The following is a 57671-nucleotide window of genomic DNA, read 5'->3' on the forward strand; positions in this document are numbered from 1 at the left end:
AACCTGACGCCCAGAGAATTTGCTGAGAAAAGAACGATGGACAAACTGGCCGCGTAGGGCCATCAAACCAACCCCAAGGACTCTCCGCTAGGTGGAGGAAACTTGGGGCTCAGGTCAGCTGCGATTGCGCGGGCTGTTGTTTGTTGTTCTGGAATTTACCGGTCGCAAGTGTCCGCCGCGGGCTGTGATCGGCGTGTTTGGTGCAGCGCCACGCCGTTGATCGGTGGCAGGATCGGCGCTTGAGCTGCCATCCTCTTGCGGCACGTCCCTCATCCACATCCCGGCGCCCAGCATGAAAATGATGAAGTTGAACGTCGCAGACCATAGATGCACAGTGACAAGCGCAACAGCCAAACCGATCAGTGCAAAGACCAGGGCCTCTCGATAGGCGCGCACTGTTTCGCTTTGAGGTCGCGCCCAGATCAATGTGCAGACAACCGTAACATACGCACCCAATATAAAGATCAACCCAGGCAGGCCATGACGGATTGCAAAGACAAGCCACAGATTGTCTATCGAGGGACTGTACAGCCAGATCGGCCGATCCCAATCCGCCAGGCCCCGACCAAAGAGAGGCGCCTGCCAAACGTTTTCCCAGCCGTAGATCCAGATCAGATAACGATGATAGGCCGTGTGCGAATCAAAGGCTAGTTTTCCTGAAAAGAACTGAAATACTGGCTGGTTTGATCCAAAGAGCACCACGAAATATAGCGTGATGACGCCCCCCAGTGCCAGCCACCAGCGCCAAGGCACATTTCGCAAAATGATCTTATAAAGCGAAAGCAAAGCTTGAAGAATTGCCCCCATCCATGCCCCGGCCGAGAGAGACAAGAAAGTCGCCAACAGGATTGGACTGGTGCGAAGAAGACTTGCAGCCCAGCCATTGCTTTGGCGAAACAACGTAAAGACGGGCAAGGTAAAAAAGGCAACCATTACGCCATAGAGAATGGGATGTTCGAACACCGTTTGTGCGCGGTAAAGCCCCAGTCGCGGTTCGTAGTTTGCCCAGGGAAAGGTCGAAAAAATTGGATCAACGATCATGTTATAGATGCGTATTTTGGTAAACGATTCAATCGCTGCGGCAGGCAATAGGATCACTGCAATCCAGAACAAGATGCGTAGCAAGGCCTCGTATTGCGCTTGGCTGCGGATATAGGTGCGGGCCAAGAGATAGGGGGCGATCACCTCGATAACCGTCAACATCGAGTATCGAAAGGTGCTGTGGCCACCATCAAGGTTGAAGGTGACAAACATCCAAAAGGCAAGAAGCAGAAGCCAGATATCAGCCAAGCGAATGCGCCCGCATTTACCCGAGATCCAGGCGATGAGCACCGGCACCACCGCGATCAGCAAAACGATCCGTACCGGGGCCAGCTTCAGACTGCCCACAGAAAAGAGGATCGGGATAAGCAGGCTGGCCAGGAAGATCCAAACCATCGGGCTAAGCCGGTCATTCGCCACGACAGGGTGCCGGGCTGATGGTGCGCTCGCCGCATCGCGACCTTGCGGCGCTGCCCGGCTGGGTCCGTTTTCCGTCAGGTCCCCTGCGCGGCTGCGCGATGCGGGCAGGGGCTCTTTGGACGACTGCGCCTTTGGCGGAAACCGGGTGTAGCGGGACATTCTGTGTGGCGCTCCTTCAATGTATCGAGCTTTGGGTAATATTGGATGACGCACTTCTGGCAAAGTGGTCAGACTGCCTGAAGCGCCATTTTTACACCACTGCGCTGAGTGCCTAACAAGCCATGGTTTTGCAGGCTCCTTCAATATAATAAGCCTGAAGCACCCTCTCTGGGTAGTTTTGCAGGAATTTTGCACATGTCATGCAAGAAAAAAAGGGCAGGTTATGCGGAAGTTCTATAAAGGCGTCTTTCTCGTTTTGCACGGGCTGATGCTCTGTGCCGCCTTGCCACTGAACGCGGCTAATTATCATGTTGATCCTGCCTCGGCCACAGGGGCGGAACCGGGTACGGGCGCGGCCTCTGCACCCTGGGGCAGCCTGAAGGCCGCCTTTGCCTCGGGACTGCTTCGGGGCGGGGATACCCTTTACCTTGCCGCCGGATCATATGGAGAACAGAACTTGTCCGGTTTGCATTTTGATCCGCCTCTTACCCTGCAAGGCCCTGGCCATGACGGGGCTCAGGCCCATTTTTCATGGCTGAAACTGCAGCGTGTTTCAGGATTTGTGGTGAATGGGCTGGCCTTCTGGCCGCAAACCTCTGGGGCGCACAAGACCCTGCTTCTGGCAGATCCCGAAAGCAAAAACCTGCGGTTTCGCAATCTGGAATTTCGTGGTGTGAAAGCGGCCTCTGGCTACGCAAGGTGGAGCGCCGCTGACTGGACTGCGCGAAAGATCAACGGCGCGCTTTTGCGCGGGACCGATATGGTCATGCAAGAAAGCCGCTTCACCGGGCTGTACATGGCGCTTGCAGCGACTGGTGCCCGGGCGCAGTTGATTGACAACCAGATCACCGGTTTTTCCGGGGATGGGATCAGGGTCCTTGGCGATCATTCTGTGGTGGCAGACAATCTGATCCGCGACTGTGTGCAGGTCGACAACAATCACGCCGATGGCATTCAATCCTGGTCTTTGGGAAAAGACCGCCGTCCAGGCAAGGGCGTGGTGACTGGCTTACAGATTCAACGCAACGTGATTATTGAATGGCTAGAGCAAGGCCCCAACCAGCAACGCCCTGCGTTTGGCTGTTCGCTACAGGGTATCGGCTTTTTTGATGGGATGTTTCAGGATACACGAGTTGAAAACAACGTGGTCCGGGTCAGCGCCTATCATGGTATCACCATCGCCGGTGGCCTCAATACCTGGATCCGCCATAACACCGTTTTGCATAGCCGTGAGCCAGGCAACCGGAAACGCCCCTGGATCGGCCTAAGCCCCCACAAGGATGGCAGGCCCAGCGTGGGAGGCGTGGTGGTGAACAACTACGCGGTGCGCATGCTCCACCATGACAGCACAGACCAAAGCAAGATCTACACCGCAGGCAATTATTGGGGGAGCTACCCTGCCCGTGACCTGGTGGCCCCATATGAGGACCGCTTTGCCCCCAAATCGGGGGCGGCGATTATCGATGCGGGTGATACACTCTATGCATTGCCGACGGACCTGTTTGGGCGGCCCCGCCTCAAACCTGATATCGGCGCTATCGAAGCTGACCAATAGGCGGTACCGTGAACAGGCACTATTGTGGGCCGCTTCAGCAAATGAAACTGGGTGAAGCTGTTTTTAACACCTTTGGATGCATTGCGATAATTCCCGGGCTGGCCTGCCCCAGGTCATTGAAGGGATTGATTTCAAGGGCGACATCAAGCAAGTTCAAATCGCTGCCATGTGCGAACGGTTACCAAGCTTTGGGTGTAATTCCAGCGACCTCTATTAAGGTCGGCGTGCCCGACAGGTTGAAGAGAAAAAGGCATCCTGCAACGAACCCAAGCCCCACCTATAAATTGGATGCACACTGGTCAATTTCTCGGGCCAGTTCTCGGAAGCAAACTCATTAGAAAGAAAGTTCCATGCCACTTATCCGGCTTAATCACAAAGTGATATATTTTGCCCATGTGCCCAAGACTGCAGGGTCCAGTTTGCTAGAGTTTTTTGACGCCATCGGTGGCACGGTCGTCTTATCTGCCGTCGACCTGAAGGTGGCTTATCCTGCGGCGCGCCAAGCGCGTCGGCGCCAATGGGAGGTAACATCGCCTCAGCATTTGCCGGCCGCTGCCACCAACGGTCTGATCAACCCCGAGTTTTATGATGCCGCCTTCATGTTTACCCGCCACCCCGAAGATCGCCTGCTAAGCGAATATCGCTGGCGCAAGAAATACGGCAAGTCATGGGTGCGGCGCCTGGGATTTTCATCCTGGTTTCAGTTCTTTCAGGGGGTCTATTCTCAGCGGAGTTCTGTTTTAGACGGGCATTTGCTGCCCCAGTCGGCCTATGTCCAACCCCAGATGCAGGTTTTTGCCCTTGAGGATGGCTTTCAAGCCTTTGCGCAGTGGCTGTCAGAGGTGGCAGAAATGGACCCAATTGATCCGCAATTGGTGCCCAGGGTGAATACAGCCGACCCCACAACAATCCCGCTGCCCCCAGAAGACCAACAGCAAATCAACGCGTTCTACGCCCAAGATTTTGAACGCTTTGGCTACCAGCCAAGGGGTGCGGTTGCCAACCCGAAACAACCAGGAACATCAAATGGGTTGTGGCATATCACGGGCCGGGTTTACGGACGGCTCAAGCGCAATGCGCTCAACATATACTAATGGCCACCCCTGAAATGACCACTGACTCACGCTCTAGGATATTTGCTGCCATCGCCAAACTAGGCAGCGCCAATTTTGTCGAGATCGTACTAAGGATCGGGCGCGTAAAGCTGCTGGCCATGCTTTTTGGCCCAGTGGGTATCGGCATCTTGGGCCTATATACCAGTATCATTCAAACCTTTGCCAGCGCGGCCGCCTTGGGGCTGGGCGAGAGCAGTGTTCGATTGCTTGCCGGCCATCACCAAAATCCGGTTGCGGTTTGGCGCGTACAGGCAGTTTTGCTTATTGCGGGCGGGCTGCAGGCCCTTTTGGTTGCCCTGATGCTGCTACTATTCAGCGATCAGCTGGCGGCCGTGTTTTTTGATGTGGCAGGAATTTCACAACCCATTGGCGTGATCGTGCCCCTGCTGGGCGCCGGACTTGTCTTGACGGTTCTGGGCCAGTTCATGCGGTATATCCTGCAAAGTCAGCGCCGCATTTCAAGTCTGGCCTGGGCGATGGGATTCAGCGCTGCCTTGGGAACCACGGCCATGATCACCTGTATCTTGGTCCTGGGCACCTCTGGCATCATCTATGGCGTTGTGGCGCTATTGCTCTGTGACAACCTGGTCAAAGCCTACATCATCTTCCGGGCGTCGCGCCTGTCGGTTCGGCGTTTATTGCGCTTTGTGCTTTCTGCCGAGTTCTGGCGCAAATGGTGGGATCTCTTCCAGATGGGATATGCGATCGTGCTGTCGGTTTCTTTTGCCTTGGGGGCCATGCTTTTCTTGCGGGCCATGATCCTGGATAAGCTTGGGTTGGAATATGTGGGCTATTTCCAGGCCGGGTTTCTCATCGCAACCGTTTATCTGATGTATCTGATTTCCGCGATGGAGGCCGAATTCACCCCAAGACTCAGCCAAACGGTCAAGGCGCAGGCCCCGGTGGACGGAATTATCAACGAGCAGATGCAAATTCTCTTGGCGATTGGGGGGCCGGTTCTGATTGCCTTGATTGGTGCCACCGATCTGGTGCTGACGCTGCTGTATGATGCAAGCTTCCGACCTGCGGTTGAGATGCTGCAATGGATGCTCTTGGGCAGTTTGGTGTTGTTGCCGACCTGGCCGCTACGGTTTTTGTTCATCACCACAAAGCAGGCCGCCGTGATCAACACCGTCACGATCGTACGCAATGTTACCTTTGTTGCCGTCAGCTGGACCCTCTTTGCGCCTTTTGGCCTTGTCGGAGTGGGTATCGCTTTTGGCAGTTTTACCCTGCTGGTGGCGGCGATTTTGATCGGATTTTCATATCGGCTGCACCACTTCCGGTTCGAATCGGCCTCCCTGTGGTTTTACGCCGCCTTCCTGGGGATCAGTGTGATGGTCATGGGGCTTGCGCGTTGGGATAGCATTTATGGCCTGTGTGCAGCTGCGGTCCTGGCCCCGGCAATGGGGCTGATATGTCTGCGTCAGATTACCCATGGCAAACATGGATAAAGCGATGTTTGGGGTGATTGCAGGACAATAGAAGATCCGGCCAAACATCGAAAAAACCTGCGGTAGATTCGAAACCAATCTTGCGATAGACCGCTGTTATATGTGAAATTTTCCCCTCGAACGAGGGAATAAGCCAATTGCAAAGAGGGCGTGATGGCCAGAATACCAGCAAAGCTTGCTATTGCGACCTTCGTGACGGATTTTGCCGAATACCAGGAGATGAAAGACAGCTTCCACGCTGCTGGCTTTTCGGAACCCGAGGTACTTTTTCACGCTGTCGACAACAGTGTCACCAACCAGGGTGATCCCTATTCGGGCATTGCCGAATTCTGGGAAAGACTGGACTGTGATTACCTGATCGTGGCCCATCAAGATGTGCGTGCGGTCGACAGTTTTGACGATCTGCAGGGCCGTTTGGCGGAATTATCCGCCAAGGATCCGGGCTGGGCTATTGCCGGGAACGCAGGTTTTTCGCGCATTGGCGGTTTTGCCGCCTGCATCAGTGATCCCCACAGTGGCCCAGGCCATCTTACCCCGAACCTGCCCACAGCCGTGCAAAGCCTGGACGAAAACCTGCTGATCTTGAACGGAGCACACCGGGTTACCCCGCACCCAGATCTGTCAGGATTCCACTTTTATGGTACCGATCTTTGCATCCGGGCATGGCAACGCGACTTGCAGGCCTATGTGATCAATTGGCATGTCCAGCACCTTAGTAGGGGGCATCGCTCGCAGAGCTTTTATGACTGTCGCGCAGCACTGGAAGCGGCCTATCTCGGTACGCGACCACGGATTATTCAGACCACCTGTGACGTTCTGTTTTTAGGCGCGGCGCGTCATATGCGGATTCTGCGCCGTCTTCTGTTTCGTGTGGGTCTAAAGCTGTCCAGATAGGATAGATCCTTGCCCGCTCTGGTAATAGCGGCCCCGAGACCAGAACATATTCAGCTTCCGACGTTCCTGATGCCCGGCGCTATCAGAAACAACATCAAGAACGGGCATTTATGCAGTCAGGCAGGGTGAGCGTCATTTTGCGATCAAAGGCTATTGGCCCCTACCGAATACGGTCCTATTATTTAACATAAGACAGATTATCACAGAACCCAGGGGTTCTGGTGGTACCTGACCGAACACCGCAAGTCCATCACCTTCGACCGAGGCTACGATTTCGTCAGCTCGCCGCATCTACAAGCGGAGATTGGCACCCAGACTTGGTTCTGTGATCCCTCTTCGCCCTGGCAGAAAGGAACCATTGAGAATACCAAGAATCGCCTAGCCGACGCCTGCGGCGCAAAACGCTATCCTCACGGAGAACACCCGAGGCCCGATCTGCGATAGGATAGGCGGTTGTGTTTCGCCGATCCCAAATGAAAATCACCGTGTCAGTTCGGTCCATATCCGGGTGTAGAGGTCTTGCGCCTCGGGGGGGCAGAGCGTCTGTTCGATCGCCGCGCCTTCCAGGTTCTCGGACACATTGAGTTCGGGTGCTTTGACCAGCTCGGGGTCCATGAATTCCTCAGACCCCACGATGCCGTTGCTGTACATCGTATAGTTGGAGATCATCGCGGCATTCTCGGGTGCCATAATGAAGTTCATGAACAGCTTCGCGTTCTCGACATTGGCGGCGTCGGAAAGGATGGCGACGCTGTCCATCCATTTCATATAGCCGGTTTCCGGCCAGCCATAGGCGAAGCCATCGTTAAGGCCGCGCACACGGGCGGCGCCGCCGCTCCAGAAGACCGAGGCGTTGAGATCTTCGTTGATGAACTTCTCGAAGGACGGATAGTCCACGGAGGCCCAATTCTCCTTGGCCTTGAGCAGCAGATCGCGCGCCTTACTGAGACTTTCGCGGTCGGTGGTGCAGGTTTCTGCGCCTATGTATCCCAAGGTCATATCGATTGTGTCGTTCATCGATGGCACCAGGTTGATGCTGCCCTTGAGTTCATCCGGCGGGTCGAGGAAGATTGCGGCGGTGTTAATATTGCCGTCATAGACCTTCGTATTGACCATGACGCCAGTGGTGCCCCAGACCCAGGGCACGGTGTACTTGCGCTCGGGGTCGGTGGGGATGGATTTCCACTGCTCCGCGACGTTCTTGAAGTTCTCCATTTCGGGCGGGTTACTTTCCATCAGCAGGCCCTGTTCGACATAGGCGGGAATGAAGTAGCCGCTGATGATAGCCATATCCATGCCATGACCGCCGGCCTGAATGCGCGCGATGGCCTCTTCGTTGGCACCGAAATCCGTCAACGTGACCTCGACGTCGAATTCTTCCGAGAATTTTTCCAGCAGGTCGGGCGGGGTGTAGAGCCCGAAATTGTAGAGGTTCAGGTTGCCTTCGGCCGTGGCGGACTGCGCGAGCATGGCCAGGCCTGCGGCAAGTGCCGCACGGGTGGGGATAAGTTTCATGGAAAAGCCTCCGATGTTGGATGGGGGTGGCGGTTTCTTCTTGGTTATTCCTTGGTGCGGGTGACGACCCACGACGCAGCGACGATGGAGATGCTGGCGAAGAGCAGCAGCGCCGAGATTGCATAGATTTCCGAGGTCAGATTGCGACGCAGTTCGCTCATCAGGTAGGTGGGCAGGGTTTCCTGACCCGGCGATTTGACGAAACTGCTGACCACGACGTTGTCGAGCGAAATCACGAAGGCCAGCATGAAACCGGCGAGGATACCCGGCAGCAGCAGGGGCAGAGTGACGCGCCGGAAGGTGTAGAACCGGCTGGCGTAGAGGTCCATCGACGCGGTTTCCAGCGTCAGGTCCATGCCCGCCAATCGCGCGCGGATCGGCAGGAACGCGAAGGGGATGCAAAAGGTGGTATGCGCCGCGATGACATAGCCGAGGCCCTGATAGCCGGTCACCTGCTTGAGCCGCGCCAGCACGATCATGAGGGCGATGGCAAAGACGATCTCAGGCACCAGCAAGGGCTGGTTCAGGATGATGAAGATGCCGCCTTGACCCTTGACGGGCCGCCCACGAGACACGGCAAGCGCAGCCATGGTGGCGAGGCCGGTCGCGACGGTGGCCGCGCTGACTGCCACGATTAGTGAATTGAGCGCGGCATTGCGGAAGGCCGTGTTGTCCAACGCCGCCGCGAACCAGCGCAGCGATGCGCCCTCCCACTGGCCTGCCATGTCGCCGCCGTTGAAGGCATTCACCACCAGGATCAGTACAGGAACGTAGAGGGCCAGAAAGGTGACACCCGCAATGAGCGCGGCACCGGGGACATGGGTGACGTCGAAGCGTTTCTCAGCCATTGGCGTGATCCTTTTTCGCGGTGCGGCGGGCGTACCAGATGAGCGCGCCCAACACGACGAGAGTCAAAGTGATCGACAGTGCGGCGCCCAGAGGCCAGTTGCGGCCCTGTCCGAATTGCAGATCAATAAGATTGCCCCACATCATCGCACGTCCCCCGCCCATCAGGCGTGGCGTGACATAGGCGCCAAGGGCGGGAATAAAGACCAAGATCGACCCCGCGACGATGCCCGGCCACATCAGCGGCAGCACCACCCGGCGCAGGCAGTAGAGCCGCGAGGCGTAGAGATCATAAGCGGCTTCGGATAGTCGAAAGTCGAACTTCTCGATCGCGGCATAGACGGGTAGTACCATCAGCGGCAGGTAGACATAGGCCATCCCAACCAGCACGGCCCCGTTAGTGAACATCATCTGTAGCGGCTCGTCGATGATGCCTGTGGCCAACAAAACTCGGTTGAGCGTGCCGTCGGCGCGGATCACCTCCTGAATCGCGATGGTGCGGACAAGCAGGTTCGTCCAGAACGGCACCGTGATGAGGAACATCCAGAACCCGCGCGATGATGGTGGGCGTGTTGCGATGAACCATGCGGTTGGAATGCCGAAGACAAAGGTGAGAGCAGTGGTGGCCAAGGCCAGCGCGATGGACCGGCCCAGGATTGTCAGATGCGCGGTAGCCGGGATCAGGCTGTCGTCAAAGAAGTCGCGTTCGAAAAACACCGCCTGCCACCCATCGAGGGAGAAACCCGGCTCGACACCGGCGTACTGGCCTGCCTGCATGAAGGAATAGGCTACCATGACGGCCAGCGGCACGATCGAAAGCAGCGTGATCACTGTCAGCGCAGGCAGCGCAAGCGACCAGCGCCGCCGGGTCTCTTCACGGATCAGGGCGTTTTCGCTGGCGGGGGCGTCATGCGGCATCCGCAGTTTCCTCCGGCAGCACGTGCAGCGCGTCGATGGGCAGGGATACCTGCAAGGCCTGCCCATCCGCCAGAGCCGTCCCTGCGTGGGAAGTGTTTGGGGATCGCAGGCTGAGGGTCGTGCCATTCTGCAGTCGTAGGCTGACATGTGTATCGGTTCCCGAGAACACCAGCGATTCGACCCGACCATCGAGCGTGATGGCCTTTTCAGAAGTGGCACCAACGACAACCTGTTCGGGGCGGATCATAACCGCAACGGCCCCCCTGCTCTTCTTTTCGCGTAGCAGCGGCACGGGTGGGCTTCCGGCCAGAAACAGCTTGCCGTCCACAATGGTGCCTGGCAGGAAATTCGCCTCCCCGATGAACTCGGCAACAAAGCGGTTCGCCGGATGATCGTAGAGCGATCGCGGGCTGGCTACCTGCTGCAATGTCCCACCTTCCATCACTGCAATTCGGTCCGACATGGTCAGCGCTTCGTCCTGGTCGTGAGTGACAAAGATGAAGGTTAGCCCCAGCTCGCCCTGCAGGCGCTTGAGCTCGAACTGCATTTGCTTGCGCAGTTTGAGATCCAGTGCCGAGAGCGGTTCATCCAGCAGCAGAATGCGCGGGCGTGGGGCCAGTGCTCGCGCAAGGGCCACACGCTGTTGCTGGCCACCGGACATCTGGCTGCTCTTGCGGTCGCGCAGATGCGCCATCTGCACGATTTCGAGAATCTCATCCACGCGCGGGGCAACCTCCGCCGGATTGGTGCCGCGTGCCTCCAGCCCGAAGGCGACGTTCTGCGCCACGGTCATGTGCGGAAACAGCGCATAGCTTTGAAACACGGTGTTTACGGGACGGTGGTTCGGCGGGATCGTTGCAATGTCCTTGCCATCCAGCACCAGCTGCCCGCCGCTGGGCTGTTCAAAACCGGCGATCATCCGCAGCAGGGTCGTCTTCCCGCAGCCGGACGGTCCGAGGAGAGTAAAGAATTCACCCTCCTCGATGGTGATGTCGATCGACTTCAGCGCGTGAAAGGCACCCGCGCCTGAGCCGAATTTCTTTGAAAGCGAACGTATGTCGAGCATGTGCGGTATCCTTGCGAATTGATCAAAAGTTATTGACAATATTTTTTTAGTCAATAAAAATTTTTACTGAGATAAAAATTATTCGCAATGAAGAGTGTCAGATGCCCATAGATGCAGAACCCGGATTGCGTGATCGCAAGAAAGCCCGGCGCCGGGACGATATCATCGCGGCGGCAATCGAGCTGTTCGAGAAAAAGGGCGTCGATGCGACCACGATCGCGGACATCGCCGAAGCCTGCGACGTGTCGGCGCCCACGGTATTCAACTACTTCGGGTCCAAGGACGGCATCCTTGTCGCCATCATCGAAGAGGGCAGCCAGCGCAAGCGCGAGAGCGGATCACGCAAGCCGCAGCAGGATGGGGTGCCGCTGGCCAGCCTCGTCCTGGATTTGTGCCTGGAGATCTCGCAGGAGACGTTAGATATCGCGTCGCGGCGGATATGGCGCTATGCCGAAGCCTCGGTGATCCGGCGGCCAGACGCCGACCTTTCAGAGCGGTTTCGCAACAACAATCGCCTTTTGATCGAGGCCATTGAGGAACGTCTTGCGCTTTACGAGATGTGCACGCGCGCAGGCACGCCGATGGATATCCACTATCTCGCGACCGTACTGCACGACATTTGGATGCCCTGCTACCTGACCCTGATCACGGAACCACAGACCACGCTGGCGGATCACAAGGTAATGCTGTCGCAGCGGATAACGCCATTCTTGAACTACGTCTTCGACGACGCCACGCTGGCCGCGACGCGCCTGCGTCAGACAGGAGAAACTGCATGATCCCGACCCTCGTATTCACCAACGCCAGCGTTCTGACGATGGACCCCGAAACGCCCCGCGCAACCGCAGTCGCGGTGAGCGGCGACCGGATCGTTGCCGTGGGTTCTGATGCCGAGATCACGGCTCTGGCGGGGCCGGATACACGCCGGATTGATGCCGATGGCCAAACGCTGCTGCCGGGTTTCGTGGAATCGCACGTACATCTTTTCATGGGAGGCTACAACGAAACCGTGATCCGTGCCGATCGCGTCAGCGGCCTGGAAGCGCTTCGAACGGCAGTCAAGCATTACGCGGAGGCCCATCCGGACCTCACGCTCTTACTGGGACAGGGTGCAGACTATGCGATTCTTGGCCCGGATCGGCCCCTGGATAGGCACACGTTGGACGAACTTTGCCCCGACCGTCCGCTGGCGATCATGGCCTATGACTTCCACACCGCCTGGGCCAATACCGCAGCGCTTGAGGCCGCGGGTTTGCTAGAGGGGCGTGATCTGCCGCGCGGCAATGAAGTGGTGATGGGCACGGACGGCAAAGCCACGGGCGAGCTGCACGAGAAGCTGGCGATGCTGCCGATCCTGGACCTGCGCAATCTGGGCGGACGCGAGTCGCTGGGCATGTCGGGGATCGAACCGCCTGTACCCCCGACCGAAAAAGAGCGTCAGGAAGACCGTGAGACCCTGAAGGTCGGTCTGCGCCATGCCGCGCAGCGCGGCATCACATCGATGCACAACATGGACGGCAACCGCTATATGCTGGAGGTCCTGCGCGAGATCGAAGACGAGGGCGATCTGATCTCGCGGGTGCGGGTACCGTTCCACCTAACGGCGGAAATGGAGCTGTCGGAACTGGATCGCGCTAGTGCAATGACGCGGGATTTCGTGGGCGACACACTGTGCTGCGGTTTCGTGAAGATATTTCTGGACGGGGTTATCGCCAGTGGCACAGCCGTGATGATCGACCCTTACGCCAACCGTCCCGGCCACCGGGGGGACATGCTGTTTACGCGCGAGGATTTCATCGCGGCAGCGGTGGAGATCGACCGGCGCGGCATGCAGATCGCCATTCACGCCATCGGCGATGCAGCGGTGCGGCTGGCGTTGGACGGATACGAAGCGGCGGCCAAGGCCAACGGCCCGCGCGACCGGCGGCACCGGATCGAGCATGTGGAGATGCTGCACCCGGACGATCTGGGGCGCTTTGCCGAACTGGGTGTCGTCGCCTCCATGCAGCCGCCGCACGCGCCTGTCCGCGAGGATGAGACGACCACGGGGATCGGCACCGACCGGGCGGGGATGGCCTATGCTTGGCGCACCATCGCCGACACGGGTGCGACGGTCGCCTTTTCCTCGGACTGGCCGATTGTGCCGATCTCTCCGCTTGCCGGTATTCAGGCTGCGATGACGCGGCAGAATTGGGCCGAGGGCCTGCCTGACCAACGGCTCGACCTGCATGATGTACTGGCGGCCTACACAAGAAACGGGGCCTATGTTGGCTATGCCGAAGATCTGACTGGCATGATCCGGCCCGGCATGAAAGCGGACCTTGCCCTGTTGTCGGACAATATCGAGACGACGCAGGCGGACCGGATCGGGGCCTTGGAGGTAGATCTGACACTGTTCGACGGCCGGGTGACCCATGAGCGTTGAAGACCCCGATATCACGACGCTGGGGTGTCGCTATCAACTCACCGCAACTTCATACGTTACGCCCGTTGCGATGCGTTCAGACTCTGGGCCGATTACGTCGCTGAAATTGCGGCATTATACAGCTCCCTTCAATGCTTCACGATCAGCCACCAACAACGTGACAATACCGTGGCTAGAGATCGTCAGTGAGGATGACGCGGGTTCCTTCACCGAAGGGGATCGGCGGTTCGGGTTAGAACGCTACTTTCGAAGAACTTTCCAAACCGAGCGCTTGAAATGTACGTTAAATTGACGTACATATCTGATAGAAAAATAGGAGGCGGCCATGCTCGGTTTCCATGACACAACGCGCGCGATCAATGAACGTAACGAGGCCCGGATGAATTTCCGGACCAAACCGCGCATCAAGACCGCGATTCAGCAGGCGGCGGCGCTGTCTGGCGTCGACGATTCCGTCTTCACTATGAATGCCGCCTACCAGGCAGCGCTGGCAACGATTGCAGCGCATGAACGCACGGCACTGCAGCCGGTCGATCATGAGGCGTTTTTCTCGGCACTCGATACCCCGGCGGCGCCAACTGACGCACTGCGTTCGGCCTTCCGCCGACACGTCAAAACTGTAGTCTCGCAGTAAATGACGGCATTAGAACAGACGACCTACACCATTGAGCCGTTCGATCCAGAGAGACATGATCGAGCGGCTTTTTCTTGCGGTGTCGACCAGGTCGACAACTACTTCCAGAAGACTGCCAACAAGCTCGCCAAAGCGGACAATGTCCGTCTTTATGTGATGGTCGACCCCTCTGGTACAGTCATCGGGTTCTATGCCCTGAACGCACATGCCATTCTTTATACGGATTTACCTGCAAAGTTCGCGCGGACCCGGCCTTCGCATGGGAACATCCCCGCCGCATACATTTCGATGATCGGGCGTGATCAGAAATTCCGTGGGGGCGGTTATGGCGGCGACCTGCTTGTCGATGCCCTCCGTCGAATTGCAATTGCCGCAGATGCCATCGGCGTTGCTGTGGTAATGCTTGACGTTCTCGATTGCGGTGAACCCAACCGCGTCGCTCGCCGCAAGGCACTATATGAAAGCTACGGCTTTCTGTCGCTCGCATCGAACCCGCTGCGGATGTTCCTGCCAGTCAGTGTCGTTCGAAAGCTGATCTCAGAGGAAGTAGAAGGCAGGTAATAGGAACTGAGATCACGCTGTAAATTTGATCGGACGGGCTGAATTGCATCCGTATCTGCACGTCACACTTGTTCGCGTCGTTTCTTTTCGACATGAGCCCCTTATGACCGAAGTCAGCGGCGGGCACGGCGCGCCGTTCGATCCAAGCGCCCTACCCCGTTTCCAGCAACAAACGCCCGCTTGCGGATGCGCTGAAGCTTAGACCATGTTCTGACAAAAGGAACATAAGCACCCCCATGTTTTCGCCCTGCTCTCGGCCCACTCTGTGCTGATTTAAGACACAATCCGACCCCAATCTAGGAACTGTTGACTTCTTGGTGCGAATTTGGCCTATTTAGCGCATCGATACGCAGATATTTTTGATTCTATACGTTTAGATAATGCGAGTGTTATGAGCATGGTTTTCACCCACATCTTGATTATATCTTACGTTTCAGCGACGGCTCTCTTCATGCTGATGACATGTATTGAAGGCCTCTCTGAAGGAAACAAGTCGGGCCGTTTCTATCTGTTTGGCGTGGTCTTGTGTTCAGCCTGGCCAGTGTTGGTAATCGCGACTCTCGTTACCCAGCTCTATGTCCGATCTACCTGCTGGAATAAAGAATACACTGGTGCCACCGTAACGGATTAAGCACCCTCGAGGCGTGTGTCATGCTACGACCATGCGTAAAAATCGCGCAGATCTAAGCCGCTGAGATAAAGTTGCGCAGATAGTCGACCAGATCGGATTTACCCTTGCTGCTCTGGCTGCTGGCCGGGGTAAGGTCTTGAACCTTTAGCAACGTTCCAAGCTCTTCAGCATTTGACACGACATAGACACCGGTCAATGAACCGACTTGCTTTGCAGTCGCCTGTTGATGGTCATTGCGGTGCTCACCTAGGTCAAAGCGGCGCGGCATAATGATAAGCGGCTTTTGCCAACGCTGAGCCGACAAAACCGTGCCAATTCCCGCATGCGCGACAATAACCCGTGCCGACTGGAAGCAGTCTCCAAACTTTTCCGGCGAAAGAAAGCGATGCGTTTCAAGATCCGGCCAGGTCTGATCCTCGGCAGTTTGCCCTAGAATGGGTTCATCCAATTGGCGGGCAATAGATGACAAGGCTTCGAACAGGCGCGGAAATGGCAACTGCGTACCGACCGTTGCGAAAATCAAAGAATCGCCCCCGCATAGGCTGTATCGTTTGCCTCGGCGACATGGCGCCATTGGCACAGGCATTCATGCGCAACGTGCTTTGCCAGCTTACCGGACAAAGACATCTGTTCGGCATTGGCAATGCTGTCTATCCAAAGCGTCCGCGCGCCAAGAATACGCCCAACGGACAACGCCATAACCCCCGGAAGAGCACCCGTCGATACCACAACATCTGGGCGGTATTTCACCAGTTGAAAGATCACACTGGTCAGGGATTTGGCCATGCTCAGCACTGAATGCCGGTTGCAGTCTGTCAAAAACACAAAGTCAGAAACGCCAAACTCTTCTGGCAGGCCCTTCAGGGTTGTTGCAAAACGTACCTGATGGCCTTCAAAAGCGTCGGTCAGCTGCATCAGCTGCTGCCAATGCCCACCCCCAGATGCCACAGCGAGGATCTTTTTTCTCTGGCCCATATCGTCAACTCTTCTATGAACTCTGCATCAGCACATGACTGACCTGTTTTGCATCACTAGTGCCCGGTCGCCCGGCAGACAACAGACACAGTCTTAACCAAAATAGAAAAATCCGTTTTTGGCGAGAGATCCCGGAAGTACTGGTCATCAAATGTCGCCCGTTCAGCGAAAGTGCTTTCGTTTCGTGCGCTGACTTGCCAAAGGCCGGTAATTCCAGGACGCAAGGCATAGTAATCTTCGCCCGGATACAGCGCTTTTTGGTCAACCATCATAGGGCGAGGTCCGACAAGGCTCATGTCTCCCTTAAGGACGTTCCACAGCTGTGGCAGCTCATCGATGGATGTCTTGCGAATCAAGCGTCCAATTCTGGTGATCCGCGGATCGTTTTTGAGCTTTTGATTTTTCGCCCATTCCTCCGAGGCACCCTTATCCTGTTCCAAATAGGCCGCAAGATGCGTGTCGGCGTTCATAACCATCGAGCGCAGTTTCCACATCCGGTAAGTTTTCCCACCACGTCCAACCCGCTGCTGGGCAAAGAACGGCCTGCCGCCATCAAGGGAGATCAGCATTAAAAACGGGAGGATAAGAAGAAGAACGACAGGCGCCGAGAGCAAAACGATCAAGATATCAGCGGCTCGTTTGCCAAAATTGTTGTAAGTCCAAGGAACATACGCCGTGTCGGCTTCTATCAAGAGAGGCCTGGCGCCAGTTCGTGTCGGCGCATCTATATCTTGCATGCCAAATACCCTGCTCATTAAATACTATCAATAAAGTGTTTGTGTAAAATCTTCCGTACCACTGCCGCGACTCATAGCGATTTTTAATATACTTTTAAACGTTTTTTTCACCAATGGTTAACAAGAATCTATACGAATGCACAGTTCGCCTAACGACTGATCACCACAACCGCCCTGCCCTAGGCTTTTTGGCGGTCTGGCCAGTATTACAACCGGTGATCACCCTCGCGCGAAATGGCCCAGCGGCACCCAAAGTGCATCAGCGTCCCCTCTTTCAGCCCCGTCCTTCAGCCATCTATTTGAGCCATCGTAAACAAGGCAAGCCGCGCAAGATTGGCCCCATCCAAATGCATGCACCGTCGACCGCATATATCGCAAAAATGCTGCAAAAATACCCAATAAGCTACGTCTCCTTCGCTGACACTTCAGACCCGGTCAGCAGACTGGGCCAGCGAAACCTGCCAAGACATGTGCCCCAAACCGGGCGCTTACTTTGGCTTCTAAATTTTTTGCAGTCGGATATGAGCTGACTTGAGCATTATGTGACAGGTAATTTTTTTGAATATTGAAGCGACAGCTTTAGCGGGTCTTCTGGTTTTGACGCCGCCGCGTTTTGGTGATGCACATGGTTTTTTCAGCGAATGCTGGAACCGGCAGCGGCTGGCCGAGCTGGGGATCAATCTGGATGCGCTGACCTATGCCGCCTGTCTGGAGAATGTGGCTGCGGTGGCGGAGAGCCCCAATTATGCCTTTGAGCAGGCGGACATTCGCGACCGCGCAGCGCTGGAGCGGATCTTTGCCGCCTATGCCCCGGATGCGGTGATGCATCTGGCCGCCGAGAGCCATGTGGATCGTTCGATCGACGGCCCCGGCGATTTCATCGAGACCAATATCACCGGCACCTTCAATATGCTGGAGGCGGCGCGCAAATACTGGGTTGAGGCAGGCCGCCCAGAGGCGTTTCGCTTTCATCATATCTCGACCGATGAGGTCTATGGCTCGCTGCCCAGCGACCCAGGCGTGCAGTTCACCGAAGAGACGGCTTACGATCCGCGCTCGCCCTATTCCGCCAGCAAGGCGGCCTCTGACCATCTGGTGCGCGCCTGGGCCGAGACCTATGGGCTGCCGGTGGTGCTGACCAATTGTTCCAACAACTATGGTCCGTTCCATTTCCCGGAAAAGCTGGTGCCGGTGGTGATCCTGAACGCGCTGGCGGGCAAACCGCTGCCGATCTATGGCGATGGATCAAACGTGCGCGACTGGCTCTATGTGGAAGATCACGCCGATGCGCTTTTGCTGGTGCTGCAAAAGGGCCAGCTGGGACGCAGCTATAATATCGGCGGCGAGAATGAATGTTCCAACTTGGAACTGGTGCAGCATCTCTGCGCCATTCTGGATGAGAAACGCCCGCGCGGCGATGGGCAGTCCTATGCCACGCAAATCACCTTTGTCACGGATCGCCCCGGCCATGACGCGCGCTATGCGATTGATCCCTCGCGCATCCGCGCCGAGCTGGGCTGGCGGCCAAGTGTGACGGTTGAGGAAGGTCTGGCAAAAACCGTGCAATGGTATCTGGAGAATGAGCGCTGGTGGCGCGCGCTGCAGAGCCGTGACGGCGTCGGACAGCGGCTGGGGACGGGACAGTAACGGCTTTCCAGGCTGGAAAGCCGGCCTCCGGCGGAGGTATTTGCAGCAAGATGAAAACAGGGCGCAGGACATGAACATTCTGGTGTTTGGAAAGACCGGTCAGTTGGCCCAGGAGCTGGCGCGACTGGAGGGGGTGACCTGTCTGGGGCGGGATCAGGCAGAGTTCAGCGACCCGGCAGCGGCGGCGGCGCAGGTCGCGGGCGCGGCGGGCATTGATGCGGTGATCATTGCCGCCGCCTATACGGCGGTCGACAGGGCCGAGAGCGAAGAGAGCCTGGCCACAACCATCAATGGCGCAACACCGGGGGCCATCGCGCAGGCCTGCGCGGCCCGTGGGCTGCCGCTGGTCTATATCTCGACCGATTATGTCTTTGACGGCAGCGGCGACACCCCCTGGCAGCCGGGGGATGCGACCGCGCCGGTGAATGCCTATGGCCGTTCCAAGCTGGCCGGGGAAGCGGCGGTGCGGGCGGCCGGCGGGGTCACTGCCATTTTGCGCACATCCTGGGTGGTGTCGTCCCATGGCACCAACTTTGTCAAAACCATGCTGCGCCTGGGGGCAGAGCGCGATCAGCTGAGTATTGTCGCCGATCAGATCGGCGCGCCGACCCCGGCGCGCGACATTGCAGCGGCCTGTCTGGAGGTCGCGCGCCAGCTGCGGGCGGATCCGGGCAAATCCGGCACCTATCATCTGCAGGCCGCGCCCGAGGTCAGTTGGGCCGGTTTTGCGGCTGAGATCTTTGCCCAGGGCAATATTGCCTGCGAGGTTGCAGGCATCCCGAGCTCGGATTATCCAACCCCGGCGCCCCGGCCGCTGAATTCAAGGCTGGATTGCACCACATTAGAGACTGTTTTTAACATTGCGCAGCCCGATTGGCGGGTTGGGCTGGCAGATATTTTGCACGATTTGGGAGCGAGGCCATGACGGCACGAAAAGGTATTATTCTGGCGGGCGGCTCGGGCACCCGGCTGTATCCCATCACCATGGGTGTCTCCAAGCAGCTGTTGCCGATCTATGACAAACCGATGATCTATTATCCGCTCTCGGTGCTGATGCTGGCGGGGATCCGTGAGATCTGCGTGATCACCACGCCGCAGGACCAGGAGCAGTTCAAGCGCACCCTGGGCGATGGCAGCCAGTGGGGGGTCGATCTGACCTATGTGGTGCAGCCCAGCCCCGATGGTCTGGCGCAGGCCTTCATTCTGGCCGAAGACTTTCTGGCGGGCGCGCCCTCGGCCCTGGTGCTGGGGGATAATATCTTCTTTGGCCATGGTCTGCCAAAGCTGCTGGCAGCGGCGGATCAGCAGCCCGCAGGCGGCAGTGTCTTTGGCTATCACGTGGCTGATCCGGAACGCTACGGAGTGGTGGATTTTGATGCGGCCGGCCGGGCCCGTCAGATCATTGAAAAGCCCGAAGTGGCGCCGTCGAATTACGCGGTGACCGGGCTGTATTTCCTGGATGGATCCGCGCCTGCGCGGGCGCGGGCGGTAACGCCCAGCCCCCGTGGCGAGCTGGAAATCACCGATCTGTTGCAGATGTATCTGGATGAGGGCGCGCTGCGGGTTGAAACCATGGGGCGCGGCTATGCCTGGCTTGACACCGGCACCCATGGATCGCTGCTGGAGGCGGGCAATTTTGTTCGCACCCTGCAGGATCGCCAGGGGCTGCAGACCGGCTGCCCGGAAGAGATCGCCTATGAACAGGGCTGGATCGACCGGGACCAGCTGCAGGCCCGCGCACAGCTCTTTGCCAAGAACGACTATGGCAGGTATCTGGAACATCTGCTGGGCTAGGAGCGTGTTGCACAAATCGTTTTCGATGCTTAGCTAGGTGTTTGATCCCATGGTTTGATGGTGCTGAGCGCCGATGAGGAGGCGATGGTCGTGGCTTTCCGGCGTCATACTCTGCTGCCGTTGGATGATTGCCTCTATGCCTTGCAGCCAACGATCCCACATCTGACGCGCTCTTCGTTACATCGTTGTCTGCAACGACATGGCATATCCCGGTTGCCAGACATGGAGGGCGACAAGCCCAAGCGGCAAAAGTTCAAACGCTATCCTATTGGCTACTTCCACATCGATATCGCGGAGCTTCGGACCAATGAGGGCAAGCTGTATCTCTTTGTAGCCATTGATCGCACCAGCAAGTTTGCCGTCGCACAGCTTGCGGACAAAGCAAACCGCAAGACGGCCTGGGAGTTTCTAGAGGCTGTGTTGGAAGCCGTGCCGTATAAGATCCACACAATATTGACGGACAACGGCATCCAGTTTTCTGAGCAACCTCGCAACCGGAACACCGCCTATTCTCGGCCCATGCGGTTCGATATGATTTGCGAAGCAAATGGCATTGAGCATCGCCTAACCAAGCCAAACCACCCTTGGACAAATGGTCAGGTAGAGCGCATGAACCGCACGATCAAGGAAGCGACCGTCAAGCGGTACCACTACGATAGTCACGAGCAACTTCGAACCCATTTCAGTGACTTCCTTGGCGCCTACAATTACGCGCGCCGTCTCAAGACACTTAGCGGTCTCACACCTTACGAATACATCTGCAAAATCTGGACTTCAGAGCCAGATCGATTCATCATAAACCCGATCCACCAGATGCCGGGACTGAACACCTAAGCATCGAAAACGATTTGTGCAACACGCTCATTTCAATCCATGATTGCAAGGCGCACAGGTGTTGGCTGTATAATCCCCAAGGGATTCAACGACCAGATCGGCCAGATATCAGGCCGGCTTCACCCAGCCAGTGTCGCCACAATAGATTTGGCGTCGAGCCCTGCCTTGGGGCTAAATATTAACGCCAAGATGACGCGCTGCCTTGTCTCAAATTCAAAGCTTCGCTACCAATATCCCATTGTAATTATTGCTTGATAGAGTAGGTCTTGTGACCCCAATCATCCCCATTCTTCTGTGCGATGGCCCGGGCACCCCTTTGCGGCCGCTCTCGCGCAAAAGCGACCCCAAGAAATATCGCCCCCTGATCGGGGAAAGAAACCTGTTTCAGGCCTCGGCAAAACCGGGGGCGGGGCAAGGCAATGGCGTTGATTTTTCCGCGTCGATAGTGCTGATCAGGATCCGGACCGGCAGCTCCTGGAAAGGCTGCGCCCAGAACAGACGAGCCTCTGCCGCCCTTGGGACAGATACGACACAACGCAAAACAGGATGCCAACTATGAAAATTGCTGTTGCCGGAATTGGCTATGTAGGACTTTCCAACGCAGTGCTGCTGGCCCAGAACCACGAGGTCGTCACCGTTGATATCGCCGAGGGTCGTGTCGCGATGGTCAATGCCAACCAGAGCCCCATCGCCGACCCCGAACTGGAAGATTTCCTTGCGACACGAGATCTCAAGCTCAGCGCCACAACCAACGGGGCCGCCGCCTACCAGGATGCGGATTACGTGATCGTCGCAACACCAACCAATTATGACGCCCAGACCAATTCCTTTGATACCTCCACCGTCGAGGCCGTCGTGACAGAGGTCATGCAGGTCAATCCAAAGGCCACCATCATCATCAAATCGACCATTCCGGTGGGCTATGTGCGCGGCCTTCGCGCCCGGCTTGCGACGGATCAAGTGATTTTTTCACCGGAATTCCTGCGCGAAGGCCGCGCCCTTTACGACAACCTGCATCCCAGCCGCATCATCGTCGGAGAGCGATCCGAGCGCGCCCGGACCTTTGCCAATCTCCTGCTTGAAGGTGCCCAGAAGAAAGATGTCGAAATCCTCTTCACCGACCTGGATGAGGCCGAGGCGATCAAGCTGTTTGCCAATACCTACCTCGCCATGCGGGTTGCCTTTTTCAACGAGCTGGACAGCTATGCCATGGCCGGTGGCATGGATAGCCGCCAGATCATCGAGGGCATCAGCCTCGACCCGAGGATCGGCGGCCATTACAATAATCCGTCGTTTGGCTATGGTGGCTATTGCCTGCCAAAGGACACCAAGCAGCTGCTGGCCAACTACAATCACGTGCCGCAGAACCTGATCCGCGCCATTGTTGACGCCAACCGCACCCGCAAAGATTTCCTTGCCGATCAGATCCTGATGCGTGGGCCAAAAACCGTCGGCATCCACCGGCTGGTGATGAAGGCCGGATCGGACAATTTCCGCCAATCGTCGATCCAGGGCATCATGAAGCGGCTGAAAGCCAAGGGCATCGAGGTCATTATCTATGAACCGGTCATGGAGGAAGACCACTTCTTCCACAGTCGCGTGATCCGCGATCTTGAGGCCTTCAAGGCGGCGGCGGATCTTATTGTCGCCAACCGGCTGACGGATGAAATTCGCGATGTCTCGGACAGGGTCTTTACCCGCGATTTGTTCGGCGAGGATTAAACGATACAATGCAGACCGTTCTTGTCACCGGATCGGCCGGGTTTATCGGCTTTCACCTGTGTAGGCTGCTTTTGCAGCAGGGCTATCAGGTGGTGGGGGTTGATGCGCTCACCAATTACTACAGTGTCGCGCTCAAGCAAGACCGCCATGCCATCCTGGCCAAGGAAGGGCAGGAGGGCTTTCTTCCCGTCATTGGCAAAGTCGAAGATCCGCAGCTCTTGAACGGGCTCTTTGCCCGTCACAAGCCGGACTATGTGATCCATCTCGCGGCGCAGGCAGGGGTTCGCTATTCGATTGAAAACCCTCGTTCCTATCTGGAAGGCAATATTATCGGGACTTTTGAGCTCCTGGAAGCGGCCCGGGCCTATCCGCCGCGCCACCTTCTGTTGGCATCGACCTCCTCGGCCTATGGCGCCAATACCACGATGCCCTATCAAGAGACCGAGCGCGCCGATCACCAGATGTCTTTCTATGCTGCCACCAAGAAATCGACCGAGAGCATGGCGCATTCCTATGCTCACCTCTATGGCCTGCCAACAACCATGTTTCGCTTCTTTACGGTCTACGGACCATGGGGCCGCCCGGATATGGCCCTGTTCAAATTCACCAAGGCCATTTTGGAAGGCAAGCCGATCGACGTCTATAATCATGGCGACATGAAGCGGGATTTCACCTATGTCACCGATCTGGTCGAGGCGATCCAGCTGCTGCTCGATGTGGTGCCGCAACGGCCTGAAAACGGTGTGGTTGAAGATGGCGACAGCCTGTCGCCTGTCGCGCCCTGGCGCGTGGTCAATATCGGCAATTCAGACAGTGTGCCGCTCACCAGCTTTATCACAGCAATCGAGGTCGCAACGGGGATCAAGGCACAGCAGAACCTGATGCCGATCCAGGCCGGCGATGTGCCCGCAACCTGGGCAGATGCCGCGCTGTTGCGGCGGCTGACAGGCTATGCGCCAAAAACCGACGTGACAGAGGGGGTCGCGCAGTTTGTCGACTGGTACCGCAGCTACTATGGGGATCACTCTCCCTAGCTCAGGGTCTGGCCTTATCGCAGCACAGACATGAAGGCTGGTTCCGCCCCTGGTGCCAGGTAGACAGCAGACAATCTGCCCGTTGCATAGGCCCCGGTATCAATTGCAATCCTGCGCTGCGCCACCTTGGCGCGATCCTGTATCACATGGCCATAGGCCATCCAGATGCCATCCCGGCGCGGGATCTTGTCAAAATCGGGATGCCCCCAGGCCAGAACAGCCGGATCTTGATCCTCCGGTGCCACCGCAGGGTTCGCCCCGGCATGGGACACCAAGACATTGCCCGACAGGTAGCTGGGCAAAAGCTGCGTCACAAAATCCAGCAGCTCTGTCCCCAGTGCGGCCAAAAGCGCATCACGGCAGTCTGTCAGGCCTTCGCGGGTCGCACTGGCGGGACCACTGGCAATGCCAAAAGAGGCCAGCGTCTGCACCCCGCCATGCTGCAGCCAGCGGGGACCATGGCGGCTGGGGTCAGCCAGAAACCGCAGCATCATGTCTTCATGGTTGCCCCGCAGGCAGATCAGATCCGGCCGATCAGACAGAAATCGCAAGACCCCGGCGCTGTCTTCTCCGCGGTCAATATAATCCCCCACCAAAACCACCTCTGCGTCAGAGGGCAGCTTGGCCAACAGATCCTGCAACAGGTCCAGGGATCCATGCACATCGCCAATCACGGCCAGGGGGCGGTCCGGGCAGGGCAGAGTCTGGCGCCGCGCACCGCCCAGTCTGTGCAATAGATTGGATAGCATGGATCAGGCTCACCTCTCCCGCAGCGCCCTTGCGAGGCAACAAAAGGAAAAGACCCGCCAAGGGTCTCTTTCCCTCTCTCAAATACGCGCCAGAGAGAGGCGGTGCAACCGGGCCCCGGCCTTCGAGGCCAGTCTCAGGCCTTGCCGCAGGGTTTCACGCCCATTCGGATCAACTCTGACCCCTTGATCTTGTAGATGCCGGAAATCCGGTGGCGTCCTTCACGCATGAACCAGTCGCGCAGCTCGGCCGGATAGTAATCGGCCATCACCTGGGAAAAATATTCAAACTGCTGCGGTGCCAGACGGCGGCCACTTTGGGAGGGCCCGTGAAAGCCAAAGGTGGTATTAGGATCAATACAGGTATCCGACAGGCCCAGAAACATGGTGCAGGTAGAATAGCAGACCCGCCCGCGGATCTGCACGTGGGTGCCATTGCGTTGCAGATGGCCCAGCTCGACCAGCCGGTCATGCAGATAGCCGCCCCGGTCATTGCCCACCACATAGGTGCCGCGTTGGGCGGCACTGGCACTGTGCAGGGGCACAAGTAGCGTCGACAGCGCCAGGGTCGCCACCGTCGCCATCTTGCGCAACCCGGAAAGCGAAAGTGCAGAATTGAGAAAGGACATGGGGCAGATCTCCGATGCAGAAAGAAGCGTCGAAGACTGGATAAAAAAATGGCAGGCCGCGCTAAGGCTGATCTTGTGGCGAAAATGCGGAGCTTCCCGCTAGTTTTTCGGTAATAAATATTAAATTATATTAATACATTAAAGGGGACGGCGGCACGCGACGCTTAAAACAGCTCTGCCGCATCAGGCAATTTTGGCCTCACTTCAGCTTCCGGGGCTCATCCGGTGACACAGCATCGGTCGGCGCCCAATGCTGTCCTGTAGCCGCTGCTCCCCTGTCTCCACAGCAGGATATCGCTCACAGCGGGGTCTCGAAACTGCGCCTCTGGCCCTGTACAAGCGGGGCTTTATGCTGGCACAACAGCCTGTCGCCGCAGGCCTGGGCTTTCTATGCCTGGCTGCACTCTGGCAGAAACGACATTCATAGGATGCAAAATGCGCAACTTATTTGGCACTGACGGGGTGCGAGGCACAGCCAATATCCACCCGATGACCGCAGATATGGCGCTGCGCATCGGCGCAGCCGTGGGGCGATATTTCCGCCGCGAGGCCGGCGGCGTGCACCGGGTAGTGATTGGCAAGGATACCCGGCTTTCGGGCTATATGTTCGAAAGCGCCCTCACGGCCGGGCTCACTTCGACCGGCATGAACGTGCTGCTGCTGGGGCCGGTGCCAACCCCTGCCGTGGGGCTGATGACCCGTTCGATGCGCGCCGACCTCGGGGTGATGATCTCGGCCAGCCATAACCCGGCGCAGGACAATGGCATCAAATTCTTTGGTCCCGATGGCTTCAAACTCTCCGACCAGGCCGAAATCGAAATCGAGGCCCTGATCAACGCCGGTGTCACCCCGGCCCAGGCCCAGAATATCGGCCGGGCCAAACGCATTGATGACGCCCGCTTTCGCTATGGCGAGCGGGTCAAATCCTCACTGCCGCGTGGCATTCGCCTGGATGGGCTCAAGGTGGTTCTGGACTGCGCCAATGGCGCGGCCCACCGTACCGCCCCCGAAGTGCTGTGGGAACTCGGCGCTGAAGTCGTCCCCCTCGGGGTCAGCCCCGATGGGCTCAATATCAATCGCGACTGTGGCTCGACCCAGCCAGCGGCAGCGGCGGCGGCGGTGCTGGCCCATGGTGCCGATGTCGGCATCTGCCTGGACGGCGATGCCGACCGGGTGATCCTGATCGACCAGACCGGCAAGGTGGCCGATGGCGATCAGCTGATGGCCCTTCTGGCCGGTCGCTGGGCCGAGGCCGGAACCCTGGCCGGCAATGCCCTGGTGGCAACGGTGATGTCCAATCTCGGGCTGGAACGCCACCTGCAGGGGCAGGGGCTACAGCTGGAACGCACCGCCGTTGGCGACCGCTACGTGGTGGAACGGATGCGGGCCGGCGGCTTTAACCTAGGCGGCGAACAATCCGGCCATATCGTGATGAGCGATTATGCCACCACTGGCGACGGGCTGATGGCCGGGCTGCATATGCTGGCCGCCCTGGTGGAAACCGGCCAGAGCGCCTCACAGCTGCTATCGCAGTTTGATCCGGTGCCACAGCTGCTGCAGAACGTGCGCTTTACCGCCGGTCAAACCCCGCTGGAACTGGCCTCGGTCCAGGCAAGCATTCGCGACGCCGAGGCCGTGCTCAAGGACAAGGGCCGCCTGCTGATCCGTAAATCCGGCACCGAGCCGCTGATCCGGGTGATGGCAGAATGCGAAGACGAAGGACTGCTGAACACCACCGTGGCCGAGGTAGCCGCCGCAGTAGAAGCCGCAACCCGCTAGCCCGGGCCAGGCCTGCCAGATTTCATCTTACCGCAAATACCTCGGGGGAGGCCCAGAGGGCCGGGGGCAGCGCCCCCTTTTTCCCCTTCCTTCCCCAGTGAGACGGGTCAAATAGCGGACTAGATAGAGAGGCCCAAACGAGACCGCCGCCAAGGATTTCTCCTTGGCGGCGGTTGATGCAACATGCCCTGATCAGGCCCGGTCTCTTACAGCGTTTCGCCTTTGATGCGAAACGCCGCCATCACCCCTTGGGCCGACGCGGCTTGGCGCTGCCACCCTTGGTGGCCTTGGCCTCGGCGGCGCGGGCGCGGTTCTTCTTGCTATTGGATTTACCCTTGGGCGGTGGCGGGCCTTTGGGACCGCCGCGCTCCTCGCTTGGCTTGCCGCCAAACTTGCCCGCGGGCTTGCCTGCAGGTTTCCCGGCTGGCTTGCCGCCCGGCTTACCACCTGGTTTTGCCCCCGGCTTGCCGCCATCCTTACGCCAGCTCTTACCGGGATCCCCAGCACCGGCGCGATAGCTCGGTTTGCTGTCAGCCTTGGCAGCGGGTTTGCTGCGGGGGCCGACTTCGCTCACCACGGCATTGGGTTCGCGCGGGGCCTCGGCTTTATGGCGCGGGCGTTCCGAGCGATCACCGCGCGGCTTATCCCCGCCATAGGGTTTCTTGTCCTTGTAGCCACCGGCCTCGGCGCCGCGATGCGGGCGCTTGTCCTCATAGCCACCGGGTTTCCGGCCTGCGCCACCTGGCTTGCGCGGGGCCGAAGTCCGGCCCGCCGGAATATTGGGCGGCGTGTTCAGACGGGTCAGTTTGGTACCGTCATCCAGCACCATCTCGGTGCCCATGGAGTTCAGGAAACCCGCGACCTGGGCCTCGCGGATCTCGGCAAAGGTTTCGTCATTCTGGATGCGGATCGCACCGATATCGGCCTTGGTGATATCCCCGGCGCGGCACAGCATCGGCAACAGACGGCGCGGATCGGCCCCCTTGTCGCGGCCGGTATCCAGCGAGAACCAGACACTGGGGCCAAAGGGCGCGCGCGGCTCGGGCTTGGCATTGGCCGCTGACAGCTCTTCTGGTGCGGACCGCCCAGCATTCCACAGGCGTAGATAGGCCGCGGCCAACTGCTGCGGCGAGAATTCCTCGACCAGCTTGGCAACCATCGCTTCTTCGCTGGCGGCAGGCACCTCGCTCCAGGCGGGATCAGCCAGCATGCGCTCGCCGTCGCGCGCCTTGATCATCTCCGCCGAGGGCGCATTATCCCAGGTTGCGGTGAGCTTGGCCATCTTCAGCAGGCGTTCGGCCTTGCGGGTGGATTTTGGCGGCACCACCAGGGCGCTGACGCCCTTGCGTCCGGCCCGACCTGTCCGGCCCGACCGGTGCAACAGGGTTTCGTGGCTGTTGGGCAGTTCGGCATGCACCACCAGATCCAGGTTCGGCAGGTCAATACCGCGCGCCGCCACATCGGTGGCGACACAGACACGGGCGCGGCCATCGCGCATCGCCTGCAGCGCATGGCTCCGCTCGGCCTGGGACAATTCACCCGAGAGGGCCACCACCGAAAAGCCGCGGTTGGACAGGCGGCTCAGCAGGCGGTTGACCATGGCGCGGGTATTGCAGAACACGATGGCATTGGGCGATTCATAATAACGCAGCACATTGATGATGGCGTTTTCATCATCGCGGGCCGCCACCGACATCGCCTGATATTCGATATCGCTGTGCTGGCTTTTCTCGGCCACGGTAGAAATCCGCTTGGCATCGCGCTGATAGCTTTTGGCCAGGCCGGCAATGGCCGGCGGCACGGTGGCGGAAAACAGCAGGGTCTGGCGCTCGGCGGGGGATTCCCCAAGGATGAATTCCAGATCTTCGCGAAAGCCCAGATCCAGCATTTCATCCGCTTCATCCAGCACCACGGCGCGCAAATCGGACAGATCGATAGAGCCACGCATGATATGGTCGCGCAGACGGCCCGGTGTCGCCACCACGATATGGGCCCCACGATCCAGGGCACGACGTTCATCACGCATATCCATGCCGCCCACACAGGAAGCCATCACCGCACCTGCTTCGCCGTACAGCCAGGCCAGCTCGCGCTTGACCTGCATCGCCAGCTCGCGGGTGGGGGCAATCACCAGCGCCAGTGGCGTGGCGGCGGGGGCGAATTTTTCATCCGCGCCCAAAATCGTATCGGCAATGGCCAGGCCAAAACCGACGGTCTTACCCGACCCGGTCTGGGCGGATACCAGAAGGTCGACACCGGACAGGGCCGGATCAGAGACCGCCTCTTGTACTGGGGTCAAAGAGGAATATCCACGGCGCTCGAGCGCCAGCGCTAATGTCTGTTTCAAGAGATGATCTGCTTTTCTATTGTGGCGGAGGCCAAACCAGGGCTGCCGCACAAAGGGCAGGGCCCCGGCAGCAATTGGCCGCGTATAGGCCTTTCATGGCGCCATGTATAGGCACCGATTCCCGTCACCTATAGCCCGCTATCGCAGGTTCGGCCAGCCTGGTTTTGATCTCGCCCCTTTCGGGCACAGCCTTTTGCGGCTGTGCTTGCAGCCTGTGACGCCAGTCCGGGTGCCGCCGGGCTTTAGTAAAATTATCGACTTTTGGCACCGAATTCCCCCGCAGAGAGGCGGGGTTCACAACCGCTGTCATACGCGAATTTAACGATATCGCGGCACAGTCACCCCCCAGAGATGAAAGGAAAAGGAAGCGTTCATGTGGGGGATCCGCGTTTTAGCAACTGCCCTATCAGAACGGGCCTCACTTTTGTTCCTCATCGGGGTCTTTGTGCTCTCGGGGCTTGGCCCCTTTAGCGCAGGGCGCGCCGCCCATGCCGATGTGATAGAGCTGCGCGCCGGCACCTGGTGCCCCTATGTGTGCCGTTCTGACACCAGCCACCCCGGCCTGTTGATCGAACTGACCCGCGAAGCTCTGGCGCCCTTTGGCCATGAAATCCGCTATGAGACGCTCAGCTGGTCGCGCAGCCTGACCCTGGTGCACACTGGCGCGGTCAATGGTCTGCTCGGCCCCGAGATGTACAAGATCAGCGGCCTAATCTTCACGCGGCCCATCACCCACCATCAAGACGCCCTGGCCTTTCGCCGCGACGAGGCCCGCCCCGTTCAGGGCCTGCGGGGGCTGCAGGGGCTGCAGCTGGGCGCTGTGCAGGACTATCGCTATTCCAACAGGCTGGCGCAATATATCGCCGAAAACCGCAGCCGCCCCAGCCGGGTGCAGCTGATCAATGGGCAAGACACGATCGCGCGCAACCTGAAAAAACTTTTAAATCATCGGGTTGATCTGGTTCTGGAGGCCCAGGCGGTGCTGATCCATCGCGCCCGCCAGCTTGGCCTGTCCGATCTGATCAACATTCAACCCTACAGCGCGCCCCGGGCCATACGACTGGGCTTTTCACCAGCCCTGCCCAGCTCGGCCCGCTATGTCCAGCAATTCAACGCAGGCCTGGCCCAGCTGCAACACTCAGGGCGCTATCACGAAATTCTGGTCCGGTATGGCCAGGCGGGGTCATTCCAATGAAGATTTTTTCACTGCAACTTATATCCAGGATGTCCTTTCGCATCCGCCTGTTTCTCGGGCTGATCCTGCCGGTTATTGCCATTCAGGGCATCAGCATCAGCCATCAGGCACTGGACCAAAAAGCCCATTTCATCGAGGGGCTGCAAACCGAGCGCGACCTGGCGCTGCATTTTGTCAGCGAAGCCCTGGCCCGGCCCATGTGGGACTATGACAGCATCCAGATTGAAGGCCTGGTACAAAGCATCCTGAACGAGGGGCGAACCGCCCGGGTGCAGATTTTTGACGCCAGTGGCACGCCGCTCTATGAACAGCAAAAACCAGACTATCATCCGGCCGCCGATGATCTGCAGGCCAGCCGACAAATCACCTATGCCATCGGTGACCAGCTGCATGTGCTGGGCACGCTGGAGCTGACCCACACGCTGTCCACCGTGAAAAAACTGCTGAACAAAGACCTGCTGGGGCATATCGGCTCCTCGCTCTTTGTGCTCTTCATGATTGGCCTGGTGATCTATCTGGTGCTGCAGCGGCTGTCGCGTCCCATCGAGGCCCTGACACAGACCCTGATCGACATGCGCCACGATGATTTTGACGGCCCGATCCCCGGACTGGAGCGTCGGGACGAAATTGGCCTGATGGCCCAGGCCCTGCACCAACTCTCCCAGAACAAACTTGAGGTGGCCGAGCTGCGCGACCAAAACGACGAAAGCGCCCGGCGGGCGAACCGGCGGATCAATCGGGCGCTGCAATCCACCCGCGACGGGGTGCTTCTGGTCGATGAAACCGGCGAGGTGGTGCTGTGCAACCCCAATGCCGAGCAATTCTTTGGCGATGCCCAGGTCGGGCGGCAACTGAACCTGCATTCCTGGCTGCCGGAAAACCTGGCCAGCCATACCGAAGAGACAATCAAAAAGAACGAAAGCTTTTCCTTTGAGACCACCACCACCCACAACCGCTCACAACAGCGGCTCAACCTTCTGGTGCGCGGTGGCCCCATTCGGGACGAACACGGGCACTACCTTGGGGCGATGCTGCTGGCCTCGGATCATTCCGACCAGGCGCGGCAGGCAGAACGGGTGCGCTTTCTCGCCGAACACGACAGCCTGACCGGGCTGCCCAATCGGCGGCTGATGGAACAGACGCTGACAACCTGGCTGCAGGATGACAGCGACGAGGTCTCTATCCTGCTGGCCGATCTGGATCATTTCAAACAGATCAACGATACGCTGGGGCATCCGGCGGGGGATGCGCTGTTACAGGTGGTGGCGCGCAAATTTGAAGCCTGCACCAGTTCCTATGTGACGGCGGCCCGACTGGGCGGCGATGAATTTGCCATTCTGGTGCGTGGCAACGACAGCCAAAAACGGATGAGCAATATCGCCAATCGCCTGGTCGAAGAAATGGCCCAGCCACAAGAGGTCAACGGCCAGGTCCTGCACACCGGCATGAGCGCCGGCATCGCCACCCTGTCTGGCCCCCAAAGCACGCCCTCGGAAGGTATTCGCCGCGCCGATCTGGCGCTTTATGAGGCCAAGCGTGGCGGCCGTGGCATGGTCGAGATCTTCCACGAAGACCTAGAGACGATCATCAAACGCAAGAGCCTGCTGGAGCGGGAATTGCGCGCCGCCCTGACCGAGGGGGACATCCGACCAGTGTTTCAGATCCAGACAGATCTGGGCAGCGGCCAGATCATCGGGTTTGAAACCCTGGCGCGTTGGCATCACCGCCAGCTTGGCAGCATTTCCCCAGCCGAATTCATCCCCATCGCCGAAGACAGCGGGTTGATCCGCGATCTTACCTATCAGATCATGATCCAGGCCTTTCACACGGCGGCCCGCTGGCATGATGCCGGGTTTCAGGGCCGGGTGGCGGTCAACCTGTCGCCAAAGCTGTTTGGCACCCAGGTTGATGAATTTGTCAATGACTGCCTCTTTGAAACCAATTGCCCGGCCTCGGCCGTAGAGGCCGAAATTACCGAAACCGTGGTGCTGGCCAGCGGTCAGTCTGCCCTGCGCGAAATCCAGGCCCTGCAGGAACTGGGCGTCACCGTGGCGCTGGATGATTTTGGCATGGGGTATTCCTCGCTCAGCTATTTGCAGAAATTCCCGGTCGACAAGATCAAGGTCGATGCAGCTTTTGTCTCCAAGCTGCCGGAATCCGAAGAAACCCGCGCCATCGTCAGCGCCATCGCCAAGCTGGGCCATGCCCTGGGCATGCGGGTCACCGGCGAGGGGGCGGAAACCGATGAACACCGGCTGCTGCTCAAGGCCTGCGGCGTCGACTATTTGCAAGGCTATTTCGACGGCCCGCCCCTGACCGAACGCGCCGCCACCGCACGGCTGTTTCCGGGACGGCAATCGCGCAGCCTGCGCGGCTAGCGCCCCTGCATTCCCCCTGACCGGGGCGGGCGGGTATGCTCATCAGGGGGGGGCTTCTCCCATGAAGAGTTTTTGAATATCCACAAACGGGTTGCTGGCCAGCAAGGCCTGCACTGCCTGCCAGGGGGCCGGGTCGGCGGCAATATGGTCATAAAGCCCCCGCTCGACCTGGAAATCATTCAGGTGCGTTTCGCTGCTGGCGGAAATCCAGGCCAGGTCGAGCATATCAGCCCGCATCCCCATCAGGCGCAGTTCCACCCCCTCGGCCATCGGGGCCTCGGGCAGGCGGCGCAGCAGGTCCAGCTTGGCCACCTCCCAAAGTGTGTCGTCAAAGCCGATGTCCTGCAGCACCAGCTTTTCGCGCAGGGCCGGCCAGCCAAAGACCAATCGCTGCTGCAGGTCCTGCCCCACGCTCTGGGCTGCGGCGGGGGCCTCGGCGCCATAGCTCAGATCAAACACCGCCTGCGTGTCAGCGACAATTTCCAGATGGTCGCGCAGCTGGCTGGCGGGCAGGGCGGCGATCCACTGATGCCGCCCCACATCCAGATAATTGAAATCCGGCTCCAGCCGAAAGTCATGGCCACATTCACTGCAGGTGGCAGTCTGGAAACGATCCTCCAGAATCTCTGTGCGCAGATCCGGCCGCCGGTCCGCATTGACACTGCCAACCGCCTCATACGTGAACACGGCTGCGCAGTTCGGGCAGGTCAGGTTCATCGGAACAAAAAGTGACATCCTCTACTCCCCTCAGACCAGCGTCTTCAGCCAGGCAACGGCCGGGTGCTGATCTTTTAGTTTTTTGCTGTGATAGGCGGCATATAGCTCTGAGAACCATTCCCCCGGCGCGCGGAACTGATAGCCGCTGATGGCCTGCTTGCGGGCGGCAAAGGCATAGCTGCTCCAGCTGCCCCCATCGTAGCTTTCATGGTAAACCCGGCCTGCGATATTCAGCTTGGCAGCGATGGTGGCACTGGCCCAGGGGTCGTTTGTTGCCCGTGCCATATCCACATGGGCGCAACATTTGCTGCGCCGCTGTTCCCAGATTTCAGGGTCCACATCGGCGGGGCATTCCGGCTGGGCAGGATCGGCATTCCCGCTGGCATATTGTGCCACATAATCAGCATCATAGCTGTAATGCCCGGCGATGGCATCGGCCACGGGTTTGACATTGCCCCCATGTTCCTGCCAGCCGCCATAGGCGGCATTGCCCGCCACCCCCTTCATGAAACTGCGCTGATCATCCACCGCATGCCCCGCTTCATGCAGGGTATTCCAGGAAAAGAAATCCACCTGATCCTGATCGGCCGGTTCGCAATCGGGATCGACCTCGCCCACCTCATGCGGGCGGCCAAAGCCATAGACAGAGCTGAGACTGGCATTGCCCTCGCGCATTACCACCTCTTTGGCATCGCCCCCATAGTAAGAGCCCTCCTGGCTCGCCACATCCTCATAGCCAAAGATCTGCATCGAGGCATTGTCGCGGGTGTCCTGCGGCGGCAGCACCGACATCACCTCATACAAGCGGCGGATATTGGGGCCCTTCTTGCTGCCGTCCGCCACCAGATTGGCGGCCTGGTGGCGTGTCGCATCATCATCCACCGCCGCCGCATAGATGTTGAGCTTACAGCCATATTTGGCCTCAAAGGCCACCCGCAGGACCCTGCGCTGCACCGAGGCATCCAGCCCCTTGATCATCTCATCCAGCTGCTTGTCGCCGTCCGGGCGTTCGAGGATCTTTTTGATATTTGCAGGATCCGGGGCCTTATTGTCGGCCATCTTATCCTTGGCCACCGCATCCACGGCCAGGGCCTGAGCCGTTTTCACATGGGCCTCGGCGCTGTCGTGATCGCGTTTCGACGCCGCCGCCCGGGCCTGCACCACCTCGCCGGACAGGCGTTCCAGATCCGCGCGGATGGCATAGCGGTGTTCGCTGCCCAGCAAGGCCGCATGCTGGGTCTCCAGCGCGTCGCAGTCCTTGAGCAGCTGATCATGACGCGCCGCCATGCGCATCAGCGCATGATGGCGATCCATCACCGTCTCGATTGCGGTGCTGGCCCCGGCCGGATCGCCGCCCGTCCGGGCATCTTTCAGCGCCGCAGCAACCGCCGCCTTCAGCGCATCGGCATCTTCCGCAATGATGCTGTATTTGACAAAGGGCGCGGTGGTGCTGGTGATCCGGGAAATGACCCGCGTCGCCAGTTCTGCCAGATGCTTGTGATGGCTGATCTCCACCTGCAGGGCCTCGCAGGCTTTCAGCGCAGCGGGAATCGCAGCTTTTGCCGCTGCAGGATCTGATGTCAGCTGCTCTTCAACCGCATCAACCTGGCGTTCCGCGGCCTCCAGCCCTTTGGCATATTCCGCCTCGCTTTCCCATTTCAGCGTATCAAAGACCGCGCGCAGATCAGCGATGGCTTTGCTGATGGCTGCGGTATCCCCATCCTCGGCACCATCCAGATCATCGCTGACGGCGGCCAGAGCCGCAGAGTTCCTGGCCGCCGCCAGCGCATCCTCGCAGTCCTGTGGCAGCACATCCAGCAGCGCCTTGGCCTGGTTCATATGGCCCTGGGCGGCCAGCTCCATCATATTGGCGTATTTGCCATCGATCCGGGCAATCAGCGGGGTGATGAACTTGGCCTGGGCATGATCCTTGACCGCCTGGATCCTGGTTGCAGCCGCCTGGCTCCCATCGACAAAGAGCTTATAGCTCTTGCAGGCATCGATCACCGGCTGGCAGTCGGTGGCCAGGGCCTCCATTTCAGGGCGGGCCGTGTCAAAACGGCGCTTGGGCACGGCGGTTTCGGCATGGGCCTGGCTATAGCGGGTCCGCAGGGCCGCGGCCTGGGCAGTCAGCCCGGCATTGGAGGAAACCCGTCCCGCCTCGGTCTCGGCCTCCTGCACCTTGGCTTCGGCGGCGGCGCGCTTGGGGTCATAGGCGGTACGGGCCGCCAGAATGGCCTTGCCGCGATCGATGGCAAAAGAATCGTCATTTGCCACCTTGCTGGCCGCCGCAAAGGCGCGCTGCTGCAACAGATTGGCAATCTTCACCTTGGCGGCGGCGATTTCGTCGCGCTCTTTCTGCACCAGCGGATCGCCCGCGATATTGACCTCATCATCATAGATCCATTCCTGACGGCGCTGGATCGCGGTGACGTAATCCGCCCGCACCGCCTCATAGGCGGAGCCACGTTTGGCATCTGCTTTCAGCTTGGCCAGTGCCGCCGCATATTTGCCTGCGGCCCAATCGGTATCAAAACTGGCGCGAAACCCTGCCACCTTGTCCACCTCGATCTGCAGGCTTTCCTTGGCATCAATCGGATTGGTATAGGTCAACGCCTTGTCGCGGCTGCGGATAAGACGGCGTTCAGAGGCCGCAAGCCTGGTCTTGAGCGGCCCGGCCGCGATATAGAGCGCCAGCTTCTTGCGCGCGCCCGGCACCAGAGCCTGAGCCGCATTTAGCTTTTCCAGCCCGGTGGCAAAATCCAGCCCCGGCGCAACCACCGCCTGATCCGCGGCCGTCAGCAGTGCATTGATCGCCTGCAAATCGCTGGCCAGACAGCTATCATTGGCGTCGCTGCCAGTCTTGAGCTCCGTCTCGACTGCCGGGCGAATGGCGCTGCGCAGGCTGTCAAAGGCGCCTTTGCAGGCCGCCTGTTGCAACACCGCCTCCAGCTGCTTGATCGCCGCGTCCAGATGCGCCCGCACCGCGTCCAGATCGGGGCTGGCCCCCATCGAGGCGGTCCGGCCCTTTTGTGCCTTGGCCGCGGCGGCGGCGCGCAGGGTGGCAAATGTGCCGTCATCCTTGCCTGCGACAAATTTTTCCAGTTCGCCATAGTTCTTGAAGGCCGCCACCACATCGGTATCAACCGCCGCCAGCACATCGTCCTTTTTCAGCTTGGCCATCTCGGCCCGCATCTCGATGAGGGTCTTGGCCACATCCGCCGTTGCATCCCCTGCGATGATGCTTTCCTTTGCGCTTTTGTAATCGCGCGCCGCCGCTTCGGTGCTGGCCTGGCGCAACTGGCTGTCACAGATGGCCAGTTCATCAACCGCCGCCGCAGCATCGGGCAGTTTGCGCAGTTCTTTCAGCCGGGCCACCAGCGCATCGCGCCTGGTCTTATAGGCAAGATAATCATCGGCCCGGGTCTTATAGGCGGGCCAGTCGCCCTGATTGGCCGCCAGGATCCGGGTGGCGCTGTCAAATTTGCGCATAATCGCATCCGAGGCAGCACTGGCAGAGGCGGCCTCCATCCGGGTGATCACATCGTCGATGCCCGCCTTGCCGGCATGGGCCTTGAAATCATTCAGCTTGGCATCAAAGAGCGCGCGCATATCCACATAGGCCTTGGCCTTTTTACCGCGCGCCTCAAGGTCATTGCATTCGCGCCGCGCTAGCGTCAGCTTTTCAGCCGCCTGCACCACATCCGGTTCCACCCCCGGCTGACAGGCATCATAGGCTGCCTGACAGCGGTCAATCCCCGCCTGCAACAGCGCCTTCACATTCGCGGGCAGGGCGTTGAGCTTGGTCAGGGCAGTGTTCACCTTGCCCAGAAGAAAGGTTGTGTCCCCCTCACGATCAAGCAGCAGATCCACCTGATCGGCCAGCGCGGGGATCTTGTTCAGCAGCCGGACCGCCGCCTCGTAGTCTTCACCGGCGGCCTTGGCGACGGCCTCGTCATAGGTGGTTCCCAATTCATCAATGCAGGCTTGGATCGGTGCCCGGGGGGAGGCCTTGGTGCGGCGCGGGGTGACCAGCACCAGCCGGTCGGCCTGGATCGCCCGGTAATGGGCAAGATCATCGGCCAGAACCTCCAGCGCATCGCCCCGGCTGAGGAAAGAGACAATACCGCTGGCCGCCTTTTTGAAGTCGAACCTGGCTGCCTCGGCTTCGGCTGCGCTGATCTCTGCCTCCATCTCGGCCAGCTTGGTCTTGACCGGATCAACATTCTTCAGCGCATGGGCCTTGATCGGCACCAGACGGGCGGCAAACAGCGGATGCTGCTGGTCCCAGGTCTGCTTGTCCAGGGTCAGCTGTTTGATCTGTGGCTCAAGATCGCCCAGCAGCCCCTCGGCCGCTTTGGCAGCCTGCTCGATCTCTGTGGCCTTTTTCTCCGGGTCCGGGCTCAGCAGTGCCTCAGCCTGGTGCAGCACAGTGGCCCAATCCTCTGGGCTGGGGCTGCCAAAGGCAGCGATCAGCCCTTCAATCCGGGTCAGCCCGCCCCGGGCCGCATCAATTTTTTCCAAAGCCTGCTTTTTCACCGGGTCATCGGTGCTCTGCGCCAGTGGATCGGCCTCTGGTGCGGCTTTGGGACTGGCTGTGGGACTGGCCTCCGGGGCTGCCTTCGCAGCCACTTCAGGTGCCGCCTCCGGTTCCGCCACCGGAGGAACTTCTGGCGGAGCCGCTGGAGGAGCTTCAGGCGCCGCCTCCGGTTCCGGTCCACTCTCTGGGGCGACAGCTTTCTTCTGCGGCGGGGCCGGGGGGCTGGTCGGACCGGCGGCGGTCCTCCCTGGTTTGACCTTTTGCCCAGAGGCCGGTGTCGTCTCACTGTCCAGAAGCGGGCGCAGACGGCCTGCAATCATATTGGCGGTGTCAAAATCGCCACTCCGGGCCGCCTTCAGCGCCATTTCCCAGGCCGCCGCAACCTTGGCGGCACGCGGGTCATCGCGGTTCTGCAGATCGGCCACCACAGGACCATAGCGCGCCACGGTCTTGTCCCAGGCGGCCCCAGTCTGGGCGCTGTCATCCCCGGCCTCCATGGCCTCGGCGGCGGCATTCTTGGCGGCAACAGCCGCCTGCGACAGCAGCGCCGAAAGCGGCCCGACGGCTTTCAGCGCCGCCCCAAAGTCCCCCTCGCGGGCCTTGCCCTTGGCAAAGTCCCAGACCGCCTTGATCTTGTCGAGATCCCCATGACCGGCTGTCAGGGTCTTTTGCACATGCGGGTCCAGCTTGACAAAACTCGCCTGCCAGCGCGCGGCCTGCGGATCGGTGCTCTCGGGACTGGGCGGAGTACTGGGATCAGAACTGGGGGCAGAATCCGCCTTGGATTTTTCGATCTGCTGCAGCGCCTTTTCGAGTTTGTCCAGCAGTCCCGACGCCTTGGCAGGATCGCCCTTGGCCAAATTCTGCACCGCCAGGGTCAGCCCCTCGATCAACTTGGCGCGCACCGGCCCGTCCTCCAGGGCGGCAATGCCCTGCTGCAGGCCCTTGCTGCGCGCCTTCAGCGCCGCAAGCTCTGCCGCCGCCTCTGGGCTGGGGGCGTCCTGCGCGGCCGCAGGCGCATCAGGGGCGGGAGCCTCCGGAGGCGCGGTCGCAGGGGTCGGGGCTGGATTTGCCGCCTGATCTTCGGCCTGATCTTCGGCATCCAGCGTGAATTCCGCCTCGCCGGGGGCCTGCACCGCCAGCTTCATCGTCAGATCATTGCTGCGAAAGAAGAGACGGAAGTTTTTCACCAAACCGGCCGGCGGATCACTGCGGCAGGCCAGTTTTACCACCTGGCCATCCACCGTCAGGGTGCCGTAGCAAGATTTTTTCGGCTGCACGCCCGGCATTTTCTTGACCTGCAACAGCAGTTTGTCGCCGCCCCGCTCTTTATGCATGATCAAGGCGCAGTCTTCCGGCTTTTTACCCAGGGCCAGTGCAAAACTCAGTTCTTTGTTGCGGGCCAGTTTGAGCTTTTTCTTCAGTTCCTGCGCGGATTCCTTGTCTAACGGCACAACATCCCCCCAACCAATTAACAGATAACAAACATAAAATTCGACAATACCGGGGCCGCAACACGACGCCATCCCCGCCAAGATGCACTCAGATCCCGGTTCGGTCCAGTTTTTTACCACCCCGCAAGGGCAGCCCCCCGACAGGACGGGATCAGCAAGCCGACGAGAGCAGCGCCGCAACAGCAAAGACAGAGAAGGGCCGACGGCCAAAACGCAGACGCGGGGCCCTTGGGCCCCGCGTCTGGTAAAGAGTTTGGTACTGAAAAGAACTTGTCGACACACCACCACTCACGGTTAAGCAAAACTGTCGGACTCATCATGAGTTTAGGCACTAGCCTTCAGGTGTCAATATGATACTTTACCCGCTCCCCTGTTTGCCTTTGGGCTGTTTACTTTTTCGGCATCTTCGCAGACACGGTCCATCCTGGCGATCTCCGCCTCGCAATCAGACCCAGCACGTTTCCAAAGTTGGCACTGTGCTGGGGCAAGGGCTGCACGGTTTGGAGAACGGCACCAAAGATGTCACTGATTTAAAGTTAGAAAGATCATGTCTGAAATTTCAAAACTGCTGGAACTGAGAAAACTGCTCTTGGACATGGAAGATTCCATGGGCCTGCAAGATCTCTCCACGGTTGAACGCGACATCTATTATGTGGCCAACGACCATGCCCGCAGCGCAGGCACGGTGAAAACCACCACCCTGCAGGACCATGCCCTGCTGGCCAATGTATCACGGCCAACCTTTTTCCGGGCGCTCAAATCCCTGCAGGGCAAGGGGTATCTGGAACACTGCAAGGACTCTGTCCGGGGCTATTATACCGTTAAAACCCCGGCGAAATAGCCCTCGGGGGGAAACTGCGAAAGGGCTAAATTGGCACGAGGAAAAACAGGGGCATTGCAAAGGCTGGCCACAGAGACATGCATTGTCTCGCTGGCCTATCTGAGTGCTTTCTTTGCCACCTTTGAAATCCTGATGCCGCTGCAAAACCTGTTTTTTGCCAAATCTGCCCATTCTGCCAGCCTGTTGTTCCTGCCACATGGGGTGCGGGTGCTAACGGCCTGGCTGCTGGGCTGGCGCGCACCGCTGGTGCTGCTGCCGGGGGTGAGTTTTGTCTTTTTCTATGTGGCCGGCTGGGGGGCGCTGACGCCAAGCCGACTGGCCGCCATTGCCATTGCTGTCTGCATCCCCACCCTCTGTTTCCAGCTGCTGCGCCTGCTGGGCCACGATCTGCGCCCCGCCCCGGGCAAGCCCCCCTGCTGGCCCTGCATCATGGCGGTTGGGCTGATGATTGCCATCGCCACCTCGCTGCTGACCAACTATGCCTTTGGCAGCCCACCGATGGATTATGCCGCCTATCTGATTGGCGATATCGGCGGATTGTTTTTCCTGATGCTGATATTGATGGTGATCTTTCGCAGGCTGCGCAGCTACGGCCTCTAGAGCCTGCGCCCGGCCTGTGCGACGATGCCCGGCCTGCACGCCTCGGTGCTATCAGCCGGGTTTGCGCACCGTGCTCTCGCCTGGGCGTTCAACCTGCCTGGCGCAGGGCACCCCCCAGGCCTGTGTCCTGACCTGTGTCCTGACCTGCGTCCTGATCTGCCAGTATGGCCCCCGCGGCCAGTTCTGTGCGGAACCCGCCAAGCGCCGCATCCATCGCCTGCGCCTCTTGGGACAGGCCAATACTGGAAGAGGTGACCTCCTCAAACAGGGCCGCGTTCTTGGCGGTGGCATCGTCCAGATTGCTCATCGCCGCATTGATTTCCTTCAGGCTGCCCGATTGTTCCGAAGAGGCGCGAGAGATTTCCTGCATCAGGGCCGCAGCCCCGGTGACCGAGGTCGAAATCTCGCCGATGACCTCGCCGGTGCGGGCCACCAGATCGGCGCCCATCTCGACGTTTTCGCCGCTTTCAGCCACCAGGCTGGCGATCTCGGTGGCCGCTTCCTTGGAGCGATGCGCCAGGCTGCGCACCTCTGAGGCCACCACGGCAAAGCCCTTGCCCACCTCGCCGGCCCGGGCCGCTTCGACCCCGGCATTCAGCGCCAGAAGATTGGTCTGCTGGGCGATACTGTCGATCATGCCGATGATCTGGGAAATCTTGTGCGAACTCTCCTTGATGCTCTCCATGGCCGCATGGGTGCGCTGCACCACATCCAGGCTTTCGCTGGCATTGCGGCGGGCCAGCTCGACCGAGGCCGAGGCCTCGCCAGAGGCGGTGGCCGTCTGGGCAATCGAAACCGACAGCTGGTTCACCGCCGCCGCCGTGCCGGCCAGGGTCTGGGCGGTGCGTTCCGAACGTTCCGACAGATCCCGCGAGGCGGCAGAGATTTCCGAGGTGCCGCCGGCAATCGATTTGCCGCTGAGGCTGAGGCTGCTGACCGATTTGGCCAATCCTTCCAGCGCCGCGTTGAAGTCATCGCGCAGCTTGGCATAGCCGGCGCTCATCTCATCCTGGATGCGAATGGTCAGATCACCCTGCGACAGCTGTTCCAGCCCCCGCCCCAGGGCGGCAACTGCAGCGGTCTGATCGGCCTGGCGCTTTGCCCGCTCGGCCTCGGCGGTCCTGGAGATCTGCTCTTTTTCCACCAACCCGTCACGGAACACCGACAGCGCCCGGGCAATACGGTAGATTTCATCGCTGGCCCGCTCGAACCCGGTCACCGGGCTCAGATCGCCCTCGGCCAGATGTTCGGTGGTTTCGCTGATCCTGGCCAGGGGCCGGGTGATCAGCAGCCGGGTCAGCAGCAGGGCCAGGATCACCACCCCGGCCGAAAGCAGCATCAACAGCTGCATGCGTTGCTGGGCGCGGGTCATGTCCTGGGTGATCCCATTGGCCATTTCGGCAATTTCAGCCTGGCTGACGGCGCCCAGTTCAGAGGCATGACGGGCAATGCTCAAGACCACCTCGGCGGTCTGCTGCGAAGCCAGGCCAGCGGCCTGATCCGCCTTGAGCGACCCCACCTGAAACGCCGCAACCCCCTGGGCCGGATCGGCCAGGGCAATCAGGCCTTCCAGTTCAGGTGCCAGGCTGCCATCGGCAAAATCAACATAGCTGGCCAATGCCTCGGCGGCCTTTTGAAACGGCGCGATACTGGCTTCTGCCTCGGCGACATCCGTCGCGGCAATCACATCCAGTGCGGCCAGCTGAAAGGCGCTGATGGCACCGTTCACCCGCAAGAGTTCATGCAGCACCCCGACCTGATTATCCAACAGGTCCTGAATAGCCGCTTCATTGTTGTCACTGGCCTGGCTGGCGGCGATCGACAGGGTAAAGACCATCTTGTCCAGGGCGCGCGACAGCGGCGCCGAACTGGTCCGGCGCGCCTTCATCACGACTTTTCGGTTTTCCTTTTGATCCTTGCGGCTGGCGTTCAAGGTGCCTTTGAAAACCTCGACCCCGGCCCGGACCTGCTTGGCGCCAAAGCCATCCAGGCCGATCTCTTCCAGCTGATCCATCACCGGCTCCAGATGGGCCAGGGCCTGCGTCGCCATTTCCTCCAGCGCCTTGCGGGTTTTCACATCCCGCACATGGCCAAGCGCCAGGGCCGCGCCCGACAACAGGTTGATATCGCCGCGCGCTTCCAGCAGGGCCTGCAAGCCGCCGAACTGTTTTTCCACCAGATCGCTCAGCACGCCATCCACCTGCAGGATGGTCTCGCCGCCGCCCTGCATCAGATTGCTATAGGCAATATCGGCCACCCCCAGCAATTTTGCCTGGAGGGCTTCGCTATAGCCCTGCAGCTCGGCGGTCTGAGTGTCGATCCAGGCCCGGTTGCGAAAGGCGCTGTTGCGCGCGGTCAGCAGGCTTTGCAGGGTCTCGCTGACCTCGACGGCCTCCGCCCGGAACCGCGTCTGGGCACTGGCGGGCAGAGTGCCGATACTGGCGTCCAGATCGGCCGCAGCCTGGGCCACGCTCTCTTTGGCGCTGGCCAGATCCTCCGCGTTCTGGGACAGCAGAATCCGGGTCATGGCATTTTTGCTCTGGTTGGCGGCCACCCCCAGCCTCTGGCTCATCTCCAGCTGCGGCAGCTTTTGCCCCGACAGCTGCTGCATCTGGCTGCCCACATCGGTAAAGACCAGCGAGACCAGCACCCCGCTCACCGCCGAAGCCGCCCCCATGGCCAGGAGGATCAGAGTGATCTTGGCGCCAATGCTGGAAAAGGGCCGCCATGCACGGGTTGCCTTGGCAGGTTTTGCTGCCGCTTTGTCTGCTGTCATGATCTCTTTTGCCTTCCCTACTCGGTGCCACCCGTCACGCGGGCCGCGGCACGGCCTGGGCCAGATCACCCCAAGCGGGAGGCAGGCCTTTCACAGCCAAGCCACAAGAGAGTAAAAAAACCATGAGGGAGGGCAGGAAAGCCATGAAACTTTTAGCCACTCTTGGACCCAGCGCCCAGCAAATGGGCAAGGGGAACAGGCCTGTTTCATATCCCAAAAGGCAAAGGTGAGCCATATGCCGCCTCGGCAAGAAGGCGCTGGATTTTGCAACCTATGACCAGTTGCAAAACGGGCGCCTCAAACGCCCCGGCCTCGATCTTTGCTAGCCACCAGTCTTCAATTCTACGGTGTTCTTGCATGCTCAGTTGCGTATAGATCGCTCTCATGCGATAGTCATCACATTAGATAACACATTGTTTTTAGCAAAAGTATCAGTTGAGGGTAGCGCGTGCCCCAGCTGAGGAAATTACAGTGATAATCTGTGTTATGCAAAATTGTCTGATATTCCGTTCCGTCACATGGCATTGGCAGATTTTGTTGGATTGTTTGAGGTTCAACATGAGGCATTCATGCATAGGTTCGAGTCGACAATTCGCTTTGCCACCCCGCTTGTGTCGAGCGTTAAACCTCAGCGCCTTAACCTTTATTCCTTTTGTCGTCCCTTGACGTTTTCCCCAGGAGAGCGGGAATTGTCTGCGTCTTCTGGCAAGGTCAGTACTGGAACTAGATCCGCTTTGTTCTTGATCAGGTCGGCGACTGTGCTGCGATCTAGGACGCTTAGAAATGCATCGACTGCTTCGGCAAAGACCCATTGCAGCCCGCACTGGGGTTGGATCAGGCATTATCCACAATTGGCGGTTTCGAAGCTTTCTTCCATGATCCGCACCACTTGCCCAACATTGATGTTGTCAGCCAGACCTGTCTTCAAGGTTGGATGCATCTTAGCACACTTTCCAATTTTGTCGGACCACTTCAAGTTTCCGGATCATTTGACTATGTCGCGTTTAGCCGCCTTTCATATTATCGTACTGGGGGCCGTGCCCTAACGCAGGTTGCGTTGAATTTCTTGCGATTATGCGCGTTCAGACCTTATTGAAAAGCGCCGGGAGCTAATGCGAATGTGGTCGCAGTTCGTTACATCCCGGTGCAGCTAGAAGGCCGAAAATGCAGATCATTGCCATAAATGAACCAGAGCTCTGCTATCTCGGGCTATTCCGAATGGCCCTCAGTGAGACCAACTTGGAAGAGCGCCTAACAGCCATAACGGCAGTGCGGCATGATGTGATCGGTGGACGCCTTGAACTCTTGCCAGACGGGACGGACGGCGGCTGGGTAAATGAGCCGGAAAATGCCAACTTGGCCCTTTGGGTCGCCAAAACGTCGGTAGTCCGGCATGAAGCTACCCACATGCTTGCCGATATCCAGCGGCGATATGAGGATAGGAACGAACGCAAGCTCAACGTTGCCGAGCACATCGGAAAGCTCGTTTACCTTTCTATTCAGGATCAGAAAAATCAAGGGCTTCAAGTACGAGGCGGAATACTTGAACAAGTTTCAGACATCGCAAAAGAAAATGGCATCCGTGGCGCCAGGGACAAGGACACCCTGCGCAAAATATGGAATGCCTATCGGGGCGTCGTACATTTGGGCATAGCAATGGATTATTGCGAAGAAGCCGCAGACCCGGCTCTAAATGTCCTGCATGTTGCAGAACACTTCAGGAAAGCGCTGTGTGAAAACGCACCCCAGAAGACCAAAGATCCCTATGTGGATCAAGGCGATCAAATTTCCTTTGCATACAAATCAGACACTTGGGGACCCCGATTTAGAGATCGGGGACTGCCGTTCACCGTCGGGTAACTGCACTTCATTCGTCGTAACCGAAAACGACGAAAGGAGAGCAAACAATGCCCAACCTCTTTGAAAACACACGAAACTACACCCTGGATGACCCAGAACTAAACATTCTGGGGGACCGGGACAAGCTTGCCCAGTGGCGACACAAGAACCATGGTCCAGCGTACTATAAATTAGGTCGCAAGGTGCTCTATCGCGGATCAGATTTGAATGCCTGGGTCGAGGCACATCGCGTCGATCCAAGCCAAAGCGGTGATTTCTGATGGCAGTGATCCACAACAACGCTCCCGCTACACTAGATCTATTCAGGGATATGGAACTCGAAGAACAAAGCTCAATGCACTCCTCCGGCTCGCAAAGGCGCCCGGCAACGGGGAAACGTAAAAAGACACCTCCCAAGGGCAAAAAAAACACCGCAGATAATTTAATCAAAGAATGTTACCTCACGGTCAAAGAGGTGGCGCATCGATACGGCGTTTGCCGCCAAACCCTTTGGCGCTGGGAAAAGAACAAGAAATTTCCGCCGCGGGTGAAGCTGTCAGCAACAACGGCGCGGTGGAGACTTTCTGATCTTACCGCCTTTGAGGCAACGCTATCTGGCGGCCTACCAAAAGCCGAAAGGCCACCCGTTCACCGCCTGCTCTCAAAGCGGGAGAACTAGACATGAGCCGCTCCTATCGCAAGATTCGCCCCACAGTCTCCATGGTCTATTCTGTCACCGAGGTGCAGGCGCTCTATGACGTATGCCGCAACACCGTTTCAAACTGGGTCAGTAACGGCTTGAAGCCATCTGACAACACGTTGCCACAATTATTCCGAGGTGCAGAACTCAAGCGCTTTCATGCCGCGTACACCGCTCGCAAACAGCAGCCCCTGCGCTTTGGAGAGTTCAAATGCTTGAAGTGTGGGTATCCCGGTTTTCCGGACGTGAATTCAGTTACCCTTATAGCCGATGGTAATCGTGCCACCAAGGCCTATGCAACGTGTTGCAACTGCAGTGGCAGAGTGCTGAAGTTACTTGGTGCAACGGAATGTGACAAAGTAAAAGAATGCATCGAAACCAACACCAGCCTAGCACAAATAGACGAAGAGAAAGGTCAGCCTTCGGCCCGTGTTGGGAAAGATACGGCATCTCAAGACATGGAATGGTTCCCAACCAATGACAGGATCATCCACGATTGGCAGGCCTATGCGGGGCGCTATGATCCCAAAACCGTCCAGGCACACCTCATCAGCATCCGTGACTTTGAGCGTTTTTTGGGTGGGCAGTCTTTCGAAAAGGTAAGGCCAAAAGATGCGGGGGCCTATCGTGATCATCTGGTAAAAATACGTGAACGAGCCAAAGCCGATGGTGGCCTGAGCAATTCGACCGTTCGACACAGGGCATCGCACCTTGCATCCTTTTTCAGATGGCTCAGAGGACAGAGTGGATATCGGCGCCTCAGCGCGGGAATACCAGATTACTTCGCCCTGCCACGTAGCACATCCGCGCAACCGCTTGAGAAGGGGAAACGCCCCTTTCCATCCATGCAAGATGCTTGGCATATGGTCGAATTAATGCCGGACCAAACGCTTGTGCAACGGCGAGATCGATCTATGGTTGCTTTTGCGTTCATAAGTGGCCTCAGGGCAGGCGCACTGACATCTTTGCGGTTGAAACACCTGAACCCGCAGGGACAAACGGTTGTACAGGACGCCCGCGATATGCGCGCCAAGAACGGCAAGAGCTATCGAGCGAGGTGGTTCCCTAGAACGGATCAATTCCAAACGGTATTCCTCGCCTGGCTCCAGGAACTGGAAAAACTTGGTTTTCAGGATCAAGACGCCCTATTTCCTGAGATAAAGGATCTTGTCCGTCAACGGCAGGGTTCACCCCCTGTTGCAACCCTAAGCTCTAGCAGGACGCTGCAAGCCGCCTTCGCTCGTGCGTCAAAGCCACTTGGAATGAACTATTCGCCTCATTCTGCCCGGCATGCATTGAAAGCGCTGGGCGCGCGAGTCTGCCGCACGCAAGAGGAACGCAAAGCCTGGTCGATGAATTTGGGCCACGCTGATGAGGCGATCACCGAAAGGCACTATGGCAAGATGTCAGCCGCGCGCAGTCGTGCGATTGTTGAAGCGCTAAGCTCAGATGAGGTGTTCACTGAAGAAGAAAAAGAGATAATCATCGATTACCACGAAGGCCGATTTGCGCGCGGGAGCGACGCATATCGAACAGCACGCAGACTGGCAGACAAGCGAGAGAAGGCCCGAGGGGACGATAACGTAATCGAATGAAATGGTGGCAATGGCCAAGCAGTAGAGGTGGTAGGCTGGCCGACCGGATGACTGGTCCCAGCCTATTCCGTTGAAAAACTCGTCCCAGTAGCCGCGTTGAATAGCTCACGAGATTGAGCGCGCGTTGCCTCGCCTCTCTTCAGCAGGCGATTTTTGGTGGTGGCAGGAGCTTTGCGAGCTTTCGGAGGTTCCGGGCGGTTGCTGCGAGGTGGAATTCGTCGCGCGCGCCGAGAGGGCCCCGCAATCGAAGACGGTTCAGCCCCAGGATCCGCTTCAGATGGGCGAACAGCATCTCAACCTTCTTCCTCAGTTTGCAGGAGATCGCATATTCCGTGGTCTGGGGGCTGACCCCTGCCGAGCTGCGCATCTGGCAGGGCGGCAGCTGGGGGCTGGTGCAGGCACAGACCCAGAACCTGGATCAGATCGGCGTCAACACCAGCGCCGATAGCACCAATCGGCTTGCCCTTGCCGCTGATGCCAGCCTGTTCAGCCATGCCGGCCTGGGCACCGCCAGCCCCAGCGCCCATCTGGAGATTGCCGGCACCGGGTCGGATTATCTGCTGGCAGGGGATGGTGGCGGCACCGGGTTCCGGCTGGCCGCTGATGGCAATGGCAGCTGTGAGAGCGCCTGGTCAGGCAGTGGTGCCGATTATGCGGAATGGTTTGAATGGCTGGATGGCAACCCGGCAGGCGAGGACCGACGCCGGGTCTCGGTGGTGCTGGAGGGGGCCTGCATCCGCCCGGCCCGTGCGGACGAGGATCCCATCGGCGTGGTCAGTGCCGCCCCGGCGGTGATTGGCGATGGCGACATGGATGAATGGAAACAGCGCTGGCTGCGCGATGATTTTGGTGCGCCGCTCTTGGGCCCGGGTGGGGCCCGGCGGGAAAACCCCGCCTATGATCCCAGCCGCCCCTATCAGCCACGCAGCCAGCGCCCGGAATGGGGGCTGGTGGGGCTGTTGGGCAAGCTGCGCCTGCGCGCAGGCCAGCCCCATAGCGCCTGTTGGCTGCCGATGCGCCAGATCTCTGGCGAGATCGAGGAGTGGCTGCTGCGCTGATGATCCCCCCAGGGTCGACCCCGGGGCAGCCCCCCGCCGCCCGCGCGCCTAGCCCTTGGCCCCCTGACCACGGGCATAAAGATCCTCATAGCGCAGGATGTCATCCTCGCCGAGATAGCTGCCGGTCTGCACTTCGATCAGCACCATGGGCAATTTTCCGGGGTTTTCCATCCGGTGCACCGCCCCCAGCGGGATATAGACCGATTGGTTTTCGCTCACCAGCTTGACCTCACCGTCTACCGTCACCTTGGCGGTGCCCTCGACCACGATCCAATGTTCCGAACGGTGGTGATGGCTTTGCAGCGACAGGGCCGCGCCGGGATGGACATGGATGCGTTTCACCTGAAAGCGGCTGCCCTGGGCCAGGCTTTCGAACCAGCCCCAGGGGCGGTGATCCTTGGGGAATTCCGTGGCCTGTTTGGCGCCTTTTTCTTTCAGCGCCGCCACCGCCAGTTTCACATCCTGCGCCCGCGAGGCATCGGCCACCAGCACTGCGTCGGGCATCGCCACCGCAATCACATCGCGCAGGCCGATGCCCACCACGGCAAGGCTCTCCTCCTCAGAACGCAGCAGGCTGTCATGACAGTCAATTGCGGTAGCACTGCCACTGGTCACCACGCCCTGATCATCCGCCGCGCTTTCGCGCCAGACCGCGTCCCAGCCGCCAAGATCGGACCAGCCGGCCGCAAAGGGCACCACGGTCAGGTTATCAACCTTCTCCATCACCGCGTAATCGATCGAGATATCTTCCAGGGCCTGCCAGGCGGCAGGGTCAAGACGGAAGAAGCCAAGGTCGCTCTCGGCGGCGGCAATCGCCGTCTCCACCGGCGCCATCAGGCCTGGAGCATGGGCGCGAAACGCCGCAAGGATCGCCTTGACCGAAAATAGAAAGATGCCGGCATTCCACAGGAACCTGCCCGAAGAAAGCATCGCCTCGGCGGTCTGGGCATCGGGTTTTTCGACAAAGCGCTGCAGATCAATGGCGCGCGGGGTGAAATCGGGGGAAAACGCAATGGGGCCGCCCGCCAGCTCCAGATAGCCATAGCCGGTTTCCGCATGGGTCGGCTTGATGCCAAAGGTGACGATCTGACCGGCGCGCGCGGCGGCCTCGCCAGCCGCAACCGCGGCGCGAAAGGCCGCAGCATCGGGCACCACATGATCGGAAGGCGCCACCAGCATCAGCCCATCGGGATCACTTTGTTCCAGATAAAGCGCCGAGGCCAGCACCGCGGGCGCGGTGTTGCGCCCGGCAGGCTCGATCAGGATGGCCCCAGGATCAATGCCCACCTCTGCCAGCTGTTCGGTGACAATAAAACGGAAATCGGAATTGGTCAGCACCATCGGCGCGGCATATTCCGCCCCCGACAGCCGCTGCGCCGAGGCCTGAAACAGGGTCGTATCGCCCACCAGCGGCACAAATTGCTTGGGGTAGCTTTTGCGCGACAGCGGCCAGAGCCGGGTGCCCGACCCGCCACAAAGAAGAATGGGAGTGATCATGGCTGCCCCTTTTGCAATCACATATTTAGCCTATTTGGCCCGCAGGTTATCCAGCCCCTGCTCCAGGAACCAGTCATAAGTGGTCCGAATGCCCACTTCCAACGGGATCCAGGCACGCCAGCCCAGCCGATCCAGCCGGGTGACATCCATCAGCTTGCGCAGGGTGCCATCGGGTTTGCTGGGATCCGTCAGGATCTGGCCGGTAAAACCGGTGACCCGCGCCACCATCTGCGCCAGCTCCAGAATGCTGACATCCACGCCCGACCCCACGTTGATATGGCTCAGCATCGGCGCGGTCTCGCGGCTATAGGTCCCAGCATCGAGATCCATCACAAACAGCGAGGCCGCCGCCATGTCGTCCACATGCAGGAACTCGCGCATCGGCTTGCCAGACCCCCAGATCGTGACCTCTTGCAGCCCCGCCTGTGCCGCCTCGTGGAAGCGGCGAATGAGGGCCGGCAGCACATGGCTGTTTTCCGGGTGGAAATTGTCGCCCGGCCCATAAAGATTGGTGGGCATCACGGATCGGTAGTCGACACCATATTGCCGGTTGTAACTTTCACACAGCTTGATGCCCGCGATCTTGGCCACCGCATAGGGTTCATTTGTCGGCTCCAGCGTGCCGGTCAGCAGCGCATTCTCTGCCATCGGCTGTGCTGCCGCCTTGGGGTAGATGCAGGAAGAGCCAAGCTGCAAAAGCTTTTTGACACCTGCGGCATAGGCCTGATGGATCACGTTGCATTCGATCATCAGGTTTTCATAGATGAACTGGGCCGGGTAGCTATTATTGGCAATTATGCCACCCACCTTGGCCGCAGCCAGAATGACCTGATCGGGTTTTTCTGCCTGGAAAAAATCCTGCACCATGGCCTGATTGGTCAGGTCCAGATCGGCGCTGGTCCGGGTCAGCAGCGTCAGATCTTCGCCTGCCGCGCGCCGCGCCTGCAACTGGCGCAGGATCGCGCCGCCCACCATGCCGCGATGGCCTGCCAGATAAACCTTCATCGCCCTAGCCTTCCAGACTCACCGGCAGATCCATGCCGTGTTCTTTCAGCAGCGCATGGCGCCGGGCCAGCTTCAGATCCTCGCGCACCATTTCAGAGCACATGTCCTGGACGGTGATTTCCGGCACCCAGCCAAGTGTCTCGCGGGCCTTGGTGGGATCGCCCAACAGGGTTTCCACCTCGGCGGGGCGGAAGTAGCGCGGATCAATCCGCAGCAGCACATCGCCCACCTTCAGCGCCGGGGCCGCATCACCTTCAATCGCCGCAACAGTGGCGATCTCATCAAGGCCGGTGCCGGTGAAATCCAGGGTGATGCCCAGTTCGGCCGCCGACCAGATGATGAACTGGCGCACCGAATATTGCTTGCCGGTGGCGATGACAAAATCATCCGGCCTGTCCTGCTGCAGCATCATCCACTGCATGCGCACGTAATCCTTGGCATGGCCCCAGTCGCGCAGCGCGTCGATATTGCCCATATAAAGACAGTCTTCCAGCCCCTGCCCGATATTGGCCAACCCGCGGGTGATCTTGCGGGTGACAAAGGTCTCGCCGCGGCGCGGGCTCTCGTGGTTGAACAGGATGCCGTTGCAGGCATACATGCCATAGGCCTCGCGGTAGTTCACGGTGATCCAATAGGCGTACATCTTGGCCACCGCATAGGGGCTGCGCGGGTGAAACGGCGTGGTCTCGCGCTGCGGCACCTCCTGCACCAACCCGTAAAGTTCCGAGGTGGAAGCCTGATAAAACCGGGTCTTTTTCTCCAGCCCGAGAAAGCGGATCGCCTCCAGCAGGCGCAGGGTGCCCATGGCATCGACATCCGCCGTGTATTCCGGGCTTTCAAAAGACACGGCAACATGGCTTTGCGCGCCCAGGTTATAAACCTCGTCGGGCTGCACTTCCTGCAGGATCCGGGTCAGGTTCGAGGTATCGCTCAGATCGCCGTAATGCAGTTTGAAACGGGCGTGATCGGTATGGGGATCCTGATAGATATGATCCACCCGCTGGGTATTGAACGACGAGGCCCGGCGCTTGATACCATGCACCTCATAGCCTTTTTCCAGCAGAAACTCTGCCAGATAGGACCCATCCTGGCCGGTCACACCGGTGATAAGCGCTCGTTTCATACCTCTTCCCTCTTTTGTCGGCCTGCCAGCTGCAGCCTGCCGGGCCACAGCTGACATGGCAGCGGCCCCCGCACCCGAGACCTACGAGGCAGGCGAACAGAGTGCAAGCGCCCCGACCCGCCTGATCGGCCTGATTTTGCGCCGCCCGCTCTCGTCAGGGGGGGCGATCTCGGCTAGGGTCAGCCCCGCAAGAGCCGTCATGACAACAGAAAACCCATCCATGGACCGCGTTGCACGAATAGCGCGTGGGCCGTATTTGCCCCTTTCCCAGGTTCTTTATACGACACGTTCGTAGGTCGCACGACCGAGATGGGTCATGCGGTTGAGAGCTTTGACAGCGATCTTGGTTTCGGTTGTCTGGGTCTCCAATTTGCGGCTACGCAGCTCTGATCCGATGATTTGTTTGTAACGCCCGATCTGGGCCTCGCCGCGTGATCTTTGGCCATAGGCCAGTGGCCTTCTGCCAGGCCATACGACCTCCTTTGGCGATCATGTCGATATGGGCGTTGCGTGCGGCGCACTCTCCGGGAACGGCGTTCTTCGGCGGCGGAATGATCAGCTCGACATCCGCACCGAAAGCTTGCCGGATCGTTGCGGCGGATGGTGTACCGTGAGCGTGTTGCATGTGAGAACCAGAACGGCCCCCTTGAAGCAGGATAGGGGGAACAGATCACCATCGTTCAGAGGCGCAAAACTCATAAATGCAGGTGCGTGTCAAACTCTTTGCCCCCGGATGTCCCCAGATACACCGCCTCAGCCGCATCCGTTTTGCCGCTCTCATTGCTGCAAATGTTTCGCGCGCGAAACATTTGGCCGCCGCCATCAGGGCCAAAAGGCATCATTAGACCCTAAAAAAGGGGCACAGCTTTCTGCGCCCCCCTGCCGTAGTTCCAATTGGCATGCCTAGGTCAGCGTTGCCGCAACCAGGCTTTCAAATCTTCCAGAAGTACAGCATCAACCGCCGCGCCGCTCAACTCGATCCGCTGCGCCCCCGGCTGAAATCCAAGGCGCAGCCCCTCCGTGACCTGGGTGGTCACCCGTTCCTGAGGGTGTATTCCGTCCCCTGTGCGCCGGATCTGCGGCCCGCCTTCTGGCGCCTGATGTGACTCTACAGGTGGGGTTAGAGCCGCATCAGTCGCAGCTTTCCCTGCCGTTTGCCGTGCTGCGAGACAGGCGCTGAGCAGGGCAGTTTCCTTGGCCGCATCCCCCCGGTCACCAGCCTGCAATGCCGCCTTCAAGACCTCGGCAAAGCCCGCATCCTCGTTCAACTGACGCACCAGGGACAGCCCCAGCTTTTCACTGATCGCAGTGGGGAAATACAGCACCGCATCAAGCGCATCGACCAGAGTGACAAAACTGCCGATCTTTGATCTCTTGGCCCGTGGCGCATTGGCAAACAGCCCCTGCAGCGCTTTCTTCTGGCTCGGAAAAACCCCCTCTTTCAAGGCGCGCACCGCGATACGGGCACGTTCATAATGGGACAGGTTGACGCGAATTTCATTCTCTTCCACCATCGCGACATAGGCGGCTTCGGCGCTCTCCGGGTGGATCACCAGGGCTTTGATCTTGGCAAATTCAGGCTCTGCACCCTCGGCATAGAGCCTGCGCAGCGCCGAAAGGCGGCGCCAGCCGGAAATCAGCCCCCAAGATTTTCCGTCAAGGCGCCCCTCCAGCGGCACCACCTCGATGGGACTCTGCTGGCCACGGGTCCGCAAAGAGCCCATCAGGGCCTCCATCTCATCCGCGTCCTGGGTGATACGATCACGTACCAAATGCGTCTCGTCGATCGCCTCCAGGGGGATCTCTTCCACCATCAGGCCCCGACTGCGCGCGCGCTGCAGCACCTGCGTCACCTCTTGCAGGGCGGCCTGGGTTGAAACCTCGGCCGCGACCTGGGCAATGGGGGCGCTGCTTTGCGGCGGGGCGGCCAGCGGCCCCGACAGGGCTGATTTACCTTCGGGCGGGGTGGCAAGATAGGTGTCTTGCGCCGGGGAAAGCCGTTTGCGTTTTGCCATCTGCTGATCTCCTCATCGCGCCAATCTTGCGCCGCTGACCTTGTTAGAGCCTTAGGCCTGCGTGCGCTGGTCCTGCATCTCTGCCTCTTGTTCCAGTTCCGCGCGCCGCCAGACCCCCAAGAGCAGCCGCTTGAAGGCGGCATAGGTGGCATCAAATGTTTCGCGGCCACGCGCATAGGTTTCGCGGTTGAAATCGCGGTAATCGGCCTCGTAGATCCCCGAGACCTGCTCGCCGGCCTGGCCAATCAGCGCGGTGAAATCCTGTTTATGCGGGCTGAGCACCGGCCCCATATAGGCCTGCATCACCCCGGCCAGCTCGCCCTGTTGGGCGCTGTCATAGCGGGTGATCACCGCCCGCACCGCATCCCATTCAAACCCCATCTCGGGCCGACCAAGGGCGCGGGCTGCCAGGTTTTCGCCCTCTTCAATCGAGGCAAAGGTGGAATGCAGCATGTCAAAGAAACGCCCTGTGCTGTCAAATTCCAGAAAGGAGGCCCCCATCGGCACCAAGAGGATATCAGACGCCGCCAAGCCGTTTATGGTCAGATAGCCCAGGGCCGGCGGGGTATCGATAAAGACGATGTCATAGTCATCCAGCACGCCATCTGCGGCCAGCCGGTCGGTCAGCGCATCCCAAAGCTTCCAGCTGCGCACCGCCATGCGCCAGACCGGGATCTGGAATTCCGCCCAATAGAGGTTCAGCTGGGCGCCGATCAGATCGATATTGGGCCAGTGGGTGCCTTGAATGACATCCTGGGCCGTCATCTCCATCGCGGCTGACAGCGCCTCTTCCAGCGGCTGGGGCGCATCGCCGCGATCCAGCCGGCGCTGGTTTTCGGTGCGCAGATGTTCACCGTAATGGCGCGCCAGCAACGGAAAGGCCGTCTGCCATTCATCTTCGACCCGGCCGCCAAAGATAGAGGTCATCGACCCCTGGCTGTCCAGATCAATCACCAGCACCTTGTAGCCATCCAGCGCGGCTGACATCGCCAGATGCGCCGCGGTTGAGGTCTTGCCAACGCCGCCTTTGAAATTGGCCACCGAGACCAGTTTGGCCGGCAGGCCCTTGGGGCGATAGGGGGTGTAATCCTTGGCCTTGGAGCCCTGGGCGCCAAAGAATGCGCGCAGCACCAGAACTTCATCCAGGGTGAACCATTTCGCCCCACCTTCGGTTTCCGACCGCCCCTGGGGCAAATCCGGGTTCGCCTTCAGCACCCGGCGAAAATGGGCCTGGGCCACCGGGATCAGATAGCGGGTGATTTCCCAGGTGGAAAACAGTCGCAGCTCTTTGCGCCCCTCTTCATTCATCCCCCGGCTGGACAGATCGGCCCGCCCACGCGCACAGCCTGCCGCGATATTGGCAAAGCCTTGGGTGCTGGTGGGGGTGTCGAGTTCAGCCAATGCGGCATCGGGATCAATGTTGAAATAGGGCGGCAGGCTGTTGCCCGCCTTGTGGATATCTCGTGCCATGATGCGCTGCCCATTTGTAAGACCGCTGGTTTGGATCACCTGTGGATTGCTGTGTTCAGCGGCTGATGTATCACCTTTATAGCCTGATATCAGAAAAGGCGATACATGGAAAGAATGCGCGCAGGTCTTTTTCTTTTTCTAAGAAAATCATAGCTCTGCCAGCAAAACCCTGCGGTATCGATAGGCGGGTTTTGCTGCGATCTTGGTCTCGTGCAATTTTTTTGTACTGTTATTTATGGTTATATAATAGTTACAGGAGCCGAGGGTCTGAAGCAAAGCCCTTTTTTCATTGGGTTTTTGGGTAATCTTTCTGCAAGCAGTGACTCTGAAACCCCGTTGAGATGACTCTGAACCCCCGAAGAAACGATTCCGGAACCCCGTTGAGAACTCATGTGGATAACTCTAGGGTGGGCGTAATCAAAACCACGAAAGCGAGTCACCTCGGGAGCCTGTGGAATCGGGCGCATACCTGGGGGGCGGTGGTCAGAGGCAAAACGGGCAGGGCACGATGAGTACAGCATTAACAGGGGGGGCCGCAGGCCCCGGCAGTTTTTTCCTTTGTGACATCTTTGATGCCATCCCCAAGAATGATCTGGCCTCGATGGAACATCCGCTGTTTTCTCTGGGGACCCGTCCGGATCGGCGGATCTTGAACTATCAACATAACGGTGCAGAAATCACTGTGGTGCCATCGGTCAAGGGACTGGCGACGATCCATGACAAGGATATTCTGATCTTCTGCATCAGCCAGCTGATGGCGGCACAGAATGCCGGTCGCCAGGTCTCGCGCACCCTGCATCTCAAGGCACATGATTTGTTGGTGGCCACCAACCGGGAAACCTCGGGCGATGCCTATCGGCGGCTGCGGGAAAGTTTTGAACGCCTGGCGGGCACCCGGATCACCACCAATATCACGACGGGCGGCGAGGAGGTGACCTCGGGGTTTGGCCTGATTGAAAGCTGGGAAATTGTACGCAAGGCGCGGGGCGGGCGTATGGTGAATGTGGCTGTCACCCTGTCGGACTGGCTGTTTCGCGCGGTGCTGTCAAAATCTGTGCTGACGCTCAGCCGCGATTATTTCCGCCTGCGCAAACCGGTGGAACGGCGCATCTACGAGCTGACGCGCAAACATTGCGGCCGCCAGCGGGATTGGACCATTTCGGTCGAGACGCTGTTGAAGAAATCTGGCTCAGCCAGCCCGCGCCGAGTCTTTCGGAAGATGATCCGCGACATGATCGCAGCCCAGCCCTTGCCGGATTACGCGATGGAGGAGCTACCGGGGGATTTGATCCGCTTTCGCCAGAAGCATCGGGTGGTGGAACCAGGCTCAGCCGAGGCGCCGGTATTGAAACAGGCCAGTCTGGCAAAGGCCCGCGATCTGATGCCCGGC

The 57671-nt window shown here is 59.2% G+C and carries 43 protein-coding genes and 3 pseudogenes (1 of these 46 running past the window's edge); 26 read left to right on the forward strand and 20 right to left on the reverse strand.

Annotated elements, in window-relative coordinates:
- Positions 1–114: 114 nt before the first annotated feature.
- On the reverse strand, positions 115–1815 hold the full coding sequence (locus P2081_RS17590; protein WP_278924177.1) for an O-antigen ligase family protein: 1701 nt from the start codon (positions 1813–1815) through the stop codon (positions 115–117).
- Positions 1816–1843: 28 nt separating this feature from the next.
- Between P2081_RS17590 and P2081_RS17595 the strand changes: the two genes are divergently transcribed.
- From P2081_RS17595 to P2081_RS21335, 5 genes and pseudogenes are all read left to right on the forward strand, one after another.
- Positions 1844–3175, forward strand: a complete 1332-nt coding sequence (locus P2081_RS17595; RefSeq protein WP_278924178.1) for a right-handed parallel beta-helix repeat-containing protein — start codon at positions 1844–1846, stop codon at positions 3173–3175.
- 350 nt (positions 3176–3525) lie between these two features.
- Positions 3526–4269: a sulfotransferase family 2 domain-containing protein gene (locus P2081_RS17600; protein WP_278924179.1), complete on the forward strand. Its 744-nt coding sequence runs from the start codon at positions 3526–3528 to the stop codon at positions 4267–4269.
- Between the two features lie 14 nt (positions 4270–4283).
- Positions 4284–5744, forward strand: coding sequence for an MATE family efflux transporter (locus tag P2081_RS17605; protein WP_278924180.1), 1461 nt, complete (start codon positions 4284–4286; stop codon positions 5742–5744).
- Between the two features lie 153 nt (positions 5745–5897).
- A complete protein-coding gene (locus P2081_RS17610; RefSeq protein ID WP_278924181.1) occupies positions 5898–6638 on the forward strand; it encodes a hypothetical protein in 741 nt (246 codons plus the stop codon).
- A 240-nt stretch (positions 6639–6878) separates the two neighbouring features.
- A pseudogene (locus P2081_RS21335) lies at positions 6879–7016 on the forward strand (IS30 family transposase); the annotation flags it as partial.
- Between the two features lie 102 nt (positions 7017–7118).
- Here P2081_RS21335 and P2081_RS17615 read toward each other — a convergent pair.
- The 4 genes from P2081_RS17615 to P2081_RS17630 are packed head-to-tail and all read right to left on the reverse strand — an operon-like array spanning position 7119 to position 10983.
- Positions 7119–8153 carry an extracellular solute-binding protein gene (locus P2081_RS17615; RefSeq protein WP_278924182.1) on the reverse strand — a complete coding sequence of 345 codons (1035 nt, stop codon included), beginning with the start codon at positions 8151–8153 and terminating at the stop codon, positions 7119–7121.
- Between the two features lie 44 nt (positions 8154–8197).
- Positions 8198–9001, reverse strand: a complete 804-nt coding sequence (locus P2081_RS17620; protein WP_278924183.1) for an ABC transporter permease — start codon at positions 8999–9001, stop codon at positions 8198–8200.
- The gene (locus P2081_RS17625) at positions 8994–9917 is read right to left on the reverse strand and encodes an ABC transporter permease (protein ID WP_278924184.1); all 924 of its coding nucleotides are present in this window, start codon (positions 9915–9917) and stop codon (positions 8994–8996) included. The genes P2081_RS17620 and P2081_RS17625 overlap by 8 nt, the downstream gene beginning before the upstream one ends.
- Positions 9907–10983, reverse strand: a complete 1077-nt coding sequence (locus tag P2081_RS17630) for an ABC transporter ATP-binding protein (RefSeq protein ID WP_278924185.1) — start codon at positions 10981–10983, stop codon at positions 9907–9909. The genes P2081_RS17625 and P2081_RS17630 overlap by 11 nt, the downstream gene beginning before the upstream one ends.
- A gap of 101 nt (positions 10984–11084) precedes the next feature.
- On the opposite strand from P2081_RS17630, the gene P2081_RS17635 reads away from it, so the two are divergent.
- The 4 genes from P2081_RS17635 to P2081_RS17650 all read left to right on the forward strand — a co-directional run bounded on the left by P2081_RS17635 (position 11085) and on the right by P2081_RS17650 (position 14603).
- A complete protein-coding gene (locus P2081_RS17635; protein WP_278924186.1) occupies positions 11085–11762 on the forward strand; it encodes a TetR/AcrR family transcriptional regulator in 678 nt (225 codons plus the stop codon).
- Positions 11759–13408: an amidohydrolase gene (locus P2081_RS17640; RefSeq protein WP_278924187.1), complete on the forward strand. Its 1650-nt coding sequence runs from the start codon at positions 11759–11761 to the stop codon at positions 13406–13408. The genes P2081_RS17635 and P2081_RS17640 overlap by 4 nt, the downstream gene beginning before the upstream one ends.
- Positions 13409–13733: 325 nt before the next feature.
- Positions 13734–14042 carry a type II toxin-antitoxin system TacA family antitoxin gene (locus P2081_RS17645; RefSeq protein ID WP_278924188.1) on the forward strand — a complete coding sequence of 103 codons (309 nt, stop codon included), beginning with the start codon at positions 13734–13736 and terminating at the stop codon, positions 14040–14042.
- Positions 14043–14603, forward strand: coding sequence for a GNAT family protein (locus P2081_RS17650; RefSeq protein WP_278924189.1), 561 nt, complete (start codon positions 14043–14045; stop codon positions 14601–14603).
- Positions 14604–15286: 683 nt separating this feature from the next.
- Here the strand turns inward: P2081_RS17650 and P2081_RS17655 are convergent.
- The 3 genes from P2081_RS17655 to P2081_RS17665 are packed head-to-tail and all read right to left on the reverse strand — an operon-like array spanning position 15287 to position 16946.
- Positions 15287–15757 (reverse strand): glycosyltransferase, encoded by a 471-nt coding sequence (locus P2081_RS17655; protein WP_278924190.1) that lies wholly within the window; start codon positions 15755–15757, stop codon positions 15287–15289.
- Positions 15754–16209, reverse strand: coding sequence for a glycosyltransferase family protein (locus P2081_RS17660; protein ID WP_278924191.1), 456 nt, complete (start codon positions 16207–16209; stop codon positions 15754–15756). The genes P2081_RS17655 and P2081_RS17660 overlap by 4 nt, the downstream gene beginning before the upstream one ends.
- A gap of 56 nt (positions 16210–16265) precedes the next feature.
- On the reverse strand, positions 16266–16946 hold the full coding sequence (locus P2081_RS17665) for a sugar transferase (RefSeq protein WP_278924192.1): 681 nt from the start codon (positions 16944–16946) through the stop codon (positions 16266–16268).
- Positions 16947–17504: 558 nt separating this feature from the next.
- On the opposite strand from P2081_RS17665, the gene rfbB reads away from it, so the two are divergent.
- The 6 genes and pseudogenes from rfbB to P2081_RS17700 all read left to right on the forward strand — a co-directional run bounded on the left by rfbB (position 17505) and on the right by P2081_RS17700 (position 23977).
- Entirely contained in the window at positions 17505–18593 is a 1089-nt protein-coding gene (gene rfbB, locus P2081_RS17670; RefSeq protein WP_278924193.1) for a dTDP-glucose 4,6-dehydratase, read from the forward strand.
- A gap of 70 nt (positions 18594–18663) precedes the next feature.
- Positions 18664–19518, forward strand: coding sequence for a dTDP-4-dehydrorhamnose reductase (gene rfbD, locus P2081_RS17675; protein ID WP_278924194.1), 855 nt, complete (start codon positions 18664–18666; stop codon positions 19516–19518).
- Entirely contained in the window at positions 19515–20387 is an 873-nt protein-coding gene (rfbA, locus tag P2081_RS17680) for a glucose-1-phosphate thymidylyltransferase RfbA (RefSeq protein WP_278924195.1), read from the forward strand. The genes rfbD and rfbA overlap by 4 nt, the downstream gene beginning before the upstream one ends.
- 60 nt (positions 20388–20447) lie before the next feature.
- A pseudogene (locus P2081_RS17685) lies at positions 20448–21221 on the forward strand (IS481 family transposase); the annotation flags it as partial.
- Between the two features lie 555 nt (positions 21222–21776).
- The gene (locus tag P2081_RS17695; protein ID WP_278924196.1) at positions 21777–22943 is read left to right on the forward strand and encodes a nucleotide sugar dehydrogenase; all 1167 of its coding nucleotides are present in this window, start codon (positions 21777–21779) and stop codon (positions 22941–22943) included.
- A gap of 8 nt (positions 22944–22951) precedes the next feature.
- Positions 22952–23977: an NAD-dependent epimerase/dehydratase family protein gene (locus P2081_RS17700; RefSeq protein ID WP_278924197.1), complete on the forward strand. Its 1026-nt coding sequence runs from the start codon at positions 22952–22954 to the stop codon at positions 23975–23977.
- 14 nt (positions 23978–23991) lie between these two features.
- Here P2081_RS17700 and P2081_RS17705 read toward each other — a convergent pair whose 3' ends face one another.
- Together P2081_RS17705 and P2081_RS17710 are read right to left on the reverse strand one after the other, a co-directional pair.
- The gene (locus P2081_RS17705; RefSeq protein ID WP_278924198.1) at positions 23992–24726 is read right to left on the reverse strand and encodes a metallophosphoesterase; all 735 of its coding nucleotides are present in this window, start codon (positions 24724–24726) and stop codon (positions 23992–23994) included.
- A 134-nt stretch (positions 24727–24860) separates the two neighbouring features.
- A complete protein-coding gene (locus tag P2081_RS17710; RefSeq protein ID WP_278924199.1) occupies positions 24861–25352 on the reverse strand; it encodes a hypothetical protein in 492 nt (163 codons plus the stop codon).
- A 435-nt stretch (positions 25353–25787) separates the two neighbouring features.
- Between P2081_RS17710 and glmM the strand changes: the two genes are divergently transcribed.
- Positions 25788–27131, forward strand: coding sequence for a phosphoglucosamine mutase (gene glmM / locus P2081_RS17715; protein WP_278924200.1), 1344 nt, complete (start codon positions 25788–25790; stop codon positions 27129–27131).
- Positions 27132–27372: 241 nt separating this feature from the next.
- Here glmM and P2081_RS17720 read toward each other — a convergent pair whose 3' ends face one another.
- Positions 27373–29478 (reverse strand): DEAD/DEAH box helicase, encoded by a 2106-nt coding sequence (locus P2081_RS17720; protein ID WP_278924201.1) that lies wholly within the window; start codon positions 29476–29478, stop codon positions 27373–27375.
- A gap of 373 nt (positions 29479–29851) precedes the next feature.
- On the opposite strand from P2081_RS17720, the gene P2081_RS17725 reads away from it, so the two are divergent.
- Positions 29852–30673 carry a substrate-binding periplasmic protein gene (locus P2081_RS17725; RefSeq protein WP_278924202.1) on the forward strand — a complete coding sequence of 274 codons (822 nt, stop codon included), beginning with the start codon at positions 29852–29854 and terminating at the stop codon, positions 30671–30673.
- Positions 30670–33051, forward strand: coding sequence for an EAL domain-containing protein (locus tag P2081_RS17730; protein ID WP_278924203.1), 2382 nt, complete (start codon positions 30670–30672; stop codon positions 33049–33051). The genes P2081_RS17725 and P2081_RS17730 overlap by 4 nt, the downstream gene beginning before the upstream one ends.
- 42 nt (positions 33052–33093) lie before the next feature.
- On the opposite strand, the gene P2081_RS17735 is transcribed toward P2081_RS17730, so the two are convergent.
- Both P2081_RS17735 and P2081_RS17740 read right to left on the reverse strand, forming a co-directional pair.
- A complete protein-coding gene (locus P2081_RS17735; protein WP_278924204.1) occupies positions 33094–33786 on the reverse strand; it encodes a CpXC domain-containing protein in 693 nt (230 codons plus the stop codon).
- Between the two features lie 12 nt (positions 33787–33798).
- Positions 33799–39762, reverse strand: a complete 5964-nt coding sequence (locus tag P2081_RS17740; RefSeq protein WP_278924205.1) for a hypothetical protein — start codon at positions 39760–39762, stop codon at positions 33799–33801.
- A 547-nt stretch (positions 39763–40309) separates the two neighbouring features.
- On the opposite strand from P2081_RS17740, the gene P2081_RS17745 reads away from it, so the two are divergent.
- The gene (locus P2081_RS17745; RefSeq protein WP_278924206.1) at positions 40310–40603 is read left to right on the forward strand and encodes a hypothetical protein; all 294 of its coding nucleotides are present in this window, start codon (positions 40310–40312) and stop codon (positions 40601–40603) included.
- A gap of 30 nt (positions 40604–40633) precedes the next feature.
- A complete protein-coding gene (locus tag P2081_RS17750; protein WP_278924207.1) occupies positions 40634–41203 on the forward strand; it encodes a hypothetical protein in 570 nt (189 codons plus the stop codon).
- A gap of 88 nt (positions 41204–41291) precedes the next feature.
- On the opposite strand, the gene P2081_RS17755 is transcribed toward P2081_RS17750, so the two are convergent.
- Positions 41292–43979, reverse strand: a complete 2688-nt coding sequence (locus P2081_RS17755) for a methyl-accepting chemotaxis protein (protein WP_278924208.1) — start codon at positions 43977–43979, stop codon at positions 41292–41294.
- 1164 nt (positions 43980–45143) lie between these two features.
- On the opposite strand from P2081_RS17755, the gene P2081_RS17760 reads away from it, so the two are divergent.
- From P2081_RS17760 to P2081_RS17775, 4 genes are read left to right on the forward strand one after another with little or no spacing between them, the layout of a single operon-like run.
- The gene (locus tag P2081_RS17760; RefSeq protein WP_278924209.1) at positions 45144–45839 is read left to right on the forward strand and encodes a hypothetical protein; all 696 of its coding nucleotides are present in this window, start codon (positions 45144–45146) and stop codon (positions 45837–45839) included.
- 47 nt (positions 45840–45886) lie between these two features.
- Complete coding sequence (locus P2081_RS17765; protein WP_278924210.1) at positions 45887–46099, forward strand: helix-turn-helix transcriptional regulator; 213 nt, start codon at positions 45887–45889, stop codon at positions 46097–46099.
- Positions 46099–46497 carry a helix-turn-helix transcriptional regulator gene (locus tag P2081_RS17770; protein WP_278924211.1) on the forward strand — a complete coding sequence of 133 codons (399 nt, stop codon included), beginning with the start codon at positions 46099–46101 and terminating at the stop codon, positions 46495–46497. Before P2081_RS17765 ends, P2081_RS17770 begins: the two co-directional genes overlap by 1 nt.
- Before the next feature lie 2 nt (positions 46498–46499).
- The gene (locus P2081_RS17775) at positions 46500–48113 is read left to right on the forward strand and encodes a tyrosine-type recombinase/integrase (protein ID WP_278924212.1); all 1614 of its coding nucleotides are present in this window, start codon (positions 46500–46502) and stop codon (positions 48111–48113) included.
- 139 nt (positions 48114–48252) lie between these two features.
- On the opposite strand, the pseudogene P2081_RS17780 reads toward P2081_RS17775, so the two are convergent.
- Positions 48253–48435: pseudogene (locus tag P2081_RS17780) on the reverse strand (transposase); the annotation flags it as partial.
- A 70-nt stretch (positions 48436–48505) separates the two neighbouring features.
- Here P2081_RS17780 and P2081_RS17785 point away from each other — a divergent pair.
- Entirely contained in the window at positions 48506–49171 is a 666-nt protein-coding gene (locus P2081_RS17785; protein ID WP_278924238.1) for a peptidase G2 autoproteolytic cleavage domain-containing protein, read from the forward strand.
- 48 nt (positions 49172–49219) lie between these two features.
- On the opposite strand, the gene P2081_RS17790 is transcribed toward P2081_RS17785, so the two are convergent.
- The 5 genes from P2081_RS17790 to P2081_RS17810 form a co-directional block, all read right to left on the reverse strand.
- Entirely contained in the window at positions 49220–50668 is a 1449-nt protein-coding gene (locus P2081_RS17790; protein WP_278924213.1) for a mannose-1-phosphate guanylyltransferase/mannose-6-phosphate isomerase, read from the reverse strand.
- A 30-nt stretch (positions 50669–50698) separates the two neighbouring features.
- Complete coding sequence (gene fcl, locus P2081_RS17795; protein ID WP_278924214.1) at positions 50699–51673, reverse strand: GDP-L-fucose synthase; 975 nt, start codon at positions 51671–51673, stop codon at positions 50699–50701.
- Between the two features lie 4 nt (positions 51674–51677).
- The gene (gene gmd / locus P2081_RS17800) at positions 51678–52796 is read right to left on the reverse strand and encodes a GDP-mannose 4,6-dehydratase (RefSeq protein WP_278924215.1); all 1119 of its coding nucleotides are present in this window, start codon (positions 52794–52796) and stop codon (positions 51678–51680) included.
- A 908-nt stretch (positions 52797–53704) separates the two neighbouring features.
- The gene (locus P2081_RS17805) at positions 53705–54811 is read right to left on the reverse strand and encodes a ParB/RepB/Spo0J family partition protein (protein ID WP_278924216.1); all 1107 of its coding nucleotides are present in this window, start codon (positions 54809–54811) and stop codon (positions 53705–53707) included.
- Positions 54812–54862: 51 nt separating this feature from the next.
- Positions 54863–56281, reverse strand: coding sequence for an AAA family ATPase (locus P2081_RS17810; protein ID WP_278924217.1), 1419 nt, complete (start codon positions 56279–56281; stop codon positions 54863–54865).
- 508 nt (positions 56282–56789) lie between these two features.
- Between P2081_RS17810 and P2081_RS17815 the strand changes: the two genes are divergently transcribed.
- A protein-coding gene (locus P2081_RS17815) for a replication initiator protein A (protein ID WP_278924218.1) crosses the window boundary here: on the forward strand, positions 56790–57671 show its 5' portion. It continues 120 nt past the right edge of the window; only the first 882 of its 1002 coding nucleotides appear in the window; it begins with the start codon at positions 56790–56792; its stop codon lies off the right edge, out of view.

The sequence above is a fragment of the Pseudophaeobacter profundi genome (genome assembly GCF_029697505.1).
Taxonomy (GTDB): domain Bacteria; phylum Pseudomonadota; class Alphaproteobacteria; order Rhodobacterales; family Rhodobacteraceae; genus Pseudophaeobacter; species Pseudophaeobacter profundi.

Bases quoted from the DNA above. Each gene is read 5' to 3' on its own strand.
- P2081_RS17595 (WP_278924178.1), top strand. From the start codon at position 1,844: ATGCGGAAGTTCTATAAAGGCGTCTTTCTCGTTTTGCACGGGCTGATG.
- P2081_RS17600 (WP_278924179.1), top strand. From the start codon at position 3,526: ATGCCACTTATCCGGCTTAATCACAAAGTGATATATTTTGCCCATGTG.
- P2081_RS17605 (WP_278924180.1), top strand. From the start codon at position 4,284: ATGACCACTGACTCACGCTCTAGGATATTTGCTGCCATCGCCAAACTA.
- P2081_RS17610 (WP_278924181.1), top strand. From the start codon at position 5,898: ATGGCCAGAATACCAGCAAAGCTTGCTATTGCGACCTTCGTGACGGAT.
- P2081_RS17615 (WP_278924182.1), bottom strand. From the start codon at position 8,153: ATGAAACTTATCCCCACCCGTGCGGCACTTGCCGCAGGCCTGGCCATG.
- P2081_RS17620 (WP_278924183.1), bottom strand. From the start codon at position 9,001: ATGGCTGAGAAACGCTTCGACGTCACCCATGTCCCCGGTGCCGCGCTC.
- P2081_RS17625 (WP_278924184.1), bottom strand. From the start codon at position 9,917: ATGCCGCATGACGCCCCCGCCAGCGAAAACGCCCTGATCCGTGAAGAG.
- P2081_RS17630 (WP_278924185.1), bottom strand. From the start codon at position 10,983: ATGCTCGACATACGTTCGCTTTCAAAGAAATTCGGCTCAGGCGCGGGT.
- P2081_RS17635 (WP_278924186.1), top strand. From the start codon at position 11,085: ATGCCCATAGATGCAGAACCCGGATTGCGTGATCGCAAGAAAGCCCGG.
- P2081_RS17640 (WP_278924187.1), top strand. From the start codon at position 11,759: ATGATCCCGACCCTCGTATTCACCAACGCCAGCGTTCTGACGATGGAC.
- P2081_RS17645 (WP_278924188.1), top strand. From the start codon at position 13,734: ATGCTCGGTTTCCATGACACAACGCGCGCGATCAATGAACGTAACGAG.
- P2081_RS17650 (WP_278924189.1), top strand. From the start codon at position 14,043: ATGACGGCATTAGAACAGACGACCTACACCATTGAGCCGTTCGATCCA.
- P2081_RS17660 (WP_278924191.1), bottom strand. From the start codon at position 16,209: ATGGGCCAGAGAAAAAAGATCCTCGCTGTGGCATCTGGGGGTGGGCAT.
- P2081_RS17665 (WP_278924192.1), bottom strand. From the start codon at position 16,946: ATGCAAGATATAGATGCGCCGACACGAACTGGCGCCAGGCCTCTCTTG.
- rfbD (WP_278924194.1), top strand. From the start codon at position 18,664: ATGAACATTCTGGTGTTTGGAAAGACCGGTCAGTTGGCCCAGGAGCTG.
- rfbA (WP_278924195.1), top strand. From the start codon at position 19,515: ATGACGGCACGAAAAGGTATTATTCTGGCGGGCGGCTCGGGCACCCGG.
- P2081_RS17695 (WP_278924196.1), top strand. From the start codon at position 21,777: ATGAAAATTGCTGTTGCCGGAATTGGCTATGTAGGACTTTCCAACGCA.
- P2081_RS17700 (WP_278924197.1), top strand. From the start codon at position 22,952: ATGCAGACCGTTCTTGTCACCGGATCGGCCGGGTTTATCGGCTTTCAC.
- P2081_RS17705 (WP_278924198.1), bottom strand. From the start codon at position 24,726: ATGCTATCCAATCTATTGCACAGACTGGGCGGTGCGCGGCGCCAGACT.
- P2081_RS17710 (WP_278924199.1), bottom strand. From the start codon at position 25,352: ATGTCCTTTCTCAATTCTGCACTTTCGCTTTCCGGGTTGCGCAAGATG.
- glmM (WP_278924200.1), top strand. From the start codon at position 25,788: ATGCGCAACTTATTTGGCACTGACGGGGTGCGAGGCACAGCCAATATC.
- P2081_RS17725 (WP_278924202.1), top strand. From the start codon at position 29,852: ATGTGGGGGATCCGCGTTTTAGCAACTGCCCTATCAGAACGGGCCTCA.
- P2081_RS17730 (WP_278924203.1), top strand. From the start codon at position 30,670: ATGAAGATTTTTTCACTGCAACTTATATCCAGGATGTCCTTTCGCATC.
- P2081_RS17735 (WP_278924204.1), bottom strand. From the start codon at position 33,786: ATGTCACTTTTTGTTCCGATGAACCTGACCTGCCCGAACTGCGCAGCC.
- P2081_RS17745 (WP_278924206.1), top strand. From the start codon at position 40,310: ATGTCTGAAATTTCAAAACTGCTGGAACTGAGAAAACTGCTCTTGGAC.
- P2081_RS17755 (WP_278924208.1), bottom strand. From the start codon at position 43,979: ATGACAGCAGACAAAGCGGCAGCAAAACCTGCCAAGGCAACCCGTGCA.
- P2081_RS17760 (WP_278924209.1), top strand. From the start codon at position 45,144: ATGCAGATCATTGCCATAAATGAACCAGAGCTCTGCTATCTCGGGCTA.
- P2081_RS17765 (WP_278924210.1), top strand. From the start codon at position 45,887: ATGCCCAACCTCTTTGAAAACACACGAAACTACACCCTGGATGACCCA.
- P2081_RS17770 (WP_278924211.1), top strand. From the start codon at position 46,099: ATGGCAGTGATCCACAACAACGCTCCCGCTACACTAGATCTATTCAGG.
- P2081_RS17775 (WP_278924212.1), top strand. From the start codon at position 46,500: ATGAGCCGCTCCTATCGCAAGATTCGCCCCACAGTCTCCATGGTCTAT.
- P2081_RS17790 (WP_278924213.1), bottom strand. From the start codon at position 50,668: ATGATCACTCCCATTCTTCTTTGTGGCGGGTCGGGCACCCGGCTCTGG.
- fcl (WP_278924214.1), bottom strand. From the start codon at position 51,673: ATGAAGGTTTATCTGGCAGGCCATCGCGGCATGGTGGGCGGCGCGATC.
- gmd (WP_278924215.1), bottom strand. From the start codon at position 52,796: ATGAAACGAGCGCTTATCACCGGTGTGACCGGCCAGGATGGGTCCTAT.
- P2081_RS17805 (WP_278924216.1), bottom strand. From the start codon at position 54,811: ATGGCAAAACGCAAACGGCTTTCCCCGGCGCAAGACACCTATCTTGCC.
- P2081_RS17810 (WP_278924217.1), bottom strand. From the start codon at position 56,281: ATGGCACGAGATATCCACAAGGCGGGCAACAGCCTGCCGCCCTATTTC.